Origin of the sequence: Actinoplanes sp. NPDC089786 (genome assembly GCF_040684855.1) — a bacterium.
Lineage (GTDB): Bacteria > Actinomycetota > Actinomycetes > Mycobacteriales > Micromonosporaceae > Actinoplanes.
Genome location: NZ_JBFBGU010000013.1, coordinates 171,185 through 228,341 on the forward strand (window position 1 = coordinate 171,185; position 57,157 = coordinate 228,341).

Below are 57,157 nucleotides of genomic sequence, written 5' to 3' on the forward strand. Positions count from 1 at the left end.
GCGCCCTTCACCCAGTACTCCTTACGGCTCCGCGACCAGTACGTGGCCAGTCCCGTGGTCAGCGTGCGGTGGAGCGCCTCGTCATCCATCCACGCGAGCATCAGCACGTCGCCGCTGCCGTGCTCACGCACGATCGCCGCGACGAGCCCGTCGTCGTTACGCCGGAGCCGGGACGCGATGGAAGGATCAAGCCGGGTGTTCGAGTCGGGTGCTGCCACCCGCACATTGTTGCGCAGTCTTCTCTCCGGTCGGCGGGGGCTGTGGACAACCCACGATCCGGTCACGGAGGCCGCACCAGGGGTGTGTCCGGCGGGCGAGGGCGGTACGGTCGTCCGGTGCGTCGCACCTCCGCAGGGGTGCATGCTGCCTTTCGACGGGAGTCTTTGACCGATGGAGCCGACGTCCAGCCCCGACCACGCCCGGCAGTCTCGCGGCCTGGCACGCTTCTGGCCAGGCTCACACGGCTCCGCCGCGCCCGGGCAGCGCACGTCCGATGAGGACGCGCAGGACGACACGGTGATCGAGAACCCGCCGGGCTCGATGCCCTCGCACTCGGGCTCCACCCAGGCCGCGGCCGCCGCCCAGCTGGCCGGCAACGCCGCCAAGGCCCAGCACGGCGAGCCCCAGATGGTGGCGCTCGGCACCCGGCGCGGCGACTTCGAAGCCGGTCGGCAGTGGAACGGCAACCAGGGAGGTTTTCCGCCGGTGGACGCGGATCGGGCACAGCAGAACGGCGAGACCCCGCGGCACGGCGGCGCCCCGATCCCGAACGGGACCACGGGCGGCCAGGCCCCGATGCCCCAGCCGGCGCCGCGGCCGGCGTTCGGCACCCCGACGCCGCCGTTCGCCCAGCCGTCCACTCCGTTCACGCCGGCGTCGCCGTTCGCGCCCGCGGCCCCGTTCACGCCGCAGTCGCCGTCGTCCCAGGCCACGCCGCAGGCCTCCCAGCCGCCGTCGGGTGTGCCCTCGCCGCTGGCTCAGCCATCGCCGGGCCTGCAGCCGGCGTCGGGTTCTCAGTCGCCGCTGGCACCGCAGCCGCCGTCGGGCGGCCAGTCGCCGTTGGTGCCACAGCCGCTGCCGGGGGGCCAGTCGCCGTTGCTGCCGCAGCCGCTGCCGGGGGCCCAGTCGCCGCTGGCGCCGCAGCCGCTGTCAGGCCCGCAGCCTTCGTCGGGCTCTCCGTCGATGTTTTCGCCGCAAGGCCCGCAGGGGTCTTCGGGGGCTGGGCAGTCGTCCACCGGTCAGTCGCCGTCGGCGGGTCAGCAGCCTGCGGGCCAGCAGTCCTCCGCCGCCCATCAGTTGACGCCGGCGTCTCCGCTCGCGCCGGAGTCGCCCGGCTCGCCGCCGAACGCGCGGCCTGGGATCGCATTGCCGGCGACGAACTCCTCACTTTCTTCGCCCGACAACGGCCGGTCCGGCATTTCGGAAAAGTCTGACATGGACGACGAGGATGGGCCTCGGGTGATCTCCCTGGGCGGCGGGCCGGACTCGCCCCGCGGCGCTGCTCTCGGCAGCATCACTGACACGCGCGGCAACGACCCGCGCGAGGCGGACCTTCGCGGAACCGACCCACGCGCTGCCACCCTGGGCGGCGTGACCGACGGGCGCGGCGCCGGCGATTCGCGCGGGGCGGCGCTCGGCGGGTCCAACGACTCTCGCGGCGGCGCGCTCAACGCATCCGACCCGCGCGGCGCGACTCCGAACAGCGCGTCCGACCCGCGCGGCGCGACGCCGGGTGGTGCCGCCGACCCGCGCGGCGCGACGCTGGGTGGCGTGGCCGACCCCCGTGCGGCGACCAACTCGCGCGGCGTGGCGCTTGGCAGCTCGACCGACTCCCGCAGCGGGGGTGACTCGCGCAACGGAGCCGGAGCGCGTGACGCGCGGAACACTTCCGACCCGCTTGGCGTGGCGCCGGACAGGGAAGGCGACTCGCGCGGCGCGACGCTGGGTGGCGTGGCTGACCCGGGTGGGCCGGGCGATTCACGCGGCGCGACCCGGAGCATTGCCGGCGACCCCCACGCAGGCGATTCGCGCGGCACGACATTCGGCGGCGGCAGCGCAGGCGAGCCCCGCGGCGTGGGCGACTCGCGCAACGCGACATCGGGCGGCACGGCCGACGCCCGCGGCACGGCCGACCCCCGTAACACGACCGACCCGCGAAGCGTGGCCGACCCAAGTGGCAAAGCCGACCCGCTGGGCACCCCGTCGGCCGGCGCAGGCACCACGTCGGGCAACGCAGCCGAACCCCGTGGCGCATCCACTGAGGCTCAGCAGGCCGGCGCCGCCGGGCTCGGTGACACGACAACCCCGGGTGGCGGGCGCCGTCGCGCCGCGGCCGAGGATGAGGCCTGGGAGGACGAGGTCGCCCGGCAGAACGGCAGCGCCAACGGCAGCAACGGCCGGCCCACCGGGTGGGCGACCGTGCCGACGTCCGGAATTCCGTCGCTGGCCAGGCAGCCTGTCCCGGTGCCGCCGACGCCGCGGCGGTCGGCCAGTCTCGAGGATGCCGACGACCTTCCGCGGGCGGGGCGACCCGCTGACGCGCCCACCTCGGGCGGGCCGCTGCGGCCGGGTGACGTGACGATGGGGCAGATCTCGTTCTGGGACGAGGAGGCCATCGCGCATTTCCGCAAGCAGTGGCACCAGGTCAAGGGCGACTTCGTGGACGACCCGGTGACCGCGCTGACCCGGGCGCACGACCTGCTGACCGAGGCGGTCAACGAGCTGACCGAGGCCCTGCTGGCCGAGCGCGACGAGCTCGACCCGCTGGACGGCCGGACCACACCGGACACCGAGAGCATGCGGATGGCCATGCGCGGCTACCGCGAGTTCCTCGACCGGATCCTCGCCCTCTAGGGAAGAGCCGGAGAGAAAGAGCCGCATAAGAAGAGCCGCCCAGAGGAGGCGGCTCTTTTTATGTCCGCAGAATTCATCTACCGTTGAGTTCAACGCATGATGAATTCTGGAGGCGGCACATGGACCATGCCATCACGATCGAGGGCCTGGTGGTCGAGCGCGGCCGCCGCACCGTCCTGCACGGCCTCGACTGCGCCATCCCGGCCGGCCGGGTCACCGCGCTGCTCGGCCCCAGCGGCAGCGGGAAGACCACGCTGATCAGGGCGATCGTCGGGGTGCAGGTGGTCCGGGCGGGCACCGTGACCGTGCTCGGCCAACCGGCCGGCGCCCGGGAGCTGCGACGTCAGGTCGGTTACGTCACCCAGGCGCCCAGTGTCTACGCCGACCTCTCGGTGCGGGAGAACGCCCGATATTTCGCCACGCTCTACGGCCTGGGCGCCGCCGAGGCGGACCGGGCGATCAGCGACGTCGGCCTCGCGACCGCAAGTGACCAACTAGTCGGTAACCTGTCGGGCGGTCAGCGCAGCCGGGCCTCGCTGGCCTGCGCGATGATCGGGCGCCCGCGACTCCTGGTGCTCGATGAGCCGACCGTCGGCCAGGACCCGGTGCTGCGGGCCGACCTCTGGCAGAAGTTCCACGAGCTCGCGGCGGGCGGCACCACGCTGGTCGTGTCCAGCCATGTGATGGACGAGGCGGGCCGCTGCGACCGGCTGATCCTGATCCGCGAGGGGCGCATCGTCGCCGACGATCCACCCGAGACGATCAAGCGGCGCACCAACACCGGCGACCTCGAAGCGGCGTTCCTCACCCTGATCAGGACAGCGGCATGATCACGCTGGCCACCGCCGCCCGGATCCTGCGCCAGTTGCGGCATGACCGGCGTACCGTCGCGCTTCTCGTCGTTGTTCCTTCCGTTCTGCTGGCCCTGCTGTATTTCATGTACGACGGGAGCCGGGCGTTCGACCGGATCGCGCTGATCATGCTGGGCGTCTTCCCGTTCGTGATCATGTTCCTGGTGACCAGCATCGCGATGTTGCGCGAGCGGACCAGCGGCACGTTGGAGCGTCTGCTCACCACGCCCCTCGGCAAGATCGACCTGCTGTTCGGGTACGGGATCGCGTTCGGCGTGGCCGCCACCGTGCAGGCCGCGGTCGCGGTCGGGACGGCGTACCTCGTCCTGGGTCTGGAGACCGACGGCTCGGCCGGCCTGGTCGTGCTGATCGCCGTGATCAACGCCGTGCTGGGTGTCGCCCTCGGCCTGTTCTGCAGCGCCTTCGCGCGCACCGAGTTCCAGGCCGTACAGTTCCTTCCGGTGGTGGTCGTGCCGCAGCTGCTGCTGTGCGGGCTGTTCGTGCCGCGCGGGCAGATGGCGGGCTGGCTCCAGGCGATCAGTGACGTGCTGCCGCTGACCTACGCGGTCGACGCGCTGACCGGGGTGGGCACGACGACGATGTGGCGCGACCTGGTCATCGTGTCGGGCGCCGTGGTGCTCGCGCTGCTCCTGGCGGCGGCGACCCTTCGGAGAAGGACGGGATAGGTGCGACGCAGCGGGCGGCGACCGGGCAACCAGGACACCCGCGAGGCGATCCTGGTGGCCGCCCGCGCGATCTTCGCGGAGCGTGGTTTCGACAAGGCGTCGATCCGGGCCATCGCGACCGCGGCCGAGGTCGATCCGGCGCTGGTGCACCACTACTTCGGCACCAAGGACAAGCTCTTCCTGGCCAGCTTGGAGATGCCGGTGGACCCGGCCGAGCTGGTGCCCAAGGCGCTCGACGGCCCGCGTGAGGAGGCCGGCGAGCGGCTGGTCCGGCTGGTGCTGAACGTGTGGGACTCGCCGGCCGGCAAGGCGGCGGTGGCGTTGCTGCGTTCGGCGATGAGCAACGACTGGACGGCCCGGCTGGTGCGCGAGTTCGTGGTCACACAGGTGCTGCGCAAGGCGATCAGCGAGCTGGGCATGGACGGCGAGGACGCGCCGCTGCGCGCGTCGCTGGTCGCGACGCAGATCGCGGGTCTGGCGATGATGCGCTACGTGCTGAAGGTCGAGCCGGTCGCGTCACAGGACCCCGAGACTCTGGTACGCGCCATAGCGCCCAATGTGCAGCGCTACCTGGTCGGCGACATCTCCTGAGCCCGGTTTCACCGTCGCTCTCGGGGGCGCTCGGTGGCGAGCCGAATGTGAACCTGGCTTACCCGCACCGGTGGCACAAGACCGGGTGCAGCAGATGCGCGAGATCGTGCCGGTCCTCGACGCGCCGCGGGAACGGCAGCCGGGCCAGCCGCTCGCCGACCCGCACGACGAAGCCGTACCGGTCGAGGCGCACCAGCTCGGGCCGGGTCACGTTCTTGGCCGCCTTGCCGAGGGCCTTGCGGACGAACTCGGCGATCTCGTCGACGTGGTGGTCGGCCAGGTCGGCGATCAGGTCGAACTCGATCGTGCGCAGCGGGTCGGGGCTGGCTTCGGCGTACTCGTCGGGGTCGACGTCGACCAGCTTGCCGTTGCGCTCGTAGCGGACCTCGGCGACCTCCATCCGGTGCAGCACCTGGGAGTCGCCCACGTCGAGCAGGTCGGACGCCGGGTCGGTGTCGGCGTAGTCGAGGGTCGCGGCGCGCGCCTCGTCGCCACTCAGGCGCCGGGCCCAGCCGGCCACCCAGACCCGGCCGATCGACGGCGCGCCGGCCAGCGGCGGGATGTCAGCGATGTCGAGGACCAGCGCGGTGTCGTCGGTGCCCGGCTCGGGGCACAGGGCGGCGGTGAGCACCCCGTCGGCCGGTGAGAGCAGCAGCAGGCGGCCTTGCGGGTCGGCGACGTGGCGCACCGGGAACGGTCCCTGACGCCTCGCGATATGCGCGCTGGCGGGCAGGTGACCGGCCGCGAGTGTGCGCGCGACCTCGGCGTGGGTGGGCTGCATGTGACGTTCCTCCGGGCACCGGTTAGGCTGACCTTAGTAAGGTGAGGCTAACCGTATCAGGCGCGTTTTGGGGAGACACCAGTTCCCAACAGCCTCGAGCAGGCGACACGAACGAGGAGACCCGTGAACAATTCCCGACCCAAGGCCCGGCTCTCGCGGGCCCTCGGCATCCCGCTGACCCGCAAGTGCGTGAAGTACTTCGAGCGGCGGCCGTTCCCGCCGGGGGTGCACGGGCGTGGTCGGCGTAAGACGTCGGACTACCAGGTCCGGCTGCTCGAGAAGCAGCGTCTGCGCCACCAGTACAACATCAGCGAGGCGCAGATGCGGAAGGCGTACGACGACGCGCACCGCGGCGAGGGCAAGACCGGCGAGACCATGGTGGTCCTGCTGGAGCGCCGGCTGGACGCCACGGTGCTGCGCGCCGGGCTGGCCCGCAGCATCTACCAGGCGCGCCAGCACGTCGCGCACGGCCACTTCACGGTGGACGGCAAGAAGGTCGACCGCCCGTCCTACCGGCTCAAGCCCGGCCAGGTCGTCGAGGTGCGCGCGACCAGCCGCGACAAGACGCCGTTCCAGGTCGCCGCGGCCGGCGCGCACGTCGACGGCCCGACCCCGCCCTACCTGTCCACGGTGCTCGATGAGCTGCGCACCACGGTCATCCGCGAGCCGCTGCGCACCGAGATCCCGGTGGTCTGCGACGAGCAGCTCGTCGTCGAGTTCTACGCCCGCTAGTGATCGCCGCCGGTGAGATGATCACTCGCGGAGCGGAGCGACGCCGGCCAACTCAGCGGGTCTGCTCCAGCCACGACGCGTACAGCTTGGCGTAGATCGAATCGGTGTCCTGGAGCAGCTGGGCGTGCGGGCCGCGTTGCACCACGCGGCCCGCATCCACCACGATCACCTCGTCGGCGGCCCGGGCCGTGGACAGCCGGTGTGCGATCGCCACGGTCGTCCGGCCCCTGGTCACCGCGTCGAGCGCCCGCTGCAACCGGACCTCCGTGGCCGGGTCGACGGCACTGGTGGCCTCGTCGAGAACCAGAAGATCAGGATCGGCCACGTACGCCCGGACGAGCGCGACCAGCTGACGCTCCCCCACGCTCAGCGCCTCGCCCCGCTCACCGACCGGGGTGTCCACCCCGTGTGGCAGTCCGGCGACCCAGTCGGCCAGGCCCAGCTCGGTGAACGCCAGGTCGAGCTGGTCGTCGCTGAGCTCGGGCCTGGCGAAGCGCACGTTCTCGGCCACCGTGGCGTCGAACAGGAACCCGTCCTGCGGGACCATGACCACCCGCGACCGCAGCGAGTCGAACCGGACCGTGGTCAGCGGCTCGCCGGAGAGCAGCACCGCGCCGGACGCCGGGTCCATCAGCCGGGTGAGCAGCTTCGCGAACGTGGTCTTGCCGCTGCCGGTCTCGCCGACCACGGCCACCCGGGTCCGCGGCGCGATCTCCAGGTCGACGTCGGCCAGCACGATCGGGCCGCCGGGATAGCGGTACGACACGTCGTCGAAGCGCACCGACAGCGGACCCTCGGGCAGCGCCACCCCGTCGGCGGCCGGGTCGGCCACGTCCGGCGCGATGTCGAGCACGTCGAGCACCCGCCGCCAGCCGGCCACCGCGTTCTGGGCCTCGTTCAGCACCTCGGTGGCGATCTGCACCGGCTGGATGAACAGCGTCACCAGGAACAGGAAGGCGGTCAGCTGCCCGACCGTGAGCCCGCCGCCGACACCCAGCCAGACGCCGACGGCCACCACCGCGGCCAGGGCCAGCCCGGCCGCCAGCTCACCGGTGGAGAAGCTGGTGACGCTGGTCCGCAACGCCCGCTGCTGGGACACCCGCAGGCGGTCGACGGCGATGTCGAGCCGGCGCTCGGTGCGGCCGGCCACCCCGTACGCGCGAATCACCAGGGCCCCGACGACGCTCTCGCCGATCGCGCCCAGCAGCACGCCGGTGCGCTCACGCACCGAGCGGTAGACCTTGGCCAGCCGGCGCTGGTAGAGCCGGATCACCACCGCGGCCGGCAGGAACGCGGCGAACACCACGAGGGTCAGTTGCCAGGAGTACGCCACCATGACGATCGTGGTGACCACCAGCTGGCCCGAGGTGACGAGCAGCATCACGCCGCCGGTCTGCAGGAACTGGGTGATCTGGTCGATGTCGGTGGTCACCCGGGAGGTCAGCGAGCCACGCCGCTCGGACTGCTGGTGCAGCATCGACAGGTCGTGGATGTGCCGGAAGGTGCGTGACCGCAGGGCGCCCAGGGCGGTCTCGGAGACCGTGAACAGGCGGCGGGTCATCAGGTAGCCGCAGGCCGTGGAGATCACCAGGGTGGCCACCGTGATCAGCACGACGACCAGGATCACGCCGAGGTCGGGGCCGCCGGGCGCACGGATGCCCCGGTCGATGCCCTGCTGCACGGCGATCGGCACGGCCACCCGGCCGGCCATCGAGACCATGGCCAGCGCGAGCGTGCCGGCCAGCCCCGGCCGCAGCTCCGGCGAGAGCCTCAGCCCCCGCTTGACCGTGGCGAGCGTGCCCTCTTCCGGAGCCGCTTCGAGAGTCACCGCGGTCATGCGCTGACCTCGCTCTCGGCTTCGGCCCGCTCATAGGCCGTCACCAGCGCGTTGTAGGCCGGGACCCGCTCCATCAGGTCGTGGTGGGTGCCGGTCGCCACCACCCGGCCGTGATCGAGGAAGACCACCTCGTCGGCCAGCGCGATCGTGGCCCGGCGGTAGGCCACCACCAGGATCGAGGCACCGGCGTCACGGTCGCGCAGCGCCGACAGGATCGCCGCCTCGACCCGCGGGTCGACCGCGCTCGTGGCGTCGTCGAGGACCAGCAGCCGCGGGTGGCCGGCCAGCGCCCGGGCCAGCGTGAGCCGCTGCCGCTGGCCGCCGGAGAGCGAGGTGCCACGCTCGCCGACCGGGGTGTCGAGCCCCTCGGGCAGCTTGCTCACGAACCCGTCGGCCTGGGCGAGCCGCAGCGCCCCCCACGCGTCGTCGTCGGTCAGGCCCTCGCGGTCGAGCGTGATGTTGCCGCGGACGGTGTCGTCGAACACGAACGGGATCTGCGGCACCACCGCGGCCACCGAGGCCAGGCCCTGGGCGGAGAGATCGGGCAGTGGCACGCCCTCGACGGTGATCCGGCCGGACACCGGGTCGACCAGCCGGACCGCGAGCGACGCGATCGTCGACTTGCCGGAGCCGGTCGCCCCGACCAGCGCGACCGTGCGCCCGGCCGGGACGGTGAAGCAGACGTCGTGCAACACGCGCGGGCCGTCGGCGTACGCGAAAGAGACCTGATCGAAGACCAGCCCGGCCGGACCACCGCCGGGCGCCGAGGCCGAGCCGTAGGCGAGGTCGCCCTCCGCGCCGAGCACCGCCTGCACCCGCTCCCAGCCCGCGACGCTGCGCGGCAGCTCGGCGACCACCCAGCCGATCGCCCGCACCGGGAACGCCAGCACGGTGAACAGGAACGCCACGCTGACCAGCTCGGTCACGGTCAGGTCGCCGGTCTTCAGCCGCCACCCGCCGAGCAGCAGCACGGCCAGCGTGCCCAGGCTGGGCAGCGCGTCCATCACCGGGTCGAACAGGCCACGCAGCCGGCCGACCGAGATCAGCGCGTCACGAAGGTCGGACACGTGCACGCCGAACCGCTGCGACTCGGTCGCCTCGCGGCCCATCGTCTTGACCACCAGCGCGCCGTCGAAGCTCTCGTGCGCGACCGCGCTGACCTGGGCCCGGAGCCGCTGCGCCCGGATCTGCCGGGGCGACATCCGCCGGGAGTAGACCACGTTGAGCCCGAACAGCGCCGGGAAGAGCGTCAGGCCGATCAGCGCGAGCACCCAGTCGGTGGCGAACAGCGAGGCCACCGCCCCGATGATCATCACGATCGTGCCGACCGCGAAGGGCAACGGCGCGATGGGTACGAAGGCCGCCTCGACGTCGGAGTTGGCGTTCGACAGCAGCGTGCCGGTGGCGTGCCGCTGGTGCCAGGCCGGCGGCAGGGCCAGGTAGCGCCGGGTCACCGCGCGGCGGTAGCGCGCCTGCAGCCGGAACTGCATGTAACCCGCGCCGAGGCGGCGGGCGAAGATCGTGCCGACCCGCAGGATGCTGATGCCGATGAACGCCGCGCCGATCAGGCCCAGCGTGGCGGCGGTCGCCCGGCGCTCGGCGAAGGCCGGCACCACGACCTGGCCGATCACGTAACCCACCACGTACGAGTTGACGATCACCAGCCCGCCGAACAGGCTGCTGCCGATCGCTCCGAGCAGGAAGAGCCGAGGCTCCGTACGGATAGCGCGGCCCAGCACCTTCAGGCCACGCCCTAAAACGTCGCGGCTCGCCCTGCCACTCACCCGGCCGGTCACCCCCGTAGATCGCGTCTGCCCCTTACCGCATCCATCCTGCCCAACCGGGGACCCGTGTTCACACCTAATAAGTTGTGGCCGCCGACACACCCGTCAATGCGTGGTCATACGATCACTCGTATGACCTCCTTTGCCCGGCTCGAACGGGCTCGCCTGGCCGATCTCCTGCTGGAGGCCGGCCCGGACGCTCCCACCCTGTGCGCCGGCTGGACCACCCGCGATCTGGCCGCCCATCTGGTCATCCGGGAACGCCGGCCGGATGCCGGCCTCGGCATCATCGCGCCGCCGCTCGCCGGGCACGGTGAACACGTGCGCAAGCAGAAGGCGGCCCAGCCGTACGAGAAGGTGGTCGCCGAGGTCCGTCGCCCGCCGTGGTGGAGCCCGCTCAGCAACCCCCTGACGCACGAGCTGGTCAACCACGGCGAGTTCTTCGTCCACCACGAGGACGTACGCCGCGGCGGCGCCTCCTGGGAGCCGCGTGACCTGGACGACGACGAGCGCCGGGCGCTGTGGCGGCTGGCCCGCTTCGGCTCCCGGCTCGCCCTGCGCAAGCTGCACATCCCCGTGGTGGTGCGGTCGCCCGGGCTGGGCGAGGTGACCATCGGCGCGGGACCGTCACCGGCCGTTCTGGAGGCCGAGCCGGGCGAGTTCGTGCTGTTCTTCTTCGGCCGGCAGCGCGCGACGCGGGTCGCCATCGAGGCTTCGCCGGAGATCGAGGAGAGGCTCCGGACGGCACGTTTCGGCCGGTGACATTGGCCCATTCAGATCGGGCCGTATTGGCCCGATCATGAAGCCAATTCGCGCCTAGGGTCGGTCTCATGAGCAAACTGACCGTCCCGCAGGGCACCGCGCTCTCGATCGGCGCCGTCCTCGGCACCGGCGTCATCTCGATGCCCGCCCTGGCCGCCGGCGTCGCCGGGCCGGCCTCGCTGATCGCCTGGGTCGCGCTGATCCTGCTGTCGGCGCCGCTGGCCTGGACCTTCGCCGCGCTGGGCGGACGGCACCCGGACGGCGGCGGCGTGTCCACGTACGTCGGCCTGGCCTTCGGCCCGCGCGCCTCGGCCGCGGTCGGCTGGATCTTCTACTTCGCGGTCCCGCTGGGCGCCCCCGCCGCGGCCGCGTTCGCCGGCGGCTACGTGGCCGACGTGGTCGGCGGCGGCAACACCACGGTCCTCATCACGTACTTCCTGATCATCGCCGTCGTGTTCGCCATGAACTGGTTCGGCCTGCGGGTATCCGGCCGCGCCCAGCTCATCCTCACCGCGGTCCTGGCCCTGCTGCTGGTGATCACGGTGTGCACCGCGCTGCCGCACGCCTCGCTCGCCAACCTGCGGCCCTTCGCCCCGCACGGCTGGTCCGGCGTCGGCGCGGCGGCGGCCATCCTGGTGTGGGGTTTCGCCGGTTGGGAGGCCGTGTCGTCCCTGTCCGCCGACTACCGCAACCCCCGGCGCGACGTCCCCCGGGCCACGATGATCGCGGTCGCCGTCGTCGGCGTGCTCTACCTGGCCGTCGCGGCGACCAGCGTGCTCGTCCTCGGTCCCGCGCTGGGCTCCAGTCCCGCGCCGCTCGCCGACCTGCTGGCCATCGGCGTCGGCGGCCCCGTACGCCTGCTCACCGCCGTGGTCGCCGTGCTGCTGACGATCGGGGCGGTCAACGCGTACTTCGCCGGCACCTCCCGCCTCGGCGCATCCCTGGCATCCAGCGGCGCCCTGCCGATCTTCCTGGCCGCCAACGTCCGCCGCTCCCTGGCCGTGGTGACCATCGGCAGCAGCCTGGCGGTGTTCCTGCCGTTCCCCCTCCACACGGTGATGTTGCTGGTCACGGGTTGCTTCACCCTCGTGTACGTCCTGGGCACGGCCGCCGCGGTCAAGCTCCTGCCGCGCGGGTGGTCGCGGGTGGTCGCCGGGTTCGCGTTCGTCGCGGTGCTCGGGCTGCTGTGGCTCAACGGGCTTCCCGCCCTGCTCAGCCTGGTCATCGCGGGCGCCGCGATCGTCTATCAGGGGCTGCGCTCCCGGCGGGCCGCCCGGACGGGGCTCTCCCCCGAGGCCTCGCTCTCCCCCGGCATCCCGCCCGCTCCCGGCACCCTGCTCGCCGCTGACGCCTCGTTCTCCGCCGACGGCCCGCTGCTCCGGCGTGATGGTGGCCTTTCCAGCGACGGCCCCGCGCCGTGCCAGGTGCCTGCCGGCTGAGCCGGTCGCCGTTCAGACCCGGCGAGCGGTGACCAGCCACGCCCGCGAGTCGAACTGGACGCCGTCGTCGCCCAGGTGCGCGGAGAGTGTCTCCTTCAGCCGCCCGACCGCCCTTTCCACCCCGGCGGCGTCCAGCCGGCCCAACACCTCACTCGTACAGCTGAACCGCCGAACCCAAGCCAACGCACCGTCCACATCGGAACCATAGAAAACCGGCTCCCGGACATCCACAAGGGCGATGTCGCCGAACCCCGCGGCCCCGAGAATCCCCTCCACCGTCGACGGGTCACCGAGCGAGAACGGATCCAGACCAGTCCCGCCGCCGCACTTTGCCCCCTCACCGCTCTCCTCGTGATCACCAAGAGATCGACGGATCGAGACGGACCATTCATTGCGTTCGTGGGCCTGCCACACCAGCATCACCAGGCGCCCACCCGGCCGCAGCGCCCGTCCGATGTTGGCGAACGCCGCAACCGGCTCACCGAAGAACATCCCGCCGAACCGGCTGATCACCAGATCGAAGCGTTCCTCCGGAAACTCATGCACCTGCGCATCCGCACACTCGAAGGTGACGTTGCCCAGCCCTTCAGCCAGAGCAAGCCCTCTCGCCCGCTCAACCGCGGCACCGGAGATGTCGACCCCGAGCGCGCTGCCCGCATGAGCCGCCCGCGCCGCCTGACGGGTCGTCAGCCCACTGCCGCATCCCACATCCAGCACCTGGTCATCGGGCCGAACGCCGGCCGCCCGCCGCAGCATCTCGTTGTGTCGCCGCAGTTCGTCGTCGTAGCCGATCAACGCTTCCCCAAGATCAAATCCAACACGCGCGCCGCCACCTCCCCCACCCCGGCACTGGGTGGGTAAGAACGTAGCGCGCGATTTCGACGATCTGGTTGCCTGTCCACAGGCCAGTCTCCGATGCCGGCTGCCCTACCAGGGATCGCCCGCGCCGGAGAGTGGTCAAGGGAGCAGCGCGCCGCCCGCCCGCCGTGCCCACTCACCGTCGCTGCCGCCGCTCCCGGCCGACGGCCACGTCGCAAGAGCCGACGACCCCAAGCCGCCCCAGATACCGTCCCCACCCACCACCAAACACCCCAGCGGTAGCCCAGGCCGCGATCCAGCCCTGCCACCGGGCCCGCGAAACCGAAATGCCTCAGGAGCCGACCGCCTGGCGCAGCACCGAAGCGAAAACCCCCAGCCCCTCCTCGATCAACGCCGGATCCACCGCCCCGAACCCGAACACGAACCCAGCCATCCCGTCGGCCGAATATCCGGCCAGGTCGTCCAGGGCGACCCCGCGAGAAGCAGCCGCCGCCACCACCCGACCGGAGGAGCCCGACCGGAGCAACGCCGTCACATGCAGCCCGGCCGAGGACGGCACCACGTCCAGCGACGGGAGCGACGACAAGAAGGACACGATCGCCGCGTGGCGGGAAGCGTAGGACCGGGTGGCCCGGCGTACGTGCCGGGCGAGCTCGCCGTCGTCGATGAAGCGGGCCAGCGCCGCCTGCACCGCGGCCTGCCCGAAGCCGTCGGTGACCTGGCGGGCGGCCACGAGCGCGGGGCGCAGCGACGGCGGCGTGAGGACGAAGCCGGTCCGCACGGTCGGCAGCATGCTCTTGGAGAAGGTGCCGGCGTAGAGGACGCGGCCGGGGCCCAGCCCGTACAGCGGCTCCAAGGGTCTGGCGCTGAAGCGGAACTCGGAGTCGTAGTCGTCCTCCACGATGGCGGCGGGGCGGCGCCTCGCCCAGTCGAGCAGGGCGTGGCGCCGGGCCAGGCTCATCGGCCGGCCGAGCGGGAACTGGTGTGACGGCGTGGTGTAGACGAGCCGGGCATTTCCCGGCAGCGACCCGACGACCAGGCCTTCCGCGTCGACCGGGACGCCGACCACGCGGGCCCCGAGGGAGCCGAAGAGGCGCCGCGCCGGTGGGTAGCCGGGTTCTTCGACGGCCACCACGTCGCCGGCCTTGACCAGCACCCGGGCGATGATGTCGAGGGCCTGCTGGGCGCCGTTGGTGACCAGCACGTCGTCGGCGGTGACCCGGATCGAGCGGGACACGCCGAGGTAGCGGGCGATCGCGGCGCGCAGCGCGGGGTGGCCGGCCGGGTCGGCGTACGTGCCGGGGCTGTTGGCCCGCAGCCGGACCTCGGCCGCGACCAGCCGCCGCCAGGTGTCGAACGGGAACAGTTCGGCGTCGGGGATGCCGGTGCGGAAGTCGTAGCGAGGCTTGGTGTCGTCGGCGCTGACCGGCAGCGGGAGCAGGTCCCAGCCGGCGCGCGGGCGCAGCGGGTCGTCGACGGTCCGGCGGGGTGCGCTGCCGGTGCGTACCGGCGCCACGAACGTGCCGCGGCCGACGCGGGCGGTCAGATAGCCTTCCGCGACCAGGCGCTCGTACGCCGCCGCGACGCTTCCACGCGCCACGCCCAGCTCGGTCGCGAACGCCCGGGTGGCCGGCAGCCGCTGTCCGGTGGGCAGCCGCCCGTCCTCGATCGCCGCGCGCAACGCCCGGTAGACCCGTACCGTCTTCTCCCCGGCGCCGTCCAGGCTGATGACCAGGTCCACGTCAGTCGTCGCGCTCCTCGATGTCGATGTCGGGGGTGTCGCCGTCGCAGCCGATCCGCACCTTGACGCGGTCGTGGTTGTCGCTCACCCCGCGGAATTCGCCTTCCGCGCGGCCCATCTCGTGCAGGTTCCAGCCCTGCCCCGGTGACATGGACACGATCTCGGGCGCGCCGTCGACGCACCGGGCCACCACGGTCCCGCCCGGCGTACGGAAGGTCGAATTGTCCGAAGCAGGGGGAACGACCGACGGCGGCGGCGAGGGCACGAGCGAGGGCGGGGTGGAACCCGGAGGCTCCGCGGCCAGGCGGCGGGCCACCTCCGACTCGGGGAGCGGCCGCCCCACCGACCCGGTCAGCCCGTCGCCGATGACGCTGATCGCGACCAGCCCCACCAGCACGGCCAGCACGGCCGCGGCCAGCCAGCCCGCGGCGATGATCAGTCGCTGTGTGGTCATGGCCCCGACTATGCCCGGCCGGACGCTAAGACTGTGCCCCGCGCGCCCTAAAGGAGGGTTAAGAAGCACCTCGGCCGCGCGGGCAGCCGATAGCGTTCACGCCGTGGCCCACCTGCTTCTGATCGAGGACGACGCTGCCATCCGTACCAATCTGCTCCGCTCCTTGCGCGACCGCGGCCATGCCGTGGCCTCCTCGCACACCGCGATGGACGGCCTGCAGACGGCGCTGGCCGAGCGTCCCGACCTGGTGGTCCTCGACCTGGGCCTGCCCGACCTGGACGGCAAGGAGCTGCTGCGGATGCTGCGCGCGGTGAGCCGGGTGCCGGTGATCGTGGCGACGGCCCGCGACGACGAGGCCGAGATCGTGAAGGTGCTCGACGCGGGCGCCGACGACTACGTCGTCAAGCCGTTCACGGCGGCTCAGCTGGACGCCCGGGTCCGTGCGGTGTTGCGGCGCGGGGCGAGCGGGCGTACGGAGCCGTCCGTGATCGCCGTCGGTGGCCTGCGCATCGACCCCGGTGCCCGGACCGCGACCCTGGACGGTGCGGGCCTCGACCTGACGCCGCGCGAGTTCGACCTGCTGCACCATCTGGCCACGCGGGCCGGGCAGGTGGTGACGAAGCGCGAGCTGCTGAGCGAGGTGTGGCAGGTGCCGTACGGCGGCGCCGACAAGACCGTCGACGTGCATCTGTCCTGGCTGCGCCGGAAGCTGGGCGAGACCGCGCAGGAGCCGCGCTACCTGCACACGGTGCGCGGGGTCGGGGTCCGGTTGAGCGAGCCGTCGTGAGGCGCCGGCTGACCCTGCTGGTCGCGGCGACCACGGTGCTGGTGCTGATGGCGTTCGTCGTCCCGGCGGCGCTGCTGGTGCGCGAGGTGGCGGAGGACCGCGCGCTGAGCCGCGCCACCGACGTCATCCAGGCGCTGGTCCCGCTGGTCGGCGTCAGCGACCCCGGCCAGTTGCGCAACGCGGTCGACGGCGGCAACTTCCCGGTGACCGTCTACCTGCCCGGCGGCGGCGCCCCGATCGGCGAGCAGGTCGCGCCCACGCCGGCCGTGCGGCTGTCCCAGCTCACCAGGCAGCCGCTCACCGTGGACACCGCCGCCGGCATCGAGATCGTGGTGCCGGTCACCGGCACGAACGGCACGTCGGTGGTGCGCGCGGTGGTGCCGGACGCCGAGCTGACCCGCGGCGTGCCCCGGGCCTGGCTGGTGCTGGCCGCCCTGGGCCTGGCGCTGGTCCTGGTCGGCCTGCTGGTGGCGGACCGGCTCGCGCGTACCCTCATCGCCCCCATCGCCGACCTCTCCCAGGTCTCCCACCGGCTGGCCCGCGCCGAGCTGACCGCCCGCGCCGATCCGGCCGGGCCGCCCGAGATCCGTGAGGTCGCCGGCGCCCTGAACCACCTGGCCGGCCGCATCCAGGACCTGCTCAGCGAGGAACGCGAGCAGGTGGCCGACCTCTCCCACCGCCTGCGCACCCCGCTGACCGCGCTGCGCCTGGAGGCCGAGGCCCTGCACGACCCCGACGAGTCGGCCCGCGTCACGGCGGCCGCCGACGACATCGAACGCGCCGTGACCGCCGTCATCGAGCAGGCCCGCCGCCGCGGCACCGAACGCCCCGCCGCCACCTGCGACGCCACCGCCGTGGTCACCGCCCGCGTCGCCTTCTGGGCGGTCCTGGCCGACGACACCGACCGCGAGGTCCACCGCGACCTCCCCCAGGTCCCGCTGCCGGTCGCGGTGCCGGCCGACGACCTGGCCGCCGCCCTCGACGCCGTCCTGGGCAACGTCTTCGCCCACACCCCCGACGGCACCGCCTTCACCGTGTCCCTCACCCCGCGCCCCGGCGGCGGCGCCGTCCTCACGGTCGCCGACGAGGGTCCCGGCTTCCCCGCCTCGCACACCGGCGTCCTCCAGCGCGGCGCGTCCGGCGGCGGCTCGACCGGCCTGGGCCTGGACATCGCCCGCCGCGCCGCCGAGGAGAGCGGCGGCTCCCTGTCCCTCGACGCGGCCCCGTCGGGCGGTGCGCTGGTCCGCCTGGAGCTGGCGGTATAGCCGATCCGATATGACGCCTTGACCCAGCGTGATGCTTACGCTCTCCGCATGGTCTCTCTCCTTTGATCGAGTACGCCCACAGCAAAGTCCCGCCATCAACCGGATCAATTGCCTTGGTCCGGGCCGTAGCCGACCATCCGGCTGATGCGTCGGTCCGGCCAACCCCGTCAGTGGTAGGTCAGGGCGGTATCCGGGTCCCGGATACCGCCCTGACCTGCCACTGACAACGGGCCCACCCCACTGACAACGGGCCCGCCCCGCGCACACGACAGTGGCCCGGCCCGCTGCGCTCCGCAGCCGACCGGGCCATCGCCCGTACCGGGCCTGATCAGTCGTCGGAGCCGTGGCCGCCGTGCCGGCCTCCGCGGTCGTCGCCGCCCTTGTCGTCGCTGCCGTGACCGCCCCGGTCGTCGCTGCCCGAGCGACCGCGGTCGTCGTCGCTGCCCTTGACCCGGTGCCGGGTGACCGCGCCGGTCGACCGGTCCACGTCGATGTCGTGCTCGACGCCGTTGACGATGACGTCCACGTCCCAGACGGCCCGGCCGTGCTCGGTCTCCCGCTCGACGCTCTCGACCCGGCCGCCACCGGCCGCCCGGATCGCGATCGCCCTGGCCCGGTCGATGCCGATCCCGGCCGCCGAGGTGGCGCTCCGGCTCGACGGGCTGCTCGACGACGGTGACGAGGACGCCGACGACGAGGACGCCGACGACGACGGGTTCGGCGAGTCGTCGGTGGAAGAGCTGGGGCTGGGCGAGGCGCCGGCGCTCTCCGTCGCCGTCGGCTCGGCGACGTCCCCGTTCGGAAGCATCGTGACGGCCCCCGACGTGGCCTCGGGCGACGGGTCGTCGGCGCCGGCGGCGAGAGCGGCCCCGCCCACGGCGAGCGCCGCGACGGCGCCGACGGTGATTGCGGTGACCTTGCGGACCTTGTTCATTGCTTACCTCCGGTGCGATGCGTTCTTGATGACACCCACCGTCGCCGGATTCGCCCTATGGCCGCGCTGTGTGATCCCTAAGGCCGGGTTAAGCGCCGCGCCTGCCCTTGCCGACGCGATCCGGTGCCCAGCCGGACACGTCCACCGGGCGGTTGGCCGGACAAGCCGGGCGGCTCTCGGCCGTTGCCCGGGCCTATGGATAGGATTGTCGTGCAGGTCACGTTCGGCGCGGTCGTTCCCTGGCCCTCGGCCCGCCCCGTCCGTACGCTTCGGTAACACCGAATTGACGTTTGTGCAGCGGCAGAAGGCGGAGCCCCGATGGCTACAGAAGTCCCCTACCGGTCGATCTCCGACATGTTCCTGCAGCGTGTCAGCGCGACGCCGAACGCGAAGGCGTTCGCCACCCCCAGCGCTGACGACAGCTCGGTGAACTGGCTGACCTGGGCCCAGGTCGGCGCGCGGGTCAAGGCGATCGCCGCGGGCCTGCGTGAGATCGGGGTGGGTCTCGAAGACCGGGTGGCCATCCTCTCCAGCACGCGGCTCGAGTGGGTGCTGGTCGACTTCGGCATCAACTGCGCCGGCGGCGCGACCACCACGGTCTACCCCACCACCGAGCCCGAGGACGCGTCGTACATCGTGTCCGACTCCGGTTCGAAGGTGTTGATCGCCGAGAACCCGCAGCAGGCGATGAAGATCGCCGGGGCCGACACGTCGGTCACCCAGGTCGTGCTGATCGAGGGTCTGGCCGACTCCGGCGCGCAGCCGCCGCAGATCACGCTGGCCGAGCTCGAGGAGCGCGGCAACGCCGCGCTGGCCCAGAAGCCGACGCTGATCCAGGACATCTGCGACTCGATCGCGCCGGAGAACGTCGCCACCCTCATCTACACCTCCGGCACCACCGGCCGCCCGAAGGGCGTCGAGCTGCTGCACAGCGGCTGGACCTGGGAGGGCGTCGCGCAACAGAACCTGGGCCTGTTCGAGTCGACCGATCTCCAGTACCTCTGGCTCCCCCTGTCCCACTCGTTCGGCAAGACGCTGCTCTGCGGCATCGTCCATGTGGGCGTGCCGACCTATGTGGATGGCCGGGTCGACAAGCTGATCGAGATGCTCTCGGTGGTCCGGCCGACGCTGATGTGCGCGGCGCCGCGGATCTTCGAGAAGGTCTACAACCGCACCGTCACCACGGCGATCGGCGGCGGCGGGCTGAAGGCCAAGATCTTCAGCTGGGCGCTCGCCACCGGCAAGCAGAAGGTGGCACTGGAGCAGGCCGGCAAGCCGGTTCCCGGCTTCCTGAACGCGAAGTACGGTGTCGCCGAGAAGCTGGTCTTCTCGAAGATCCAGGAGCGGCTGGGCGGCCGGTTGCGGGTGCTGGTGTCCGGTTCGGCGCCGCTGAGCCACGACATCGCCGAGTTCTTCGCCGCCGCCAACCTGCCGATCATGGAGGGCTACGGCCTCACCGAGAGCAGCGCGGCCAACTTCGTCAACCGGCTCGGCAAGCTGAAGATCGGCACGGTCGGCCAGCCCCTCGGTGACCTCGAGTGCAAGATCGACTCGGACGGCGAGGTGCTCCTGCGCGGCGCCCCGGTCATGCGCGGCTACCACAACCTGCCGGCCGAGACGGCCGAAGCGTTCACCGAGGACGGCTTCTTCCGCACCGGCGACATCGGCGAGCTCGACAGCGACGGCTACCTGAAGATCACCGACCGCAAGAAAGACCTGGTCAAGACGTCCGGCGGCAAGTACATCGCCCCCAGCCACATCGAGGGCATGTTCAAGGCGGTCTGCCCGTACACGTCGCAGGCGGTGGTTGTCGGCCAGGCCCGCAACTTCGTCACGATGCTGATCAGCCTGGACGAGGACGCGATCAAGTCCTGGGCCGCGGGTGGCCCGCTCGAGGGCAAGCCGTACGCCGAGATCGTCGGTTCGGCCGACGCCGAGAAGATGGTCGCCGGCTACATCGAGGAGCTGAACGGCAAGCTCAACCGCTGGGAGACGATCAAGAAGTTCGCCATCCTCCCCCGCGACCTGACGATCGAGGACGGCGAGATCACCCCGTCCATGAAGATCAAGCGCCGCGGTGTCGAGGCCAACTTCGCCGAGCAGATCGAGAAGATGTACGCCGGTTCGCTGGCCCAGATCTGACGACCGTTGCAGCGCCCGCCCTCACCAGGGCGGGCGCTGTGCCGTTTCACCCCCACGGTTCCTGGTCGCTGCTCGCAGTCGGCGTCCTGCCGCCCCGGATGCCCGAGCCCGAGGTCCGATCGCGCGCTCAGCGTGACCACATTCTCGGCCAGGCGGATAACCGCCAGGAGCTCCACGCGCAATAGGGACGGAGTGGCGGAACAGCCGAGCTCAGGCGATGACCGCCGGCGTACGCCAGGTCGGGCGGGTGGTCTGGTCAAGATCATGGCGTACGGCGGCGATCCGCCGGATCGCCTCGGCCAGGTCGTCGGCGGGCAGCGCGAACGGCAGACGCAGGAACCGTTCCAGCGTGCCGTCGAGGCCGAACCGCGGTCCGGGGGCCAGCCGGACGCCGACCTCCTCGGCGGCCCGGGCCAGGGCGCTGGAGATCGGCCCGTCCAGTTCGGCCCACAGGCTCGCGCCGCCCCGCGGCACCGTGAACCGCCACTCCGGCAACTGCTCGCGCAACTCGGCGACCAGAGCGTCGCGTCGTTCGACGAGCTGCCGGCGGCGGGCCGCCACGATCGTCTCCGCGTCGGCCAGCAGACGCACCGCCACCAGCTGATCCAGCACCGGACTGCCCATGTCCACGCCCACCCGCAGCGCGGCCAGCCGCTGCACGAGCGGGGCCGACGCCCGGATCCAGCCGATCCGCAGTCCGCCCCAGTACGCCTTGCTCATCCCGCCGATCGACACCACCCGCGAGTGCCGGTCGAAGACCGCGACGGGCGGTGGCATCTCGAGGCCGTCCAGGGCCAGGTCCACGAAGGACTCGTCGGCGACCAGCTCGACGCCGCCGGCGTGGGCCGCCGCGACGAGGCGCTCGCGCAGTTCCGCCGACATCAGGTGGCCGGTCGGGTTCTGGAACTCGGGGATCACGTAGGCCAGCCGGGGCCGGGCCTGGCGCATCGCCTCCAGCAGCAGCTCACCGTCCCAGCCGGTGGCAGCGTCCAGGCCGTGCGTGCTGATCCGGGCGCGGCGGGCGGCCAGCGCGGCCAGCGCGTTGGGATAGGTGGGCGATTCGACCAGCACGTTGGCGCCGACCGGCAACGAGAGCCGGAGCACCAGGTCGAGGGCCTGCTGGGTGCCGCTGGTGATCAAGATCTGCTCGGCCGTGGTCGCCACCCCGCGGGCGGTGTAACCGGCGGCGACCACGTCACGCAGCTCGTGCAGCCCGGCCGGGCGGTAACCGGCGCTGCCGAGGTAGCGGGGCAGGTCGTCCGCGGCGGCCCGGGCGGCGGTGATCAGCTCGACCGGGGCGGCACAGGCGGCCACGCCGAGGTCGATCATGTCCGGGTCGTCCGAAGCGGTCCACAGGCCGGAGGTGGCGATGCGGTGGCCGGTGGGCAGCGTGGTCCAGCTGCCGGCGCCGCGGCGGCTGGTCAGGTGGCCGGTCTCGCGGAGCATCCGGTACGAGGCGGTGACCGTGGTGCGGCTGATGCCGAGGGCCTCGGCCAGCTCGCGTTCCGCGGGAAGGCGTACGCCCAGGGCCAGCCGGCCGTCGGAGAGCAGCCCGCGGACGGCGCCGGCGAGCGCGGCGTAGTCGGGGCTTCGATTGCGGCCCGGCAGGGAGTGCCATTGTCCGAGCAGACGTGCCAATTGGCTGCCTCGTACCGCGCTGGTCACAACCACCTCCGGCGAATTGGCTCTTGGAACGGAGCCAATTGGCCTCCAGAGTGGCACTCATGAGCGTCCTGAGCAACCGGCGGCTGGTCCGGCGAACCGTCCAGCTCTTCCTGGGCCTGATCCTCTACGGCGTCAGCATGGCGCTGATGGTGGAGTCCGGGCTCGGCCTGAACCCGTGGGACGTGTTGCACCAGGGGCTGTCGCGGACGCTGGGGCTGAGCATCGGCACGGTGGTGATCATCATCGGCGCCGTGGTGCTGCTGCTGTGGATCCCGCTGCGGCAGCGGCCGGGCTTCGGGACGATCGCCAACATCTTCGTGATCGGGTTCGCCATCGACGCGGCCCTTCTGGTCCTGCCGACCGCGACCGGGCTGCCGTTGCGCATCGCGTTCCTCGCGGCCGGGGTGCTGTTCAACGGCCTGGCGACCGGGCTGTACATCGGCAGCCGGCTGGGCCCGGGCCCGCGTGACGGGCTGATGACCGGCCTGCGGGCACGCCTTCCGCGGGTGTCGCTGCGCGTGATCCGCACCGGCATCGAGGTGCTCGTGCTGGCCACCGGCTTCCTGCTCGGCGGCACGGTGGGCATCGGCACGGTGGTGTATGCCCTGGCCATCGGGCCGCTGGCGCAGTTCTTCATCCCGCAGTGCACGGTGCGGCCGGCCGCGGCGGAGCCGGTCGGGGTTCGTCCTCAATAGACCGGGTGAAATGTCCGGAGCGGTACGAGACCCGGGACACAGCTTGGTGATCATCCCGACACATTCGCTTCCCGGTGGGCCGACCAGACGGCATCATGACGACATGGGGGCAGGGGCAGGGGGCTGGCATTGGAACGACGCGTGGATCTTCGTGTCCGTGGTGATCGCCGAACGCCTGGAGCGCGACCGCGCGCTGCACGCCGCCCTGCCGATGGTCGGAGCGACGCTCGCCGACGTATTGGCCGCCGCTGATTTCCTGCACCACAGCGTGCCGAGCCGCGCCGAATTGCAAGACTCGGTCCGTCGCCTGGCCGGGGCGGGACTTCTCACCATCGACGACGACCTGGTCGAGGTCGCTCCGGCCGGCGAGCAGCTGTGGCGGACGCGCCCTTTCAGCGGCCTGTCGTCGGCGGTGCTGTCTCTTCAGGCCCAGCTGAATCGATCCAGCACCCCGGGCGATCATGACTGGGCCCTCGACGATTCGACCTACGCGGCCGCGGTCCGCGAATACTCCCTGCGCCTGGCCGACGGCCGATAGCCCCCGCCGCGCGGCTGTGAGACGGCTGTGGATTTGGCCGCGGTGTCGGATCAATGACGGTTCGGGTGGTCGGCCGCTCATAGGCTGGGCCGATGTCGCTGCGTTCGCGAGTGCCCGCCGCGTTGACCGCCGCCGCCGCGGCTGTGCTGGTCGGGTCGCCGGCCGCCGGGGCCGACGGGCGGGCCACCATCGACATCTCGGGGGTGGCGTTCAGCGTCGCCCACGTCGACGTCCGGCAGGGCGCCGCCGATGTGGTGCTGACCTGGACCGTCACCGATGCCGACCCCGCGGCGCTCGCGGTCAGCGGGTCGGTGGAGCTGCGGCAGTTCGCCGGCGCGACGGCGGTGGGGGCCACCACGTTCATCCCCTACGACGCGGTCCTGGTGGGAAGCTCGCCGGGCGAGGCGCCGCGGGCCACGTCGCGGGTTCATCTTCCGGTGCCTCGGTACGGGGCCACGCCCGAGGCCGTCTGGCGGGTCACGAAGCTGACGGCTCATGACGTGAACGGGAACTTCCAGGCGCTCCGCGGCGAGGGCGTCGCCGAGTTCGGGGTGACCCAGCTGGTCGAGGCCGACGGGCCGGTGCTCGATCAGATCGCGCTCGGGCCGGCCCAGGCCACACACGTGCTGGACACCGGCGGCGGGGTCACGCTCGACTACCGGGTGACCGCCACCGATCTGCAGGCCGGCCTGTGGAAGGGGGAGCTGACCGTGGCCGGGCCGGAGGGGCGGCGGATCGGCACGCGCTTCTCGATGTCCGCCGACGGCCGGCCCCTGACCTGTGGTTTCGGGAGTCTGAGCAACAACATCTACGACCACGTCGAGTGCGCCGTCCAGGTGGACGTCCCAGCCGGCACCCCGGCGGGCGTGTGGACGCCGGCCCGGCTGGCCCTGACCGACCAGGCCGGCAACACCCGCGTCCTGAACCACCCGGCAGCGCCGAAGATCACCGTGATCTGAAGGCGGCCACCCGGCAGCGCCGACGATCACCGTGATCTAGCGGCGGACCGGGTGGCCCGATTCCCGGAGAGCGTCTTTGACCTCGCCGATGGCGAGGTCTCCGAAGTGGAACACGCTGGCCGCCAGGACCGCGTCGGCGCCGGCCGCCACGGCCGGCGGGAAGTGGCCCACCTGGCCCGCGCCGCCGCTGGCGATCACCGGGATGTCGACCACCTCGCGCACGGCCCGGATCAGCGGGAGGTCGAACCCGGCCTTCGTGCCGTCGGCGTCCATCGAATTGAGCAGGATCTCCCCGGCGCCCAGTTCGGCCACCCGGGCCGCCCACGCGATCGCGTCCAGGCCGGCGCTGCGCCGGCCGCCGTGCGTGGTGACCTCCCACGTGCCGTCCGGCGTTTTGCGCACGTCGAGCGACAGCACCAGCACCTGGTTGCCGAACCGGGACGCGATCTCGCTGATCAGCTCGGGGCGGTTGATGGCCGCCGTGTTCACGCCCACCTTGTCGGCGCCGGCCCGGAGCAGGACGTCGACGTCGGCGACCGAGCGCACTCCCCCGCCCACGGTCAGCGGGATGAACACCGTCTCGGCCGTGCGGCGCACCACGTCCAGCATGGTTCCGCGGGCGTCCGACGAGGCGGTCACGTCCAGGAAGGTGAGCTCGTCGGCGCCGGCCGCGTCGTACGCGGAAGCAAGCTCGACCGGATCGCCCGCGTCTCGCAGGTCGACGAAGTTGACGCCCTTGACCACCCGGCCGGCGTCCACGTCCAGGCAGGGGATGACCCGCACCGCGACCGTCACAGCTGCGCCTCCACTTCCACCTCGACCAGCAGAGAGTCGTCGATCAGCCCGGCCACGACGACCATCGTGGCAACCGGCCGTACCGATCCGAACAGCGAGCCGTGCACCTGCCCGACCTCGTCCGCGAAGGCCCGATCGGTGATGTACATCCGCGTGCGCACCACATTCTCGGCCGAGGCGCCGTGCGCGGCCAGGGCATCGAGCGCGATGGCGAAGGCGGACGACGCCTGCGCGGCGGCCGAAGGGCCCGGCGCGGTGGTCCCGGAGGTGATCACCCGGTCGCCGATGCGACGAGCGCGCTGATAGCCGTACCGCGATTCCCAGCGGCTCATGCCGCCGCCAGCACGTCCAGCGCCTCACGCACGGTGAACGCCCCGGCGTAGAGCGCCTTGCCCGCGATGACCCCCTCGACGCCGACCGGCTCCAGCGTGGCCAGGGCGCGCAGGTCGTCCAGGGTGGACACACCGCCGCTGGCGATCACCGGGCGGTCGGTCTGCTCGCACACGGAGCGCAGCAGGTCGAGGTTGGGCCCGCGCATGGTGCCGTCCTTGGTGATGTCGGTGACCACGTACCGGGCCGCGCCGGCCTTGTCCAGGCGGGCCAGCACCTCGTACAGGTCGCCGCCGTCGCGGGTCCAGCCGCGGGCCGAGAGGGTACGGCCACGCACGTCGAGCCCGATGGCCACGCGGTCGCCGTACTCGCCGACGATCCGGTCGCACCACGACGGGTCCTCCAGCGCCGCCGTGCCGATGTTGACCCGCGCCGCGCCGGTGGCCAGCGCCCTGGTCAGCGACTCGTCGTCGCGGATGCCGCCGGAGAGTTCGACCTTCACGTCGAGCCGGCCCACCACGTCGGCCAGCAGCCCGGCGTTGGAGCCGCGGCCGAACGCGGCGTCGAGGTCGACCAGATGCACCCACTCCGCCCCGTCGTTCTGCCACGCCAGCGCCGCCTCCAGCGGGTCGCCGTACGCGGTCTCCGACCCGGCCGCGCCCTGCACGAGGCGAACGGCCTGGCCGTCGGCGACATCCACGGCGGGCAGCAGTGCGAGCGTCACAACATCTCCAAAAGTCAGCGGCGGCCGAGGACGACAACCGTGAGTGCGGGCAGGACCAACAAGATCAAGGCGATGAGTACGATACGGAGCGCGACATCCGGCACCAGGAACCAGACCGCCGACGCCGCCACCAACGGCACCACGACCAGCCCGATCCGCTCGGCCCGGCGGAACCGGTAGACCGTCCCGGTGCGCCCGCGCCGCTTCGGGGTGAGCTTCCGCACCACGTCACGGCGTTGCTGCCGCCGGGCCACCTTGCGCGCCCGGACGGCCTTCTCCTTCTCCAGCACGGCCAGCCGCTCGGCCCGCCGTCGCGCCCGCTCCTTGGACATCAGAGCTGAGCGACCCAGTTGCGCAGCAGCGCGTACCCGGCGTCCCCGGATTTCTCCGGGTGGAACTGCGCGGCCGACAGCGACCCGAGCTCGACGGCCGCGGCGAAGGGCTGATCATGCGACGCGGTCGTGATCAACGCGCCGGCGCCGGCGAGCAGATCAAGATCCGACGCCGCGTACGAGTGGACGAAGTAGAACCGCTCCCCCGCCGGCGCGTCCGGCAGCAACCGCGACCCGGCGGGCACGGTGACCGTGTTCCACCCCATGTGCGGGATCCGGGTGGCGGTGAGCCGGGTGACCGACCCGGGCAGCGCCCCGATCCCCTTGGTCTCGACCCCGTGCTCGACCCCGGAGTCGAACAGGATCTGCATGCCGACGCAGATGCCGAGCACCGGCCGCCCGGCCGCGACCCGGTCGGTGATGACCGGGGCGGCGCCGAGCGCGTCGATGCCGGCCATGCACGCGGCGTAGGCGCCCACGCCCGGCACCACCAGTCCGTCCGCGGCGGCCGCCTCGTCCAGCGAGGACGTGACCGTGACCGAGGCCCCGGTGCGGGCCAGCGCCCGCTCGGCCGAGCGGAGGTTTCCGGAGCCGTAATCGAGAACCACAACGTTCGGCGACATCAGCCGTCCCCGGGCATCAGCCAGAGCACGCCACCGGTCGCGGCCAGCACCGCGAGCACGGCGACGAGCCCGATGCTGAACTTGGTCGCGCCCTGCCTGGCCAGCGAGATCACCCCGCCGACGAGGATGCCGGCCACGATGAACAGCACGATCGCCATCAGAGCACGCCCTTGGTGGACGGCAGCTGCCCGGCGTTGCGCGGGTCGATCTCGACGGCCTCGCGCAGCGCCCGGCTGAACGCCTTGAACTGGGCCTCGACCACGTGGTGGGCGTCGGCCTTGCCGCCGTCACGGGCCGCCCGCAGCACGCTGACGTGCAGGGTGAGCTTGGCGGCGAGCCCGAACGACTCGAAGATGTGCCGGGTCATGCTGGTCGGGTAGACCGGCCCGATGTACGGCGCCAGCTCCGGCTCGTCGTGCACCACGTACGGCCGGCCGGACAGGTCGACGGCGGCCCGGCACAGCACCTCGTCCATCGGGATGGTGGCCGACCCGTACCGCCGGATGCCGGCCTTGTCGCCCAGCGCGCGGGCGAACGCCTCGCCCAGCGCCAGCGCGGTGTCCTCCATCGTGTGGTGCGCGTCGATCTCCAGGTCGCCCTCGGTGCGGACGAGCAGATCGAACCCGCCGTGCCGGGCCAGCTGGTTGAGCATGTGGTCGTAGAAGCCGACACCGGTGGACAGGTCACCCTTGCCGGCGCCGTCGAGGTCGATCTCGACGAGCACCTTGGTCTCGTTGGTGACGCGCTCGATGCGCGCGGTGCGGCTCACGGCAGTGCCTCCAGAAAGGCGTCGGTCTCGGCGGGGGTTCCAGCGGTCACGCGTAGCCAGCCCGGCAGGCCGACGTCACGCACCAGCACCCCGCGGGTCAAAAGGTGCTGCCACACTACTTTCTGATCCTTGGGCCGTTGATCACCGCCTACTTCGAAGAGCACGAAGTTGGCGTCGCTGTCGGCCACCCGCAACCCGCGGTCCCGCAGGGTGCGGACGATGCGGTCGCGCTCGCTCTTGATCGCGTCGACGTTCGCGAGCAGAACCTCACGGTGGGCCAGCGCGGCGCGAGCGGCCGCCTGGGTCAAAGACGACAAATGGTACGGCAACCGCACGAGCTGCACGGCGTCGACCACCGCGGGCGCGGCGGCCAGATAGCCCAGCCGGCCCCCGGCGAACCCGAACGCCTTGCTCATCGTCCGGGTCACCACGAGCCGGTTGGAGGACGACAGCGACGACAGCGCGCTCGGCGTTCCCGGCCGGGCGAACTCCGCGTAGGCCTCGTCCACCACGACCATCCCGACACCGCAGTCGAGCACCGCGTTGATCACCTCGGGGTCGAGCGCGGTTCCGGTGGGATTGTTCGGCGAGCACAGGAAGGTGACATCGGGCCCGTGCCGCAGAACCACGTCGGCGGCGGCGTCCGGGGTGAGCCCGAAGTCCGGGTCACGCAGGGCGCCGATCCACCGCGTCCCGGTGCCCGCGGCGAGGAGCGGATGCATGGAGTACGACGGGCCGAAGCCCAGCGCCGTCCGGCCCGGCCCGGCGAACGCCTGGAGCAACTGCTGCTGCACCTCGTTCGACCCGTTGGCCGCCCACACCCGGTCGGCGGTCAGGCCGTGTCCCAGATAGGCGGCGAGATCGGCGCGCAGGGCATCGGCCTCGCGGTCGGGATAGCGGTTGAGGTCGCGCAGTTCGGCCTGCACGGCCTTCCCGATCGCCTCCGCCACCTCGTCCGGCAGCGGGTACGAGTTCTCGTTGGTGTTCAGCCGCACCGCGACGTCGAGCTGAGGCGCGCCGTAGGGCTTCTGTCCACGAAGGTCGTCGCGGATGGGCAGATCGTCGACCGTGAGGTTGGCCCAGGGAAGCGGCTGAGACTCCGGAACCGGCTGGGACGCGGTCACGACGGGAACCGCGCCGTGACGGCCTGACCGTGGGCCGGCAGGTCTTCGGCGTTGGCCAGCGCCACGACATGCGGCGCGGCGGCGCGCAGGGCCGCCTCGTCGTAGTCGATCACGTGGATGCCCCGCAGGAACGACTGCACCGACAGCCCGGACGAGTGCCGCGCGCAACCGGCGGTCGGCAGCACGTGGTTGGACCCGGCCGCGTAGTCGCCGAGCGACACCGGCGAATAGGCCCCGACGAAGATCGCCCCGGCGTTGCGGACCCGCATCGCCAGATCGCGAGCATTGCGGGTCTGGATCTCCAGGTGCTCCGCCGCGTACGCGTCGACCACGGCGAGGCCCTGCTCCACATCGTCGACCAGCACGATGCCGGACTGCCGGCCGCCCAGCGACTCGCGCACCCGGGACTCGTGCTTGGTCACGCCGACCTGGAGGGACAACTGCGCGTCGACCGCGTCGGCCAGCGCGACCGAGTCGGTGACCAGCACCGAAGCGGCCAGCGGATCGTGTTCGGCCTGGCTGATCAGGTCGGCGGCGACGTGGGCCGGGGCGGCGGAGTCGTCGGCCAGGATGGCGATCTCGGTCGGGCCGGCTTCGGCGTCGATGCCGACGCGACCCTGGAGCAGCCGTTTGGCCGCGGTGACCCAGATGTTGCCCGGCCCGGTGATCATGTCGACCGGAGCGCAGGCGTCGGCCTCGTCGGCGCCGGCCGAGCCGTAGCCGAGCATGGCGATCGCCTGGGCGCCGCCGACCCCGTAGACCTCGGTGACGCCGAGCAGGGCGCACGCGCCGAGGATGGTGGGGTCGGGCAGCCCGTTGTTGGACTGCTGCGGCGGGCTCGCCACGGCCAGCGACTGGACCCCCGCCTCCTGAGCAGGCACCACGTTCATCACCACGGTGGAGGCGAGCACGGCCAGGCCGCCGGGGACGTAGAGGCCGACCCGGGTGACCGGGACCCACCGCTCGGTGACCGTTCCACCCGGGACGACCTGGGTGGTGACGTCGGTCCGGCGCTGGTCGGCGTGCACCCGGCGGGTCCGCGCGATGATTTCCAGGAGCGCCGCGCGTACATCGGGATCGAGGGTTTCCGCGGCAGCGGCGATGGCGGCGGGCGGCACCCGGAGGCGGGCCAGCTCGACCCCGTCGAAGCGATGGGTCGCGTCTCGGATCGCGGCGAAACCATGCTCCCGCACCGCCTCGACGGTCGGGCGGATCTGCTCGACCGCGGCGGAGACGTCGAGTTGAGCACGGGGCAGCAGGTCGCGCGGGTCGTCCGAGGAGCCGCGCAGGTCGATCCGATTCAGCACGTGGCTAATTCTAGGCCGGGCCGGATTATGCGCCGGAGGCCGATTCCAGCCATCGGGATGGCCGGTATGCCCGAATGGCCGTCACATCGCCCCACCCGGCGCAAGCGCGGACAGCAATCATGCCGATACGCTCGCCGGGTGGGCACGATTCTCCCGGTCTTTCCGTTGAGCACGGTGCTTTTCCCCGGGCTCGTCCTGCCCCTGCACATCTTCGAGGAGCGCTACCAGACGCTGGTGAACGAGCTGGTGGCCGCGCCCGAGGACGGGCCGCACGAGTTCGGCGTGGTGACCCTGCGACACGGGTCCGAGGTGCTGACGCCGGCCGAGGGCGAGTCCGGCCCGCCGGTGGCGGAGTCACCGGTCACCGCCGAGCAGCTCTACGAGGTGGGCTGCACCGCCGAGCTGCGCCAGGTCACCGAGCTCGAGGACGGACGGTTCGACATCGTCACGGTGGGGCGGCGCCGGTTCCGGGTGCTGGCGGTGACCGCCGGGCCCGAGCCGTACCTGACCGCCGAGGTCGAGTGGCTGCCCGAGGAGGAAGCCGCCGGCGAGACGGCCGACCTGCTGGCCCCGCGGGTGCTGGCCGCCTTCCGCACCTACCTCGACCTGCTGCGCCCGGCCACCGAGGTGCTCGACGCGGTGCCCGACGACCCGACCGTGCTCTCCCACCTGGTCGCGGCGACGGCCCAGCTCACCACCGACGAACGGCAGCTGCTGCTGGCCGCGCCCGACACGGCGAGCCGGCTGCGCACCGAGCTCAAGCTGCTCAACCGCGAGGCGGGCCTGCTGGCTCGGGTCCGGGCGGTGCCGGTGCCGCTGTCCGATCTGGCTCGCCCGGCAAGCCCGAACTGACCTCGGCCGGCGGCGGCATCGGCGCGTTGCCCAGGTCGTTGCCGTAGCCGGGGCGGGAGCCGGGCGCGTCCAGGTCGGGGTCGTTGGCCCAGCCCGCCATCAGGGTCAGCACGATGGCCGCCCCGAACGCGGCGACCAGGAGCGCCCCGTACGCGCTGAGGTCGGGTGGCGCGGTGTAGGTGGCCCCGGGTGACGACGAGCCACGCCAGTCCTCGTACGCCCCCAGCCCGATCAGCCGCCCCACCTGCCAGGCCACCACCGGCGCGGCCAGCGTGCCCAGGATCACGCCGCCGAGCAGCCACGGGCCGCGGTTCCGGCGCAGCACCAGCCACGCGACCACGGCCGCGAGCAGGCCGAAGACCAGGCAGAGCAGGCTGAACCAGCCGTCCGCGGCGATGTACTCCTCGGGCGACGGGTCGTTCACCACGACCCGTCCCTGCCCGGCGTTGATCACCGGGATGGTCGGCGCGAGGAAGTGCCACAGCACGCCGAGCGGGCCGCCGGCCACCGCGAGCGCCACGGCCGTGGCGCCGGCCACGGCCAGGTCACGGCCGAGCGGGCGGCGCGGCGGCGGAGGCGGCTCCACCACCCAGGAGTACGGCGCCTCGGTGTCCGGGTTCACGCTTCGATCCTGCCAGGCCCGCTCAGGCCACCGCGGACGGGCCGAGAATCATCTTCAGGTCGGCCCGCAGCGCCGGGGTGGGCGCCACCTTGAACCCGCCCAGCCGCATCACCGTGGTCCGGCCGCCGTTCACCAGGTTGACGTGCACCTCGCAGCCGCCGGGGTGGCTGACCAGGATCTCCTTGAGTTCCTTGACCAGCGGGGGCGTGCACCGGGTGATCGGCATGGTGAGGGTGACCGGCTTGGTGTCGGGGTTGTGCGTGACGTCCGGCAGGGACATGTCCATCGCCATGATCCGCGGGGTGTCGTCGCGCCGGTCGATCCGGCCCTTGACCACCACGATCGCGTCCTCGGCGATGTACTGCCCGATCACCTCGTAGGTGTTCGGGAAGAACAGCGCCTCCACTCCACCGGCCAGGTCTTCCAGCGTGGCCGAGGCCCAGGCCCGGCCCTGCTTGGTGATCCGACGCTGCACGCCGGTGAGGATGCCGGCCAGCGTGACGACCGAGCCGTCCGGGACCGAGCCCTCCTCGTTGAGCGAGGCGATCGTGGTGTCGGCCGCGTTGGCCAGCATCTGCTCCAGCCCGGCCAGCGGGTGGTCGGAGACGTACAGGCCGAGCATCTCGCGCTCGAAGGCCAGCTTGTCGCGCTTGTCCCACTCTCCATCTGGGATAACCGGCATCACGGCGCTGGTCGACATCTCGACATCGCTGCCAGCTCCGAAAAGGTCGAACTGTCCGGTTGCTTCCTTGCGCTTCAGCTCTGTGTATCCATCGATTGCTTCTGCATGGATGGAGAGCAAACCCTTTCGAGTCTCCCCCAGAGAGTCGAAAGCGCCGGCCTTGATCAGCGATTCGATCGTCCGCTTGTTGCAGACCACCGCGTCGACCTTGGACAGGAAGTCGTAGAAGTCTTGGTATTCGCCCTTCTCGGTGCGGCACCGGGCGATCGACTCGACCACGTTGGCGCCGACGTTGCGCACCGCGCCGAGGCCGAAGCGGATGTCCTTGCCGACCGGGGTGAACGGGCCGGCCGACTGGTTGACGTCGGGCGGCAGGACCTGGATGTGCATCCGGCGGCACTCCGCCAGGTACATCGCCATCTTGTCCTTGTCGTCGCCGACGCTGGTCAGCAGCCCGCCCATGTACTCGGCCGGGTAGTGCGCCTTCAGGTACGCGGTGAAGTACGAGACCAGGCCGTACGCGGCCGAGTGGGCCTTGTTGAACGCGTACCCGGCGAACGGGACCAGCACGTCCCACACCGCCTGGATCGCCTCGTCGGAGTAGCCCTTCGCGCGGCAGCCGTCCCGGAACGGGATGAACTCCTTGTCGAGGATCTCCTTCTTCTTCTTACCCATCGCCCGGCGGAGCAGGTCGGCCTGTCCCAGCGTGTAGCCGGCCAGGATCTGCGCGGCGCGCTGCACCTGCTCCTGGTAGACGATCAGGCCGTAGGTCGGCTCCAGGATCTCGCGCAGCGGCTCTTCCAGCTCGGGATGGATCGGCGTGATGTCCTGCAGCTTGTTCTTGCGCAGCGCGTAGTTGGTGTGCGACTCGACGCCCATCGGGCCGGGGCGGTAGAGCGCCAGCACGGCCGAGATGTCCTCGAAGTTGTCCGGCTTCATCAGCCGCAGCAGCGAGCGCATCGGGCCGCCGTCGAGCTGGAACACGCCCAGGGTGTCGCCGCGGGCCAGCAACTCGTAGGCCGGCTTGTCGTCCAGCGGGAGGGCCAGCAGGTCGAGGTCGAGGTCGTGGTTGAGCTTGATGTTCTTGACCGCGTCGTCGAGGATCGTCAGGTTCCGCAGCCCGAGGAAGTCCATCTTGAGCAGGCCGAGCGTCTCGCAGGTCGGGTAGTCGAACTGCGTGATGATCACGCCGTCGCTGGCCCGGCGCATCAGCGGGATGTGCTCGATGATCGGCTCGGCCGACATGATCACGCCGGCCGCGTGCACCCCGGTCTGCCGGATCAGGCCCTCGATGCCGCGGGCGGTGTCGATCACCTTCTTGACGTCGGGGTCCTGCTCGTACAGCGTGCGGACCTCGCCGGCCTCGCCGTACCGCTTGTCGTCGGAGTTGAAAATGCCGGACAGCGAGATGCCCTTGCCCATCACGTCGGGCGGCAGCGCCTTGGTGATGCGGTCGCCGACCGCGAACGGGTAACCCAGCACCCGGGCCGAGTCCTTGATCGCGGCCTTCGCCTTGATCGTGCCGAAGGTGGCGATCTGGGCGACCTTGTCCTCGCCCCAGCGGTCGGTCACGTACTTGATGACCTCGCCGCGCCGGCGCTCGTCGAAGTCGATGTCGACATCGGGCATCGAGATGCGCTCGGGGTTGAGGAACCGCTCGAAGATCAGGCCGTGCGGCAGGGGGTCGAGGTCAGTGATGCCCATCGCGTACGCGACCAGGGAACCCGCCGCCGAACCACGGCCGGGGCCGACCGCGATGCCGTTCTTCTTCGACCACTGGATGAAGTCGGCGACCACGAGGAAGTACGACGGGAAGCCCATCTGGATGATGACCCCGAGCTCGTACTCGGCCTGCTTGACGTGCGTCTCGGGGATGCCGTCGGGGAACCGGCGCTTGAGCCCCTCGAACGCCTCGTGGCGGAAGTACTCCTCCTCGGTGTAGCCGTCCGGGATCGGGAACCGGGGCATCAGGTTCTTGAACGTGAACATGCCCTCGGTGTCGACCCGCTCGGCCACCAGCAGCGTCGTCCGGCAGCCTTCCTGCCAGGCCTCGGAGGAGTCGACCGCACGCATCTGGTCGGCCGACTTCACGAAGTAGCCGTTGCCGTCGAAACGGAACCGGTTGGGGTCGGCCACGTTGCTGCCGGTCTGCACACACAGCAGCACGTCGTGGGCGGCCGACTGCTCCTCGAAGGTGTAGTGCGAGTCGTTGGTGACCAGCGGCCGGATGTTGAGCTTCCGACCGATCTCGAGCAGGCCGTCGCGGACCCGCTTCTCGATGGACAGGCCGTGGTCCATGATCTCGAGGAAGTAGTTGTCCTTCCCGAGCGCCTCCTGGTACATCGCCGCGGACTTCAGGGCCTCGTCGAACTGGCCCAGCCGCAGGCGGGTCTGCACCGCGCCGGACGGGCAGCCGGTGGTGCCCATGATCCCCTCGGCGTGCTCGGCGATGGTGTCGAAGTCCATCCGCGGGTACTTGCCGAGCTGGCCCTCCATCGACGCCCGGGAGCTGAGGCGGAAGAGGTTCTTCAGGCCGACCGCGTTGCGCGCCCACATCGTCATGTGGGTGTACGCGCCGTTACCGGAGACGTCGTCGCTCTTCTGCTCGGGCCGGCCCCACTTGATGCGGCTCTTGTTGAAGCGGGAGTCGGGCGCCACGTAGGCCTCGATGCCGATCACCGGGGTGATCTCGGCCGCCCGGGCCTGGGTGTAGAAGTCGTACGCCCCATGCATGTTGCCGTGGTCGGTGATCGCCGCGGCCGGCATGCCCAGCCGTTTCGCCTCACCGAGAAGGTCCTTGACCCGGGCGGCTCCGTCGAGCATCGAGTACTCGGTGTGCACATGCAGGTGCACGAAGGAGTCAGACACCCGGGCCCCCTCTCGCCGCCGTCGAAATCAGCGTCCCCGAGCCTAGTCCGAGACCCTCCGTGGTCGTTGGCGACCCGCCCTGGCTACTCGGCGAACGGCTCGATCATCATCGACGCCGCCTTGATCCACGCGGCTCGGGTCTCGGGCTGCAGGTCGGCGTACTCGATCGACGATCCGACCTCGAGCGACGGGTCGTAGGGCACCACCGCGACGGCCCGGGTCCGGGTGCCGAAATGCTTGACCAGGTCGTCGAGCAGCGGGGCCTTCCCGGCCGACGGGCAGGAGATCAACGTCACGGCGTTGCGGACCAGATCTTCCTGGCCGGTCTCGTCGAGCAGGTCGAGCATCCAGTCGGCGGTGAACGCGGCGTCCTCCCGCGGGACCGTGGTCACCACGAGCTGATCGGCCGCTCGCATCACCGTCTGCCAGTTGACGCTCTCGACGTTGTTGCCGGTGTCCACGCAGATCACGTCGTGGGTGCGGCGCAGCAGGTCCATCACGCGGCGCACGGTGTGCTGGTCGAGTCGCTGGGCGAAGCGCGGGTTCTCCTCGCCGGCCAGCACGTCGTAGGAGCCGTCCGAGGCGTGTCGCAGGTAGCCGTCCAGCTCCTGGAGCAGAGCGTCGCCATGCATGTTCTCGATCTGGAGCAGATCGTGCAGCAGGTGCCGGATGGTCCGGGCGTGACGGGCGCTGCCGGCCCGCAGGCCCAGCGTGCCCCGCAACTCGTTGTCGTCCCAGGCCAGCACGCCGCGGCCGCGGACACTGCCGATGGTCGCGGCGGCGAGCACGGTCGCGGTCGTCTTGTGTACGCCACCCTTGGGGTTGGCGAACGCCAGCACCCGCGGCCGGCCGACCTTGCGCCGCAGGATCTGCACCGCGCGGTCGGCCTCTTGCGCCGGCGCGGCCTGCCGCCACTCGATGCGGGCCGGCGCCGGGGACTGCTGGGCGATCGTCGGCCGGGCCACCGGGGGCAGGACCGGCGGCGGAACGGCGGCCGCGGCGCGATAGGCCGGTTGTGGCGGCGGGGCGCCCGGGGTGAAGTAGCTGTGCGGCTGAGCCGGGGCGGGCGGAGGCGCGGCCACCGCGTCGGCGCGCCCTTGGAAGCCCTCGGCGAGGCGGGAGCGGCGTGGCTCGAGCGGGTTGACCGGCCGCTGTTCCAGGGGGTTGGGCGACCGCTGCTCGAGCGCGCCGGCCGAGCGCTGGTCGAGCGGGTTGGCCGAGCGCTGGTCGAGCGGGTTCATCGGCCGCGGCTCGGGCTGCGGGGGCATCGGCCGGGCCGGGGTACGCCGGTCGAGCGGGTTCACCGGCCGGCGGTCGAGCGGGTTGGCCGGGCGGGCGGCGGGCTGCTCGTAACCGTTCTGCCGGGGAGCGGGCTGGCCGTTCTCGGGGCGTGCCGTCTCGGGCAGCCACGAGCGCCGGTCGAGCGGGCGCATCGGCAGCGGCTGGGCTGGGGCCGACGGACGCCGCGGCTCGGGCGCGCTCTCGTCGGCCGGCTCCTCGGGCTCGTCGTCGTGCGGGGACCGCGACCCGTGGCGGGCGCGGTCGAGCAGACCACGCCAGCGGCGCCCGGAGTCCGCAGGCCGGCCCCAGCCGGTCTCGGTCCCGTCCACGGCTCGTCCTCCCTGCGTAACTCGATGATTCCTCTGGGCCACGGGTGTCGCCGCCACGCAACAGGCTACGGAGCTGAACCCCTTTCGGGCCACTCTCCGGCGGTCCGACCTCGGCCGCCGGGCGGGCCATCGGGTGCTCGGCCGACATGGTTTCTAACGCGTGGACGCCCCGCCGGGTTCACCCGACCCGCTCGCCGGAGCGCCGGGTGGTGACGTCGGGGCTGGTGCGGCGGGTGGGGCAGGGTCTTCCTCCGAACTAGGGAGAGAAGGGCCGGTTCCCGCCGAGGGGGCAGCGGGCTGCTGGGGTGAGGCAGATGTCACAGTGGCCCCGAGCGCAGAGGGTACTGGCGTCGGGGTTGCGGCGGCAACCGTCGAAGTGCCACCGGGTGCCGGAGTGATCGCGGTCCGTCGAGCATTTTCCTGGTCAGAGGGGAATTGCTCGGGCAAAGGGGGCCGAAACTCAACCCGGTCCAATTGCCGCACTTCGGGTGCAGGATCCACGGCTCGCACCTCGGCCCGACCGGCGATGCCCCGGAGGGCGGCCGGGTCGGCGTGGACCACGGCGGCGAAGACACAGGCGCAGTGCGCGCGGTAGGCGTGCGCCTCGGCCGCCGCGGCGCCGGCCGCGTCCTCGTACGCCCGGCGCAGCCTGTTCCGATCCTGGCCGGCGCCGTCGAGATCGTGGCTGAGGCGGCCGTAGTCGGCCCGCTCCTGATCGCGCTGACCGGCCGTGGCCAGCATCCCGGCGACCACATCGTCGGGAACGCGGTACGCCGGGATGCGTACCACCCTGGTCTCGGTTCTCGGCAGGGGCGCCCGGGCGTAGACCTGGGCCACGGCGCTGCCGCTCAGCACCGACGGCAGCTCGCCCGGCGGGACGTAACCGCTGAGCGACACCAGCGCCCAGGCCGGCCCGCCCAGCGACGCCAGCTCGCCCTGACTGCTCCGGAGATAGCCCGGAACGGACTGGCCCTCGACCACCCCGACCCGCACGACGTCACCGGGCGCGGACGGCGCCGGGGCCGGCGGGTGATTGCGGTCGGCGGCCAAGATGATCATGGCAAGCAGCGACGCCGCGGAGGCCACCGCGAACCCGGTCGCGATGCGCTGACCGGCCGCGGCCATCGGACAACCCCCTGCGGTTCTGTCTCAGTCGGCGTCTTTCAGCACGTTGAGCGCGTGCTCCAGATCGTCAGGGTAGTCCGAGACGAAGCGCACCACATCTCGAGTCGCCGGATGCTCGAAGGCCAGCTCGCGGGCGTGCAGCCACTGCCGGGTCAGCCCCAGCCGGGCGGCCAGGGCCGGGTCGGCGCCGTAGGTGAGGTCGCCCGCGCAGGGGTGCTTCAGCGCCGAGAAGTGCACCCGGATCTGATGGGTCCGCCCGGTCTCCAGCCGCACGTCGACCAGGCTGGCCGAACGGAACGCCTCGAGCGTGTCGTAGTGGGTCACGCTCGGCTTGCCGGTCGACATCACCGCGAACCGCCAGTCGGAGGTCGGGTGCCGGTCGATCGGGGCGTCGATGGTGCCGCGCAGCGGGTCGAGGTGGCCCTGCACCACGGCGTGGTAGCGCTTCTCGACCTCGCGCTCCTTGAACGCCCGCTTCAGCGACGTGTAGGCCTGCTCGCTCTTGGCCACCACCATCAGCCCGGTGGTGCCGGCGTCGAGGCGGTGCACCACACCCTGCCGCTCGGCCGCGCCGCTGGTCGCCACGCTCTGGCCCATCGCGGCGAGCCCGCCGATCACGGTCGGGCCGGTCCAGCCCGGGCTCGGGTGGGCGGCCACGCCGACCGGCTTGTCGACAACCACGATGTCGTCGTCGCTGTAGATGATCTTCAGGCCGTCGACCGGTTCGGCCACGACCACCGGGGCGGACACCGGCGCCGGCAACGTGACCTCGAGCCAGGCGCCGGCCGCGACCTTGTCGGACTTGGGCCGTGGGAAGCCGTCGACCATCGCGTCGCCGGCCTCGACCAGGGTCGCGGCGGCCGTGCGGGAGAGTCCGAAGAGCCGCGAGACGACCTGGTCGAGGCGCATGCCGTCGAGACCGTCCGGGACGGGGAGGGATCTGGAGGTCACGGTGCTTTCTTTTTCGCAGGGGTACGGCTGCCGTCGCGCTGCCGCCCGGTCAGTTCGAGCAGGACAGCCAGCACCACGCCGACGCTCAGGCAGGCGTCGGCGATGTTGAACACGGCGAAATACTTGGCGTACGGCCCGAAGAGGCTGATCATGTCGACCACGTGCCCCTGGAGGAAGCCGGGGGCCCGGAACAGCCGGTCGGTCAGGTTGCCCAGCGCCCCGCCGAGCACCAGGCCCAGCGCCAGCGCCCACGGCGCCGAGCGCAGCTTGCGGGCCATGAACCCGATCCAGGTCACCACGGCGATCGTCACCAGCGGGAAGACCCAGGTGTAGTCGCTGCCCAGGCTGAACGCCGCGCCGCTGTTGCGCAGCAGGGACAGGTAGATGAGGCCGCCCAGGATCTTGACCGGCTCACCCTCCACCAGCTCGTTGGTGGAGATCTCCTTGACCAGCTGGTCGAGCCCCACGGCGATCACCGCGGTCACGGTGAGCACCAGCAGGGCGCGGCCGGCAAAGCCGCGTGCGGTGACCGGCTCGTCGGTCACCGTTGCCTCGTCGGCGTCGTTCAGCGTCGCTCCTCAAGCTGCTTGCAGGACACGCACAGGGTCGCGGACGGGAACGCCGCCAGCCGCTCGACCGGGATGGCGTTGCCGCACTTCTCGCACCAACCGTAGTTGCCCTCGCCGAGGCGGTCGATGGCGCGTTCCACCTGTGTGATCCGCTCCAGCAGATTGTTGGCCAGAGTGATCTCCTGCTCACGCTCGAACGTCTTGGTGCCGGTGTCGGCGGTGTCGTCGCCGGCCGAGTCGTCCAGGCGCTCCCGCTGCAGCTCAGCGATCTCGGTAAGGGTCTGGTCGTACTCGGTCTGAAGCTCGCTGCGACGCTCCTCGAGAGCGGCGTGGATCTTCTTGGTCTCGGCCGCGCTGCGGGTCCGCTTGGCGGCGGGCTTCGTCTCGGTTGCCTTGGCCATGATCGCTCCCTCGACCGCGCGCGGCGCGCGGATGTCTGCCCCCTACGTACCTACCAAAACGGCGTGGCGACAAGGGTCGCACACACCGGAGGCTCGCAAGGATACGGAACGTGAAGGACACCGACAACACGGCGCACCGGCCCCCAGGACGCCAACCCGGGCGAAACGCCCTGGTCACAGGTCGGATACCCGACGATGTCCGGGTTACGCGCGGGGTTCGTCCCCGGTTTCGCCGAACCACCGGGCCAGCCGGCCCCGGCGGCTCACCGCGCGCAGCCGCCGCTCGGCCAGGTCACGGGCGGCGGCGGTGGCCACGATCAGCAGCGCGTCGCCGGAGCGCAGACGGGTGTCCGGGCCGGGGACGAAGCCGGCGCCGTCCCGCACCACCAGCGTGATCGCGGCGCCGACGGGCAGCCGCAACTCGTCGATGTGCACGCCGGCCAGCCGGGAGCCGTCCGGCACGTCCACCTGGAGCAGGTCGGCGTTCATCTTCTCCAGCGGGGCCGTCTCCACGTGCAGTTCGGTCGCCTCGCCGGGGGCGGTCACGCCGAGCAGGCGGGCGGCCGGGGCCAGCGTGCCGGCCTGCAGCAGGGTGAAGATGATCACCAGGACGAAGACGGCGTCGAACAGGCCGTCGGCGCCCGGCGTGCCGGCCGAGAGCGGAATCGTGGCCAGCACGATGGGCACGGCGCCGCGCAGGCCGGCCCAGGAGAGGAAGGCGCTCCCCCGCCAGCCGATCCGCATCTCGGGCCGGCGCGGGCCCCGGAGCGGGCGGGCCAGCACCGCGGAGACGACCACTGACAGCGGGCGGGCCAGCAGCACCAGGGCGACGCCGACGACCAGGGCCGGAACCAGCGCGGCGCTCAGCCGGCTCGGCGACACCAGCAGCCCGAGCAGCACGAACAGACCGATCTGGGCCACCCAGGCCAGCCCGTCGGCGAACCCGAGGATCGACCGGCGATGGGGCAGCCGGGCGTTGCCGAGCACCACCCCGGCCACGTAGACGGCCAGGAAGCCGCTGGCGTGGGCGACGGCGCCGGCCGCGTACGCCAGGAACATCAGCCCGACCGCCGCGATCGGATAGAGCCCGGACGAGGGCAGCGCGGCGTGCCGCAGCAACCAGCGCCCGGCCATCGCCACCAGCCAGCCCAGCGCGCCGCCGGCGGCCAGCTCGTAGATCACGATGATCAGCTCGTACCACCAGGGGTGTGGCATCGGCCCCGCGGCCGAGAGCAGGACGACCAGCAGGACCACCGGGGCGTCGTTCATGCCCGACTCGGCCTCCAGCGTCGCCACCAGCCTCGGGGGCAGCCGGAGCCGGCGCAGCGTCGCGAACACCGCGGCGGCGTCGGTCGACGAGAGCACCGCGCCGTAGAGCAGGGCCAGCTTCCAGTCGAGCCCCAGGATCAGGTGCACGGCGAGGCCGACGATCGCGATGCTGACCGCCACCCCGACCGTGGCCAGCACGGCCGAGAGCCCCAGCACGGGCCGGAGGGTGGTCCAGCGCGCGGTCAGCCCGCCCTCGGCGATGATCATGATGAGGGCGCAGAAGCCGAGGGTACGGGTGAGCTCCGCGTCGTCGAACCGGATGCCGAAGCCCGACTCCCCGATCACGATCCCGATCAGCAGGTAGACCAGCAGACTGGGCAGCCCGAGCCGCGTCGAGACGCGCACCGCGGCCACGGCGACCAGCAGCACCGCCGCCCCGACCAGCAGCGCTTGATCCAGGCCGCCGCTCACGCTTGGCCATCAAGCAGGTCGCCGACCCGGGCGGCGGCGGTCGGACCGGCGTCAGGAGCGCTCGGGTCGGGGGTCCGCCGCTTGGCCATGACCCCATTGTCGCGATCTTCTCCATCGACAGCGCACCGGGGCCGCGCCGCGACGATCAGTGATGGTTGGCGCGGGCGACCAGGCGGTCGACCGGGCGGCACAGGCCGCACGGGTTGAAGCCGAGCTCGACGGCCTCGCTCACCGGCAGGCCCTCGGTGAGGCGGCCGACCAGGTGGGGGCAGTCGGCCATGTGGTAGCGCGGGCGCCCGTCGACGACCAGGACCTCGGCGTCCATCCGGGCGACCTGGACCGCGTCACCGGGGTGGACCGCCTGCGGCAGCGGCTCGTCCTCGGGGTCGTCGTCGTCGGCCTCGTCGAACTCCTCCTCGGCCGGGGCGTCCGTCGACGGCGCGGTCGCCCCGGGCGCCGGGGCCGGGTCGTCGAGCAGCAGCGGGGCCTCGTCGTCGAACGGCTCGGCCGGGCGGGTGCCGGGGTCGGTCAGCGTGGGGTCGGTGCGCCACGCCTCGGGCCGGCCCTCGGCGCGGGCCGAGTCGATGGTCGAGGAGGCACGGTCGTAGTCGGGGGCGCGGCGGCCGGGCTCGGGCTCGAGCAGGTCGTCGTCGTCCTCATCGTCCAAGATCGGGTCAGACGCGGAGAAATCGGAATCGGCGTCGCGCGCCGGGCGGGCCGCGCGAGCAGCGGCCGGCGGTGGCGGCGGGAACTCGTCGGCGTAGGCCTCGGACGACGACGATCCGGGCGGCGGCGGCAGGAAGTCCTCGCGGCCGGGCGGGGCGTAGTCGGCGGCCGGGCCGGGCGGCGGCGGGAAGTCTTCGTGGACGACGGTCGCGGCGGGCGGCGGAGGCGGGTAGTCGCCGGGGCCGGTCGCGGCGGGCGGCGGAGGCGGCGCGAACTCGTCGTACACGACCTCGGAGGGCGCGGGGGCGGCGGCGCGGCGGGCCGCTCGGGCGCCCTGGCCGGTGTGGGTGCCGCCGGGGCCGGGGCCGGTGGAGGTTCGCGCGCCGGCCGTGGCGAACTCGGCGGGCGACGGCGACTCGCTCAGGAAGGCGTCGTCAGCGGGGCTCGCCGGGACGCCCTCGGCGGCGCGGCGGAGCGTGGCCGCGCGGCGGGCGCCGATGACCAGGGCGACCGCGGCCAGCAGGCTGGCCACGATCGAGCCGATCAGCATCGTGCTCGCCCCGTCGGCGAGGCCCAGGACGAGCAGCGTCACCGCGACGAGGATGAGCAGAAGGGTCACAACGATCATGGCTCATCCTCGTCGAGGTGCAGCCGACCGATGACAGGAAGTGTCAGCGGCCGGATTCGATGGAGTTGGCGCGGCTGCCGCCGTACGAGCCGGCGAGACCCGCGGCGGCCAGGCCACCGGAGCCACCGACCGAACGACCGGCGTCGGCACGGGCGATCTCGGCCTCGAGGCCCTGCCCACGACCGTCCAGGTCACGCAGCTGGCTCTCCAGGTACGCCTTCAAACGGGTGCGGTACTCCCGCTCGAACTGCTTCAGCTCCTCGATGTGCTTCTGCAGCGCGGACCGCTTGGCGTCGAGGCCGCCCATGGCCTCCTGGTGACGCTGACGCGCGTCCCGCTCGAGGGCATCCGCCTTGGCGCGCGCCTCGCGGGTGACCTCCTCGGCCTTGGACCGGGCGTCGGACAGCAGCTTGTCGGCCTCGCGGCGGGCGTCGGACACGTGGTCGTCGGCGGTGCGCTGGGCCATCATGAGCACGCGCAGGGCCTGCTGTTCGCCGTCGCCGCCGGAAGAGGTGGAACCGGCGCCGACCGGACCCTGGGCACGCACCTGGTCGAGCTCGGCCTGCATCTGCCGTGCGGCCTGCTCAGCTGCGGCCTTGTCCCGCTGGATGCGGTCCAACTGGGCCTTCATGTCGTTGAGCTCGGCGGCCATGCGGGGGTCGGCACCCGGGACGGCTGGCGCGCCACCCCGACCGCCGCGCTCCACCTGGGCGCGCAGCTCGTTGTTCTCCTCGATCAGACGGGCGAGTTCGCGCTCGACCTCATCCAGGAAGGCGTCGACCTCCTCCTCGTCGTACCCCCGCTTGCCGATCGGAGGCTTCTTGAAGGCGACGTTGTGCACGTCGGCCGGGGTCAGCGGCATCGAAACTCCTCGGGTCAGTTGCGGCCGCGTGGGGAGGGCCTCATCAACCCCTGCTGAAGGTGACGATGAGGCTCTCTAACACGAAGTTCAAAAGCACGAACAGGATAACCAGCAGGACCAGGGACGCCAGGTCCACGCTCACGTTACCAATTCGAAGCGGTGGGATCACACGCCTCAACGCCTTGAGGGGTGGATCAGTGACGCTCCACACCGACTCCAATGCCGCCGACGCGCCTCGGCCGGGCTGCCAGCGGCGTCCGTACTGCAACACCGCGCCCATGACGAAGCGCGCCAGCAGAGTCAGGAAGAAGACGTAGACAAGTAGATAGAGAACCTGAAACAAAATCGACAGCACGTGGGCGGTTTCCCTCGTTCGGGTCAGCTCTGGGCGAAGAACCCGCCCTCAGCGATCTTGGCCTTGTCCTCTGCCGTGACCTGGACATTTGCCGGTGAGAGCAGGAAAACCCGGTTGGTCACGCGCTCGATCGTACCGCGCAGGCCGAAAGCCAGACCGGCGGCGAAGTCGACCAGCCGGCGGGCGTCGCTCTCGTCCATCTCGGTCAGGTTGATGATCACCGGCACACCGTCGCGGAAGTGCTCGCCGATCGTCCGCGCCTCACGGTAGGTGGTCGGGTGCAGCGTGGTGATCTGGTAGCGCTGATCTTCCTCGGCTGCGCGCTGGTGCACCTGGACCTGGGGCGCGAGGGCAAGATCGCCCCGGGTCGGGTAGCTGTCCGCGTTGGAGTTGTTACGGCTGGTGCCGGAGGGCGCGATGTGGCGCACGGTGGCCCGCTCGGGGCGGTCGTCACGCTCGGCGGCCGCGCGCTCCTCCTCTTCCTCGAGCTCGGCGACGGCGCGCTGGAGCCGGCCGGATCCGCGGTCGCGGTTGTTCGGGCGGGACCGCTGGACCGGCGCCGGCTCCTCGGCGTCTTCGTCCTCGTCGGCGAACTCGTCCGCGTAGCGGTAACCGGAGTCCCGGTCACGCTCGCGGTAGCCACTGTTCTCGCGGTAGCCACGGTCGTCGTACGCGCGATCGTCGTCCTCTTCGACGAGACCGAGCCACACACCGGCCTTACGCAGAGCACTCACGCTGTCACCTCGTCCCGCTCGGCGCCGAACCGACCGTCCATTGCCCCCACCTCAATTCCGATCGCGGCCCGCAACCCCCAGTCGGGGCCGCTTCCCCCCTTGCACGCGCCTTACGCACACGCGCCGCGCTGTCCGGGCGCCGTCCCCGCAAAGGGAGGCGCGTAAACAACACCTATGTAGTTTGCTGCCCGCCGCAAGGCTACCGCAGCCTGTTTCGCATCCCGAGTAAAGAAGTGCCGATCCTTACGTGTGTCGCTCCGTGCGCGACGGCCTCTTCCAGGTCCCCGCTCATCCCCGCGGAGACGACGGTCGCCTCGGGGTGATCGGCCACCAGCCGGGCCGAGAAAGTGCGCAGAACCTCGAAGGCGGATCCGGCCGGTACGCCCAGCGGCGCCACCGCCATCAGCCCGCGAAGCCGCAGGGCGGAGGAGGCGGCGACCGCGTCGACGACTTCCCAGAGCGAGGAACCGTGGGCGCCCCCACGCCCGGGCGACTCGTCCAGGCTGGCCTGGACCAGCACGTCCAGCGGTTCTTCCCGCAGGTCAGCGGCGGCACGATCGAGCGCCACGGCCAGCCGGACCGAGTCCACCGACTCGACCACGTCGGCATAGGTCACGACCGAACGGGCCTTGTTGCGCTGGAGCTGCCCGACGAAATGCCAGCGCGGCGAGGCGCCGGCCGCGCGTACCTCAGCCGCCTTGGGCCCGGCCTCTTGATCTTTGTTCTCGCCGACGTCGGCGATGCCGAGCGAGGTCAGCAGCACCACGTCGCCGGCCGGATAGGTCTTGGTGACGGCCACCAGGGTGACCTCGTCGGCCGCCCGGCCGGCCGCCGAGCAGGCGCGCGCGATCCTCTCCCGCACCTCGCCGAGGTTGCTGTCGAGCTGCGCGCGCCTGTCGATGCTAGCCACCGAAGCCTGGTCCTCCGGACGGCACGGAGAACCCGGACCCTTCGGGCTCGAGCATTACGACCCGTTCTTCAGGAAGTCCGGCACGTCGACGTCGTCGAAGAGCACCCGGCGCGGCGGCGGGGTGGTGGCCGCCGGCGGCGCGCTCGCCACCGGGACCGGCGCCGGCGTGGTCGCCGGCGGCGCGCTCGGCTGCTGGACCACCTTGCGCGCGGTCTCGACCGGCTTGTACGAGGGCGTGCCCCCGTCGAAGCCCGCCGCGATCACGGTGACCCGCACCTCGTCGCCGAGCGCGTCGTCGATGACCGCGCCGAAGATGATGTTGGCGTCCGGGTGGGCCGCGTCGGTGACCAGCTGCGCCGCGTCGTTGATCTCGAACAGGCCGAGGTCGGAGCCGCCGGCGATGGAGAGCAGCACGCCGCGGGCGCCGTCCATGCTCTGCTCGAGCAACGGGCTGGAGATCGCCTTCTCGGCCGCCTCGACCGCGCGGTTGTCGCCGCGCGCCGAGCCGATGCCCATGAGCGCGCTGCCGGCCCCGGACATGACGCTCTTGACGTCGGCGAAGTCCAGGTTGATCAGGCCCGGCGTGGTGATCAGGTCGGTGATGCCCTGGACGCCGGAGAGCAGCACCTGGTCGGCCTGCCGGAACGCGTCCATCATGCTGATCCCGCGGTCGCCCAGCGCGAGCAGCCGGTCGTTCGGGATGACGATCAGGGTGTCGCACTGGTTGCGCAGCTCGTCTATGCCGGCCTCGGCCTGCACCTGGCGGCGCTTGCCCTCGAACGAGAACGGCCGGGTGACCACGCCGATGGTGAGCGCACCAAGTTTACGGGCTATCTGCGCCACGACCGGCGCGCCGCCGGTGCCCGTGCCACCGCCCTCGCCGCAGGTCACGAAGACCATGTCGGCGCCCTTGAGCACCTCTTCGATCTCGTCGCGGTGGTCCTCGGCCGCGTTCTTGCCGACCTCGGGCTGGGCGCCGGCGCCCAGGCCACGCGTCAGCTCGCGGCCGACGTCGAGCTTGACGTCGGCGTCACTCATCAGCAGCGCCTGCGCATCGGTGTTGATCGCGATGAACTCGACGCCCTTGAGCCCGACCTCGATCATGCGGTTCACGGCGTTGACGCCACCGCCACCGATGCCGACCACCTTGATGACGGCTAGGTAGTTGTGTGGAGGAGTCATCGGGCTCAGCCTTCCCTTCCAGGGTTAGTGGCAGAAGAAGGCCCCTGCGGTCCGTGGTGGGGACCGCACTTCGACTGCCGCTGGCCGTACAAGGGAGGGCGAGGAAACCCTCACCCTCTACTAGAGGCTTAGTCTTATGTCAACCATCGAACCTCTGGTCGCAACGTAAGCAGCCGTCACTGGTGAAACCAAGGACCCACGCGGCGTGTCGGCGGCCGGTTACGTGGCGGAAATCCGACGAAGCCGTAACCTCCGCCGTAAAGCTCCGTTTGTGCGTGTGTGTCCGGTTAATGCCCCACTCTAGCGGATCGTCACGACCGTCGGCGCACTGACATCGATGGTCTGCCCATCCCTCTTCAGCAGAGCCGTCGAGACCTGGGCCTTCGTCTCGCTGGCCGAGTCGTCGCCCCAGATCACCTTGCGGTCCTTGCGGAGCGAGAGTTCGATCCGGGCCGGCGCCAGGACCGAGATCTGCAGCAGCTGCTCCCGAAGCTCCTCGGTGAGCGAGCCGAGCACGGTCAGCATGGCCCGGGTGTTGACGTCGTCCGGGCCCGGCTTGGGCAGCGCGGCCAGCGGGATGGCCGAGGGCTTGCGCTCGACCGTCCGGTACGGCACGCCCTCGCCGTCGATCAGGGTGAACTGCTGGCCGGCCTGGACCGCGGCCACCGGTGTCCGCTCGACCACCTCGACCACCACGGTGGCCGGCCAGCTCCGTGACACCACGGCGTGGTCGACCGCGGCCAGGCCCTGCACCCGGCCCCGGACCGCGTCCAGGTCGACCCGGGCCAGCGGCTCACGCAGCCGCACCGACGCGGCCTCCTCGACCTCGACGGTGCTGAGCGAATCGGCGCCGACCACCCGCACCTCGCGGACGCCGAGCACCGGGGTCGCGTACACCATCCAGACCAGGCCGCCGATCACCAGCGCCACGCCGAACGCGACCGCCCACGGCAACGCCGCGCGGAGCCGGCGCTGCCGGGCGCGGGCCATGAACCGGCGCACCGACGACGGCACCGCGTCGGTGTCCGCCCGGACCAGTCGCCAGTTCCGCCCGCCCCCGCCGGCCATCATCGAATCAGTCCTTGTCCGCGGCGGCGAGGACGTCCAGCAGCTCGTCACCCATCATCGAGATCGGCGGCGCGCCCATCGTCACCACCACGTCGCCCGGGCGGCTGCGCCGGACCACCTCGGCCGGCACGTCCTCCCAGGACGGCACGAACACCTTGTGCCCGGCGGGCAGGTCGATCGCCGCGGTCAGCGCCACGCCACCCTCGCCCGGCTGCCGGGTCTCGCCCGGACCGAACACCTCCATGCAGATCACCTCGTCGGCCAGCGCCAGCCCCTCGGCCAGCTCGGCCTGCAGGTCACGGGTGCGGTAGACCCGGTACGGCTGGAAGACCACCAGCAGCCGCCCGTCGCCGGCCACCTCGCGCAGCGTGCGCAGGGCCGCCTTGACCGAGGTCGGGTGGTACGCGTACTCGTCGTAGACCCGCACGCCGGCCGCGATGCCCTTGCGCTCGAACCGGCGCCGGACCCCCGGGAACGAGGACAGCGCCTCGCTGATCGAGGCCAGCGGGATGCCCAGCTCGAGGGCGGTCAGCACGGCCGCCGCGCTGTTCAGGCCCATGTGCGTGCCGGGCAGCGCCAGCTTGAGCTCGCCGAGCGGCTGCCCGTTCAGCGAGGCCTGGTAGCGCACGCCGCCGGTGGCCGAGGAGATGTCCCAGATCCGGAGGTCGGCCGCCTCGCTCTCGCCGTACGTGAAGACGCTCTTGCCCTCAGCGCGCAGCGCCGCGATCAGCTCCTGTGTCCCCGGGTCGTCGGCGCAGGTGACCACGAAGCCGTCGGCGTCGGTGAGCCGGGCGAAGTCGAGGAACCCGGCCTTGAGCCCGGCCAGGTCACCCCAGTTGTTGAGGTGGTCGCCCTCGATGTTGGTGATGATCGCGACGTGTGGCCGATAGATCAGGAACGACTTGTCGCTCTCGTCGGCCTCGGCCACGAAGTGCGGGCCGGTGCCGTGGTGGCCGTTGGAGCCGGCCTCGGAGATCTCGCCACCGATCACGAACGACGGGTCCTGACCGGCGTGCTGCAGGATCACCGTCATGATCGAGGTGGTGGTGGTCTTGCCGTGGGTGCCCGCCACCGCGATGGCCTGCCGGTTGGTCATCGCCGCGGCCAGCGCCTCGGACCGATGCAGCACGCGCAGCCCCCGCCGGCGGGCCTCGGCCAGCTCGACGTGGTCGAACGGGATCGCGGTGGAGTAGACCACCGTGTCCACGCCGTCCAGGTTGGACTCCACATGGGACATGTGCACGGTGCCGCCGAGCGCGCGCAACGCGGCCAGGGTCGGCCACTCGCGCAGCTCGCTGCCGGAGACCGGCACGCCCCGGGTCAGCAGCAGCCGGGCCAGGCCGCACATGCCGACGCCGCCGATCCCGATCAGGTGCACACTGCCCAGGTCCTCGGCGGTCAACTCACCGGCCGGCGTCAGCTCCGCCGTGTTCACGCTGCGACTCCCCTGCTCATCATCGATTTTCCACCGCTTCGCGACCTCATCGGCTCTGCACCGCTACGCGACCTCATCGGCTCTCCACGGCTTCGCACACGAAGTCGACCAGCGCCTCGTCGCCGTCCCGGCGTCCGTAGGCCGCGGCGGCCTGGCCCATCGCCCGCAGCCGCCCCGGGTCGCGCAGCAGCGGGATCACCGTACGTTCGACCCAGTCCGGGGTCAGCTCGGCGTCTTCGACCATCAGGCCGCCGCCCGCCTCGACCACCGGCAACGCGTTGCGTTTCTGTTCGCCGTTGCCCCACGGCAGCGGCACGTAGATCGACGGCACCCCGACCGCCGTGGTCTCGGCGACCGTCATCGCGCCGCCCCGGCAGACGATCAGGTCGGCGACCGCGTACCCGAGCTGCATGTCGGACAGGTAGGGCACCACCACATAGGGCGCCGGCAGCCCCGGTGGCACCTCGAACGGGTCGCGGCGGCCACCCTGGACGTGCAGCACCTGGACGCCGGCGTGGGTCAGCGCCTTGGCCGCGCCGGAGACCGCGTCGTTGATCGAGCCGGCCCCCTGGGACGCGCCGAAGACGAACAGCACCGGCAGGTCGGGGCGCAGGCCGAAGTGGGCCAGCGCCTGCGGACGAATCGCGGCGCGGTCCATCCGGGAGATCGAGGTGCGGATCGGTACGCCCACCACGCGAGCATCCCGCAGCGCCTCGGACTGCTGGGGCTGGTGCGGGAAGCCGACGGCCACATTCTTGGTGAACTTCATGCCGAGCTTGTTGGCCACGCCCGGTGGCACGTTCACCTCGTGGATCACCATCGGCAGCTCGCGACGCCAGCCCGCCAGGTAGGCCGGCACCGACACGTAGCCGCCGAAGCCGACGATCACATCGGCCTTGACCTCGTCGATCACCTTGCCGGCGGCGTGCGCCGACTTCCACATCCGGTCGGGGGTGCGGATCAGGTTCATGTTCAGCGACCGCGGCAGCTGGTGCACGGGGATGATGCGCAGGTCGTACCCGGCGGCCGGGATGATCTCGCGTTCCATCCCCTTCTCGCCGCCCAGGGCGGTGATCTGCACCTGCGGGAAGGCCCGGCGTAACGCGTCGGCGAAGGCGAGCAGCGGGTAGATGTGACCACCGGTGCCTCCGCCGGCGACCACGACCGACCGCAGCGAGACCATCACCGTCTCCTTTCACTCCCCGCCTTCACCGGAGCCTTCTTCTGAAGGGGCCGCCGCGGCGGGGGGAGCGGCGGCAGCGGGGCCCAGACTAGCCGTACCCATCTCGACGGCGGACGGGCGTTCAGGGCCCGGGCCGCGTCCGGCTCGGCGCGGGCGAACGAGGCGAGGATGCCGATGGCGGCCAGCGTGACGACCAGGGCGCTACCGCCGGCCGAGATGAACGGCAGCGGCAGGCCGGTGATCGGCAGCAGGCCGACCACGCCGCCGATGTTGATCACGGCCTGGGCCACCAGCCAGGTGGTGATGCCGGTCGCGGCCAGCCGGCGGAACGGGTCGTCGACCCGGCGGGCGATCCGGAAGCCGGTGTACGCGAGCACGGAGAGCAGCGCCAGCACCACGAAGCAGCCGACCACGCCCAGCTCCTCGGCGAAGATCGCGAAGATGAAGTCGTTGTCCGACTGGGGCAGCCAGTCCCACTTGAGCGCGCTCTTGCCCAGCCCGACGCCGAACCAGCCACCCTCGTAGATCGCCGACCGGGCCTGCATGAGCTGGTAGCAGGGGCCCTGGCTGCAGTCCGGGGGCGGGGAGATGAACGAGGTGACCCGTTCCAGGCGGTAGTTGTCCTGGCCGACCGCGCCGGAACCGGCGCCCCGGGACGCGGCCGCGATCAGCAGCCCGATGCCGGAGAGCCCGAGCACACCGAGCGCGGCGAAGATCCGCAGCCGGACCCCGGCCGCCCAGAGCAGCCCGACGATCAGCGCCAGCAGCACCAGCATGGTGCCCAGGTCGTTGTAGCCGACCAGGACGAAGAGCAGGCCGACCATCGGGAACAGCGGCATCGCCAGCTCACGCCAGTGGCCGAGCGCGGCGCCCTTGCGGGCGATGATGTCCGCGCCCCACAGCACCACGCCCAGCTTGGCCAGCTCGGAGGGCTGGATGCCGATCGGCCCGATGTAGAGCCAGAGCAGCTGCGCCTCGAACGGCCCGACCTTGGCCGACTCCACGACGCCGGCCGACTCCAGCAGCACCAGCAGGTCGAGCAGCGCGAGCAGGGCGACCGCCCCGCCCAGCACGTACTTGGCCAGCGATCGCAGCGTTCCGGCGGGCAGCCGCTGGCACACCCAGAACGCGAGCAGGCCCAGCGCGGCGAAGATCGCCTGGTTGCGGATCGCGCTGAAGGCGTTGCCGTGCTCCGAGTACGCCTTCACGCTGGTCGCCGAGAAGACCATGGTCAGGCCGATCAGCAGCAGCAGGCCACTGCTCGCGGTCAACAGGTAGTACGAGGACAGCGGCCGGGCCAGCAACCCGTGGATCGCGGGCAGGTACTGCCGGCTGAGCGACTGCCTCGACGTCCTCTGGTCCTCCCCCATGAGAAACATCATCGCTTTTGTCGGCGTCCCCGGGGCTCACCCGGGGCGCGTGTCGCGCCGCGACTTAGCGCACGTCTATCCCATCACCGCGAGGAAGTCGGAGTAGAAGAGCCCGAGACCGACCGCCACGCAGAGGCCGGCCACGATCCAGAACCGCACCACGATGTTGACCTCGCTCCAGCCGGCCAGCTCGAAGTGGTGCTGCAGCGGTGACATCCGGAAGACCCGCTTGCCGGTGGTCTTGAACGAGATGATCTGGATCACCACGGACATCGTGATGATCACGAAGAGCCCGCCGATGATGATCGAGAGCAGGGTCGTCCGGGTGGCCATGGCCAGACCGCCGATCAGGCCGCCCAGGCCGAGCGCGCCGGTGTCGCCCATGAAGATCCGGGCCGGGTTGGTGTTCCACCACAGGAAGCCGACACACGCCGCCGCGGCCGCCGCGGCGATCATCGTGACCTCCAAGGGGTCACGCACCTCGTAGCAGTAGGCGGCGACCCGCTGGTAGTTGGTGTCACCGCACCAGTGCCGGTACTGCCAGAACCCGATCAGGCTGTACGCGCCGAGCACCGCGATCGAGGCGCCGGTGGCCAGCCCGTCCAGGCCGTCGGTGAGGTTCACGCCGTTCGACATCGACATGATCACGAAGACGAAGACCAGCACCGAGCCGACCTTGCCGACGTCCAGCCAGCTGATGTCCCGGATGAACGAGATGCTCTCGCTGGCCACCGTCTGCCCGTTGGTGCTGGGCACGTAAAGCGCCGCGACACCGAAGCCGACGCCGACGACCAGCTGGCCGACCAGCTTGCCCCGGGCGCTCAGCCCGCCGGAGTGCGCCTTGCGGACCTTGAGGAAGTCGTCCAGGAAGCCGACCGCGCCGCAGAACACGAACAGGCCGAGCAGGACCAGCGCGGTCATGGTCGGCTTCTCCTGGGCGATCTGCCGCTCGGGCAACGTGGTGAGCGCCAGGTGCCCGGCCGCGTACGAGATCACGGTGGCCACGATGAAGGCCACCCCGCCCATCGTGGGCGTGCCCTTCTTGCCCTGGTGGGACTGCGGGCCCAGGGTACGGATCGGCTGTCCAGCCTTGAGCGCGGTGAACACCCGGATGGCGATCGGGGTGCCGAACAGCGAGATGATGAACGCGACCGCGGCCGCGACGATGACTGCCCTCACGGGCGAACCCCCTCGGGCCGCAGTGCGTCCACCACGTCCCACGTCCGGTAACGAGAAGCCTTGACCAGGAAGACGTCGCCCGGCTCGGGGCGCAGCAGCGCGATCGCGGCCGGTTGGTCGGCGGCGAACTCGGCCGAGCCGGTCCAGCCCGGCACCTCGGCGGCGCCGTCCAGCACCGGCCGGGCCTCCTCGCTCACCGCGATCAGCCGGTCCACGCCCAGCTCGGCGGCCAGCCGGCCGACCTCGCGGTGCCCGGCGACCTCCTCGTCGCCCAGCTCGGCCATGTAACCGAGCACGGCCACCGTGCGGCGGCCGGCGCCGAGGGTGGCCAGCGACCGCAGGGCGGCCACGGTCGACGACGTGTTCGCGTTGTACGTGTCGTCGATGACGGTCACGCCGTCCGGCCGGTCGAAGACGTCCATCCGCCGTTCCGACTTGATGGTCACCTCGCCCAGGGCGGCGGCCGCGTCGGCGACCGGCATCCCGGCGGCGACCGCCACGGCGGCCGCGGCGAGCGTGTTGGACACCTGGTGCCGCCCGGTGACCCGCAACCGCACGGGGTGGCCGGCCAGCGTGTAGGAGGCGTGGTCGCGCTCGTCGACCCGCACGTCGGAAGCATCCGCCTCGCCGAAGAAGACCACGCGGGCCTGGGTCCGCACGGCCATCGCGGCCACCAGCGGGTCGTCGGCGTTCAGGATCGCCACGCCGTCCGCGGGCAGCGCCTCGATCAGCTCGCCCTTGGCGATCGCGGTCTGCTCCTTCGAGCCGAACTTGCCGATGTGCGCGGCGCCGACGTTGAGCACCACGCCGATCCGCGGCGGCGCGATCTCGGCCAGGTGCCGGATGTGCCCGACCTGCCGCGCGCCCATCTCGAGCACCAGGAAGCGGGTGCTCGCGGTCGCCTTCAGCGCCGTGTACGGGTGGCCGAGCTCGTTGTTCAGCGACCCCGGCGGCGCGATCGTCTCGCCCAGCCGGCTCAGCAGCTGGCCGATGTAGTCCTTGGTGGTGGTCTTGCCGGACGAGCCGGTCAGCCCGACCACGGTCAGGTCGGGCAGCCGGTCCAGCGAGAACCGGGCCAGCCGGGCCAGCGCCTCGATCTGGTCGGTCACCACGACGCCGGGCTGCCCGGTGTCCCGGGCGCCGAGCACGCCCGCCGCGCCCGAGGCGATCGCCGCGCCGGCGAACTCGTGGCCGTCCACCTTCTCGCCGTCGAAGGCCACGAACAGCCCGCCGGCCAGCGGGCGCCGGTTGTCGAACTCCACCGGGCCGTCCACGACGGTCTCCGGCCCGGCGTTCACCAGCCGGCCGCCGACGACCTCGGCGATCTCACCCAACGTCGTACGGATCATGCGGCACCGCCGTGCGCGGTGAGAGCCGCGGTCAGTTCCACCCGGTCGTCGAACGGCAGCATCTCGCCGCCCACCTCCTGGCCACGCTCGTGTCCCTTGCCCAGCACGGCCACCACGTCGCCGGGGGCGGCCATCCGGACCGCCTCGTCGATGGCGGCCCGCCGGCCGGCCACCTCGATGATCTTCGCCGGCGCTCCGGCCGCCTCGGCGCCGCTCCGGACCGCGGCCCGGATCGCCGCCGGGTCCTCGGTGCGGGGGTTGTCGTCGGTCACCACGACCAGGTCGGCGCCCCGGGCCGCCGCGGCGCCCATCACCGGCCGCTTGCCCAGGTCGCGGTCGCCGCCGGCGCCGATCACGCAGAGCAACCGGCCGCCGCGGGCGGTGGCCAGCTCGCGGAGGGCGGCCAGGGCGGCCACGATCGCGTCCGGCTTGTGCGCGTAGTCGACGACGCCGAGCACCTCGCCGGGCGCGTCGACCTGTTCCAGCCGGCCGGGCACCCCGGGGCAGGCGGCGACGCCGCGCGCGGCGGTGACCGGGTCGACGCCGGCCGCGGTCAGCGCGGCCAGGGCGAGCAGCGCGTTGGCCACGTTGTGCCGGCCGGGCAGGGCGACCCCGGCCTCGACCGGGCCGGACGGGCCGTGGGCGGTGAAGCGCTGGCCGTACGCGGAGGGCCGGATCTCGCTCGCCCACCAGGACGCGCCGGTGTCGCCGTCGGCCGAGTAGGTCAGCGTGGCCGGCTTGATCAGCCCGGTCAGCGCCTTGTCGTCGAGGTTGAGCACCTCGGACCGGCAGCGGCCGTCGAAGAGCTTGGCCTTGGCCGCGAAGTAGTCGTCGGCGTCGGCGTGGAAGTCGAGGTGGTCGAGGCCGAAGTTGGTCCAGCCGCCGACCTCGAACCGCACCCCGCCGACCCGGCCCATCGCCAGCGCGTGGCTGGACACCTCCATGACCACCGTGGTGACGCCCTGCTCGATCGCCGCGGCCAGCAGCGCGTGCAGGTCGGTGGCCTCGGGCGTGGTCCGGACACTGTCGACGACGAGGTCGCCGAGCCGGGTCTCCACGGTGCCGATCAGGCCGGTGGTCAGCCCGGCGGCGCGCAGGCCGGACTCGATCAGATAGGCGGTCGAGGTCTTGCCCGCGGTGCCGGTGATGCCGATCATCGTCAGCCGCGCGGTCGGGTCGCCGTAGATCGCCGAGGCCGCCTCGCCGAGCACCGCGCGGGGGTCGGCGACGACCAGCACCGGCAGCCCGGCGGCGACCGCGGCGGCACGGCCGGCCGGGTCGGTGAGCACCGCGACGGCGCCCGCCCCGGCGGCCGTCGCGACGAACTCCGCGCCGTGCCGGTTGGCCCCGGGCAGGGCCGCGTAGAGATCGCCGGGACGCACCTCACGACTGGCGTGGGTGATGCCGGTGATCTCTTGATCGCTGCCCGTGAAATCGGCCTTGAGCAGGGTTGCGAGCGCGGCCAGCCGATGTGGCGGGACACTCTGGGGGCGGGGAATGCCGGGCACGGCGTCAGACCCTACCCGGCGTCAGGGATACAGCTTGAACTTGGGCGGCTTGGTCGCCGAGAAAGGCACCTTGTAATGCAGCAACGTCGTCTTCATCATCTCGCTGAAGGCCGGCGCGGCCACGAAACCGCCCGATCCGGTGGGCACGTCGGCGAAGACGCCGATCACGTAGCGCGGGTTGTCGGCCGGCGCCATGCCGATGAACGACCCGGCGCTGTAGCTGGTGTACCGGCCGTCGATCAGCCGCTTGCCGGTGCCGGTCTTGCCCGCCACCAGCCAGCCGTCGACCTGGGCGTTCCGGCCCGTGCCGCCCTTGCTGTAGACCGGTGACTCGAGGAGCCGGCGCAGCTGCTGTGCCACCTCCGGGCGGAGCACCTGGTGGGTGGCCGCGGCCGGGGCGGCGACCGGCGGACCCTCGTACGGGAGGGTCGCCTTGATCAGGTGCGGCTGGATGTAGGTGCCGTCGTTGGCGATCGCGGCGTAGGCGGCGGACATCTGGAGCAGCGTGGCGTCGACGCTGTGCCCGACCGGGATCGACCCGGAGGCCGAACCGCTCCACTCGTCGGGCGCCAGCAGCCGGCCCCCGGCCTCGCCCGGCATGCCCTCGCCGGTGGCCCGGCCCAGGCCGAACTTCTGCTGGTACTCATACAGCTTCTCGGGTCCGAGCCGGTCGGCGATCAGGATGGTGCCGACGTTGGACGAGTAGGCGAGCAGGCCCGCCATCGTCACCCTGGTGCCCGCTTCCTGCCGGTGCGAGTCGGCGAACACCTTCCCGCCACGCCGCAGGCTCGGACCGATGACCTGGCTCGAGTCCGGGGTGATCAGCCCCTCCTGGAGCGCCGCGCCGAAGACGAGGGCCTTGTGGGTCGAGCCGGGGTCGGCGATCACGCTGGTGACCACGTCCTCCCGGTCGACCGCCTTGGCGTCGAACGGCTTCTGCGCGTTGTACGGCGGGTAGCTCGCCTGGGCCAGCACCTCGCCGGTCTTGG

Annotated in this window: 54 protein-coding genes (2 of these 54 cut by a window edge); 14 read left to right on the top strand and 40 right to left on the bottom strand. The window is 71.9% G+C overall.

The genetic code is table 11. The annotated features are described in order from the left end of the window. Window positions 1-218, bottom strand: partial view of a phosphoribosyl-AMP cyclohydrolase gene (hisI, locus tag AB0O15_RS30600; protein WP_364325338.1) — the 5' portion only. It extends 160 nt beyond the left edge of the window; 218 of the gene's 378 nt are visible here — the first part of the coding sequence; the start codon lies at window positions 216-218; its stop codon lies beyond the left edge, outside the window. A gap of 172 nt (window positions 219-390) precedes the next feature. Here hisI and AB0O15_RS30605 point away from each other — a divergent pair, with 172 nt between their 5' ends. From AB0O15_RS30605 to AB0O15_RS30620, 4 genes are all read left to right on the top strand, one after another. Then, window positions 391-2,853 (top strand): hypothetical protein, encoded by a 2,463-nt coding sequence (locus AB0O15_RS30605; RefSeq protein WP_364325340.1) that lies wholly within the window; start codon window positions 391-393, stop codon window positions 2,851-2,853. 119 nt (window positions 2,854-2,972) lie between these two features. Beyond that, window positions 2,973-3,683, top strand: a complete 711-nt coding sequence (locus AB0O15_RS30610) for an ABC transporter ATP-binding protein (RefSeq protein ID WP_364325343.1) — start codon at window positions 2,973-2,975, stop codon at window positions 3,681-3,683. Beyond that, window positions 3,680-4,390: an ABC transporter permease gene (locus tag AB0O15_RS30615; RefSeq protein ID WP_364325346.1), complete on the top strand. Its 711-nt coding sequence runs from the start codon at window positions 3,680-3,682 to the stop codon at window positions 4,388-4,390. Before AB0O15_RS30610 ends, AB0O15_RS30615 begins: the two co-directional genes overlap by 4 nt. Further along, window positions 4,391-4,981, top strand: coding sequence for a TetR family transcriptional regulator (locus tag AB0O15_RS30620; RefSeq protein ID WP_364325349.1), 591 nt, complete (start codon window positions 4,391-4,393; stop codon window positions 4,979-4,981). Window positions 4,982-5,039: 58 nt separating this feature from the next. On the opposite strand, the gene AB0O15_RS30625 is transcribed toward AB0O15_RS30620, so the two are convergent. Further along, window positions 5,040-5,762, bottom strand: a complete 723-nt coding sequence (locus AB0O15_RS30625) for a DUF2470 domain-containing protein (protein ID WP_364325352.1) — start codon at window positions 5,760-5,762, stop codon at window positions 5,040-5,042. A gap of 123 nt (window positions 5,763-5,885) precedes the next feature. On the opposite strand from AB0O15_RS30625, the gene rpsD reads away from it, so the two are divergent. Continuing rightward, window positions 5,886-6,494: a 30S ribosomal protein S4 gene (gene rpsD / locus AB0O15_RS30630; protein ID WP_364325355.1), complete on the top strand. Its 609-nt coding sequence runs from the start codon at window positions 5,886-5,888 to the stop codon at window positions 6,492-6,494. A gap of 52 nt (window positions 6,495-6,546) precedes the next feature. Here the strand turns inward: rpsD and AB0O15_RS30635 are convergent, their stop codons facing one another. Next, entirely contained in the window at window positions 6,547-8,331 is a 1,785-nt protein-coding gene (locus AB0O15_RS30635) for an ABC transporter ATP-binding protein (RefSeq protein WP_364325357.1), read from the bottom strand. Beyond that, window positions 8,328-10,115 carry an ABC transporter ATP-binding protein gene (locus AB0O15_RS30640; protein WP_364325556.1) on the bottom strand — a complete coding sequence of 596 codons (1,788 nt, stop codon included), beginning with the start codon at window positions 10,113-10,115 and terminating at the stop codon, window positions 8,328-8,330. The genes AB0O15_RS30635 and AB0O15_RS30640 overlap by 4 nt, the downstream gene beginning before the upstream one ends. A 132-nt stretch (window positions 10,116-10,247) precedes the next feature. Here AB0O15_RS30640 and AB0O15_RS30645 point away from each other — a divergent pair, with 132 nt between their 5' ends. Both AB0O15_RS30645 and AB0O15_RS30650 read left to right on the top strand, forming a co-directional pair. Then, a complete protein-coding gene (locus tag AB0O15_RS30645; protein ID WP_364325360.1) occupies window positions 10,248-10,877 on the top strand; it encodes a TIGR03085 family metal-binding protein in 630 nt (209 codons plus the stop codon). 68 nt (window positions 10,878-10,945) lie between these two features. Then, window positions 10,946-12,316 (top strand): amino acid permease, encoded by a 1,371-nt coding sequence (locus tag AB0O15_RS30650; protein ID WP_364325363.1) that lies wholly within the window; start codon window positions 10,946-10,948, stop codon window positions 12,314-12,316. Between the two features lie 12 nt (window positions 12,317-12,328). On the opposite strand, the gene AB0O15_RS30655 is transcribed toward AB0O15_RS30650, so the two are convergent. From AB0O15_RS30655 to AB0O15_RS30665, 3 genes are all read right to left on the bottom strand, one after another. Beyond that, window positions 12,329-13,111, bottom strand: a complete 783-nt coding sequence (locus AB0O15_RS30655; protein ID WP_364325366.1) for a class I SAM-dependent methyltransferase — start codon at window positions 13,109-13,111, stop codon at window positions 12,329-12,331. 355 nt (window positions 13,112-13,466) lie between these two features. After that, window positions 13,467-14,876 carry a PLP-dependent aminotransferase family protein gene (locus AB0O15_RS30660; RefSeq protein WP_364325369.1) on the bottom strand — a complete coding sequence of 470 codons (1,410 nt, stop codon included), beginning with the start codon at window positions 14,874-14,876 and terminating at the stop codon, window positions 13,467-13,469. 1 nt (window position 14,877) lies between these two features. Further along, the gene (locus AB0O15_RS30665; protein WP_364325371.1) at window positions 14,878-15,330 is read right to left on the bottom strand and encodes a hypothetical protein; all 453 of its coding nucleotides are present in this window, start codon (window positions 15,328-15,330) and stop codon (window positions 14,878-14,880) included. 103 nt (window positions 15,331-15,433) lie between these two features. Here AB0O15_RS30665 and AB0O15_RS30670 point away from each other — a divergent pair, with 103 nt between their 5' ends. Further along, on the top strand, window positions 15,434-16,117 hold the full coding sequence (locus tag AB0O15_RS30670) for a response regulator transcription factor (RefSeq protein WP_364325374.1): 684 nt from the start codon (window positions 15,434-15,436) through the stop codon (window positions 16,115-16,117). After that, window positions 16,114-17,382 carry a HAMP domain-containing sensor histidine kinase gene (locus AB0O15_RS30675; RefSeq protein WP_364325377.1) on the top strand — a complete coding sequence of 423 codons (1,269 nt, stop codon included), beginning with the start codon at window positions 16,114-16,116 and terminating at the stop codon, window positions 17,380-17,382. The genes AB0O15_RS30670 and AB0O15_RS30675 overlap by 4 nt, the downstream gene beginning before the upstream one ends. Before the next feature lie 328 nt (window positions 17,383-17,710). On the opposite strand, the gene AB0O15_RS30680 is transcribed toward AB0O15_RS30675, so the two are convergent. After that, window positions 17,711-18,316: a PepSY domain-containing protein gene (locus AB0O15_RS30680; protein ID WP_364325379.1), complete on the bottom strand. Its 606-nt coding sequence runs from the start codon at window positions 18,314-18,316 to the stop codon at window positions 17,711-17,713. Window positions 18,317-18,634: 318 nt separating this feature from the next. On the opposite strand from AB0O15_RS30680, the gene AB0O15_RS30685 reads away from it, so the two are divergent. Then, window positions 18,635-20,458, top strand: coding sequence for a long-chain fatty acid--CoA ligase (locus AB0O15_RS30685; protein WP_364325382.1), 1,824 nt, complete (start codon window positions 18,635-18,637; stop codon window positions 20,456-20,458). 210 nt (window positions 20,459-20,668) lie between these two features. On the opposite strand, the gene AB0O15_RS30690 is transcribed toward AB0O15_RS30685, so the two are convergent. Next, on the bottom strand, window positions 20,669-22,123 hold the full coding sequence (locus tag AB0O15_RS30690; RefSeq protein WP_364325385.1) for a PLP-dependent aminotransferase family protein: 1,455 nt from the start codon (window positions 22,121-22,123) through the stop codon (window positions 20,669-20,671). A 59-nt stretch (window positions 22,124-22,182) separates the two neighbouring features. Here AB0O15_RS30690 and AB0O15_RS30695 point away from each other — a divergent pair, with 59 nt between their 5' ends. The 3 genes from AB0O15_RS30695 (at window position 22,183) to AB0O15_RS30705 (ending at window position 24,315) form a co-directional block, all read left to right on the top strand. Then, on the top strand, window positions 22,183-22,818 hold the full coding sequence (locus AB0O15_RS30695; RefSeq protein ID WP_364325388.1) for a hypothetical protein: 636 nt from the start codon (window positions 22,183-22,185) through the stop codon (window positions 22,816-22,818). A gap of 103 nt (window positions 22,819-22,921) precedes the next feature. Then, window positions 22,922-23,356, top strand: coding sequence for a hypothetical protein (locus AB0O15_RS30700; protein WP_364325391.1), 435 nt, complete (start codon window positions 22,922-22,924; stop codon window positions 23,354-23,356). Window positions 23,357-23,448: 92 nt separating this feature from the next. Next, a complete protein-coding gene (locus AB0O15_RS30705; protein WP_364325394.1) occupies window positions 23,449-24,315 on the top strand; it encodes a hypothetical protein in 867 nt (288 codons plus the stop codon). 36 nt (window positions 24,316-24,351) lie between these two features. Here the strand turns inward: AB0O15_RS30705 and hisF are convergent, their stop codons facing one another. From hisF to hisD, 9 genes are read right to left on the bottom strand one after another with little or no spacing between them, the layout of a single operon-like run. Continuing rightward, window positions 24,352-25,110, bottom strand: coding sequence for an imidazole glycerol phosphate synthase subunit HisF (hisF, locus tag AB0O15_RS30710; RefSeq protein WP_364325397.1), 759 nt, complete (start codon window positions 25,108-25,110; stop codon window positions 24,352-24,354). Next, a complete protein-coding gene (locus AB0O15_RS30715) occupies window positions 25,107-25,442 on the bottom strand; it encodes a Rid family hydrolase (RefSeq protein ID WP_364325400.1) in 336 nt (111 codons plus the stop codon). The genes hisF and AB0O15_RS30715 overlap by 4 nt, the downstream gene beginning before the upstream one ends. Continuing rightward, on the bottom strand, window positions 25,439-26,164 hold the full coding sequence (priA, locus tag AB0O15_RS30720; RefSeq protein ID WP_364325403.1) for a bifunctional 1-(5-phosphoribosyl)-5-((5-phosphoribosylamino)methylideneamino)imidazole-4-carboxamide isomerase/phosphoribosylanthranilate isomerase PriA: 726 nt from the start codon (window positions 26,162-26,164) through the stop codon (window positions 25,439-25,441). Before priA ends, AB0O15_RS30715 begins: the two co-directional genes overlap by 4 nt. Before the next feature lie 14 nt (window positions 26,165-26,178). Next, window positions 26,179-26,496: a hypothetical protein gene (locus AB0O15_RS30725; RefSeq protein ID WP_364325406.1), complete on the bottom strand. Its 318-nt coding sequence runs from the start codon at window positions 26,494-26,496 to the stop codon at window positions 26,179-26,181. After that, a complete protein-coding gene (gene hisH / locus AB0O15_RS30730) occupies window positions 26,496-27,119 on the bottom strand; it encodes an imidazole glycerol phosphate synthase subunit HisH (protein ID WP_364325409.1) in 624 nt (207 codons plus the stop codon). The genes AB0O15_RS30725 and hisH overlap by 1 nt, the downstream gene beginning before the upstream one ends. After that, the gene (locus AB0O15_RS30735) at window positions 27,119-27,277 is read right to left on the bottom strand and encodes a hypothetical protein (RefSeq protein WP_364325412.1); all 159 of its coding nucleotides are present in this window, start codon (window positions 27,275-27,277) and stop codon (window positions 27,119-27,121) included. The genes hisH and AB0O15_RS30735 overlap by 1 nt, the downstream gene beginning before the upstream one ends. Continuing rightward, a complete protein-coding gene (gene hisB, locus AB0O15_RS30740) occupies window positions 27,277-27,888 on the bottom strand; it encodes an imidazoleglycerol-phosphate dehydratase HisB (protein WP_364325415.1) in 612 nt (203 codons plus the stop codon). Before hisB ends, AB0O15_RS30735 begins: the two co-directional genes overlap by 1 nt. Continuing rightward, window positions 27,885-29,012, bottom strand: coding sequence for a histidinol-phosphate transaminase (locus AB0O15_RS30745; protein WP_364325418.1), 1,128 nt, complete (start codon window positions 29,010-29,012; stop codon window positions 27,885-27,887). Before AB0O15_RS30745 ends, hisB begins: the two co-directional genes overlap by 4 nt. After that, window positions 29,009-30,319, bottom strand: coding sequence for a histidinol dehydrogenase (gene hisD, locus AB0O15_RS30750; protein ID WP_364325421.1), 1,311 nt, complete (start codon window positions 30,317-30,319; stop codon window positions 29,009-29,011). Before hisD ends, AB0O15_RS30745 begins: the two co-directional genes overlap by 4 nt. Before the next feature lie 138 nt (window positions 30,320-30,457). Between hisD and AB0O15_RS30755 the strand changes: the two genes are divergently transcribed. Then, window positions 30,458-31,171, top strand: a complete 714-nt coding sequence (locus tag AB0O15_RS30755) for an LON peptidase substrate-binding domain-containing protein (RefSeq protein ID WP_364325424.1) — start codon at window positions 30,458-30,460, stop codon at window positions 31,169-31,171. Here AB0O15_RS30755 and AB0O15_RS30760 read toward each other — a convergent pair. From AB0O15_RS30760 to AB0O15_RS30865, 22 genes are all read right to left on the bottom strand, one after another. After that, the gene (locus tag AB0O15_RS30760) at window positions 31,086-31,793 is read right to left on the bottom strand and encodes a hypothetical protein (RefSeq protein ID WP_364325426.1); all 708 of its coding nucleotides are present in this window, start codon (window positions 31,791-31,793) and stop codon (window positions 31,086-31,088) included. The two genes, AB0O15_RS30755 and AB0O15_RS30760, sit on opposite strands and share 86 nt — an antisense overlap. Window positions 31,794-31,815: 22 nt before the next feature. Further along, window positions 31,816-35,343 (bottom strand): DNA polymerase III subunit alpha, encoded by a 3,528-nt coding sequence (dnaE, locus tag AB0O15_RS30765; RefSeq protein WP_364325429.1) that lies wholly within the window; start codon window positions 35,341-35,343, stop codon window positions 31,816-31,818. A gap of 83 nt (window positions 35,344-35,426) precedes the next feature. Further along, on the bottom strand, window positions 35,427-36,953 hold the full coding sequence (locus tag AB0O15_RS30770; protein ID WP_364325432.1) for an AAA family ATPase: 1,527 nt from the start codon (window positions 36,951-36,953) through the stop codon (window positions 35,427-35,429). A gap of 153 nt (window positions 36,954-37,106) precedes the next feature. Continuing rightward, the gene (locus tag AB0O15_RS30775) at window positions 37,107-38,078 is read right to left on the bottom strand and encodes a hypothetical protein (RefSeq protein WP_364325435.1); all 972 of its coding nucleotides are present in this window, start codon (window positions 38,076-38,078) and stop codon (window positions 37,107-37,109) included. A gap of 24 nt (window positions 38,079-38,102) precedes the next feature. Beyond that, window positions 38,103-38,987, bottom strand: a complete 885-nt coding sequence (locus tag AB0O15_RS30780; protein ID WP_364325559.1) for an RluA family pseudouridine synthase — start codon at window positions 38,985-38,987, stop codon at window positions 38,103-38,105. Window positions 38,988-39,025: 38 nt separating this feature from the next. After that, window positions 39,026-39,574: a signal peptidase II gene (gene lspA, locus AB0O15_RS30785; protein WP_364325437.1), complete on the bottom strand. Its 549-nt coding sequence runs from the start codon at window positions 39,572-39,574 to the stop codon at window positions 39,026-39,028. A 20-nt stretch (window positions 39,575-39,594) separates the two neighbouring features. Further along, window positions 39,595-39,999, bottom strand: coding sequence for a TraR/DksA family transcriptional regulator (locus AB0O15_RS30790; protein ID WP_364325440.1), 405 nt, complete (start codon window positions 39,997-39,999; stop codon window positions 39,595-39,597). Window positions 40,000-40,203: 204 nt separating this feature from the next. After that, window positions 40,204-41,739: a potassium/proton antiporter gene (locus AB0O15_RS30795; RefSeq protein ID WP_364325443.1), complete on the bottom strand. Its 1,536-nt coding sequence runs from the start codon at window positions 41,737-41,739 to the stop codon at window positions 40,204-40,206. A gap of 145 nt (window positions 41,740-41,884) precedes the next feature. Next, entirely contained in the window at window positions 41,885-42,691 is an 807-nt protein-coding gene (locus AB0O15_RS30800) for a hypothetical protein (RefSeq protein WP_364325562.1), read from the bottom strand. Window positions 42,692-43,076: 385 nt separating this feature from the next. Further along, entirely contained in the window at window positions 43,077-43,895 is an 819-nt protein-coding gene (locus AB0O15_RS30805) for a DivIVA domain-containing protein (RefSeq protein ID WP_364325446.1), read from the bottom strand. Between the two features lie 43 nt (window positions 43,896-43,938). Next, window positions 43,939-44,250: a YggT family protein gene (locus tag AB0O15_RS30810; protein WP_364325449.1), complete on the bottom strand. Its 312-nt coding sequence runs from the start codon at window positions 44,248-44,250 to the stop codon at window positions 43,939-43,941. A 23-nt stretch (window positions 44,251-44,273) separates the two neighbouring features. Further along, window positions 44,274-44,984 (bottom strand): cell division protein SepF, encoded by a 711-nt coding sequence (locus tag AB0O15_RS30815; RefSeq protein ID WP_364325452.1) that lies wholly within the window; start codon window positions 44,982-44,984, stop codon window positions 44,274-44,276. A gap of 199 nt (window positions 44,985-45,183) precedes the next feature. After that, window positions 45,184-45,894, bottom strand: a complete 711-nt coding sequence (locus AB0O15_RS30820; RefSeq protein WP_364325455.1) for a YggS family pyridoxal phosphate-dependent enzyme — start codon at window positions 45,892-45,894, stop codon at window positions 45,184-45,186. 54 nt (window positions 45,895-45,948) lie between these two features. Then, entirely contained in the window at window positions 45,949-47,076 is a 1,128-nt protein-coding gene (gene ftsZ / locus AB0O15_RS30825) for a cell division protein FtsZ (protein ID WP_364325458.1), read from the bottom strand. Between the two features lie 300 nt (window positions 47,077-47,376). Then, window positions 47,377-48,147: an FtsQ-type POTRA domain-containing protein gene (locus AB0O15_RS30830; protein WP_364325461.1), complete on the bottom strand. Its 771-nt coding sequence runs from the start codon at window positions 48,145-48,147 to the stop codon at window positions 47,377-47,379. 4 nt (window positions 48,148-48,151) lie between these two features. Next, a complete protein-coding gene (gene murC, locus AB0O15_RS30835; RefSeq protein WP_364325464.1) occupies window positions 48,152-49,579 on the bottom strand; it encodes a UDP-N-acetylmuramate--L-alanine ligase in 1,428 nt (475 codons plus the stop codon). A 73-nt stretch (window positions 49,580-49,652) separates the two neighbouring features. Continuing rightward, entirely contained in the window at window positions 49,653-50,762 is a 1,110-nt protein-coding gene (murG, locus tag AB0O15_RS30840) for an undecaprenyldiphospho-muramoylpentapeptide beta-N-acetylglucosaminyltransferase (RefSeq protein WP_364325467.1), read from the bottom strand. Next, window positions 50,762-52,132, bottom strand: coding sequence for a putative peptidoglycan glycosyltransferase FtsW (locus AB0O15_RS30845; RefSeq protein ID WP_364325470.1), 1,371 nt, complete (start codon window positions 52,130-52,132; stop codon window positions 50,762-50,764). The genes murG and AB0O15_RS30845 overlap by 1 nt, the downstream gene beginning before the upstream one ends. Before the next feature lie 75 nt (window positions 52,133-52,207). Then, complete coding sequence (gene mraY / locus AB0O15_RS30850) at window positions 52,208-53,311, bottom strand: phospho-N-acetylmuramoyl-pentapeptide-transferase (protein WP_364325473.1); 1,104 nt, start codon at window positions 53,309-53,311, stop codon at window positions 52,208-52,210. After that, complete coding sequence (murF, locus tag AB0O15_RS30855; protein WP_364325476.1) at window positions 53,308-54,660, bottom strand: UDP-N-acetylmuramoyl-tripeptide--D-alanyl-D-alanine ligase; 1,353 nt, start codon at window positions 54,658-54,660, stop codon at window positions 53,308-53,310. Before murF ends, mraY begins: the two co-directional genes overlap by 4 nt. Further along, entirely contained in the window at window positions 54,657-56,168 is a 1,512-nt protein-coding gene (locus AB0O15_RS30860; RefSeq protein ID WP_364325479.1) for a UDP-N-acetylmuramoyl-L-alanyl-D-glutamate--2,6-diaminopimelate ligase, read from the bottom strand. The genes murF and AB0O15_RS30860 overlap by 4 nt, the downstream gene beginning before the upstream one ends. Window positions 56,169-56,189: 21 nt before the next feature. Next, a protein-coding gene (locus tag AB0O15_RS30865; RefSeq protein ID WP_364325482.1) for a penicillin-binding protein 2 crosses the window boundary here: on the bottom strand, window positions 56,190-57,157 show its 3' portion. Its footprint extends 1,279 nt past the window's final position; the window shows 968 of its 2,247 coding nt (coding positions 1,280-2,247); its start codon lies off the right edge, out of view; its stop codon occupies window positions 56,190-56,192.

What these genes read in the sequence shown, in the direction of transcription:
- AB0O15_RS30605 (WP_364325340.1), top strand. Translation starts at nt 391, where the DNA reads ATGGAGCCGACGTCCAGCCCCGACCACGCCCGGCAGTCTCGCGGCCTG.
- AB0O15_RS30610 (WP_364325343.1), top strand. Translation starts at nt 2,973, where the DNA reads ATGGACCATGCCATCACGATCGAGGGCCTGGTGGTCGAGCGCGGCCGC.
- AB0O15_RS30615 (WP_364325346.1), top strand. Translation starts at nt 3,680, where the DNA reads ATGATCACGCTGGCCACCGCCGCCCGGATCCTGCGCCAGTTGCGGCAT.
- AB0O15_RS30625 (WP_364325352.1), bottom strand. Translation starts at nt 5,762, where the DNA reads ATGCAGCCCACCCACGCCGAGGTCGCGCGCACACTCGCGGCCGGTCAC.
- AB0O15_RS30635 (WP_364325357.1), bottom strand. Translation starts at nt 8,331, where the DNA reads ATGACCGCGGTGACTCTCGAAGCGGCTCCGGAAGAGGGCACGCTCGCC.
- AB0O15_RS30645 (WP_364325360.1), top strand. Translation starts at nt 10,248, where the DNA reads ATGACCTCCTTTGCCCGGCTCGAACGGGCTCGCCTGGCCGATCTCCTG.
- AB0O15_RS30650 (WP_364325363.1), top strand. Translation starts at nt 10,946, where the DNA reads ATGAGCAAACTGACCGTCCCGCAGGGCACCGCGCTCTCGATCGGCGCC.
- AB0O15_RS30665 (WP_364325371.1), bottom strand. Translation starts at nt 15,330, where the DNA reads ATGACCACACAGCGACTGATCATCGCCGCGGGCTGGCTGGCCGCGGCC.
- AB0O15_RS30680 (WP_364325379.1), bottom strand. Translation starts at nt 18,316, where the DNA reads ATGAACAAGGTCCGCAAGGTCACCGCAATCACCGTCGGCGCCGTCGCG.
- AB0O15_RS30685 (WP_364325382.1), top strand. Translation starts at nt 18,635, where the DNA reads ATGGCTACAGAAGTCCCCTACCGGTCGATCTCCGACATGTTCCTGCAG.
- AB0O15_RS30695 (WP_364325388.1), top strand. Translation starts at nt 22,183, where the DNA reads ATGAGCGTCCTGAGCAACCGGCGGCTGGTCCGGCGAACCGTCCAGCTC.
- AB0O15_RS30700 (WP_364325391.1), top strand. Translation starts at nt 22,922, where the DNA reads ATGGGGGCAGGGGCAGGGGGCTGGCATTGGAACGACGCGTGGATCTTC.
- AB0O15_RS30705 (WP_364325394.1), top strand. Translation starts at nt 23,449, where the DNA reads ATGTCGCTGCGTTCGCGAGTGCCCGCCGCGTTGACCGCCGCCGCCGCG.
- AB0O15_RS30715 (WP_364325400.1), bottom strand. Translation starts at nt 25,442, where the DNA reads ATGAGCCGCTGGGAATCGCGGTACGGCTATCAGCGCGCTCGTCGCATC.
- AB0O15_RS30725 (WP_364325406.1), bottom strand. Translation starts at nt 26,496, where the DNA reads ATGTCCAAGGAGCGGGCGCGACGGCGGGCCGAGCGGCTGGCCGTGCTG.
- hisH (WP_364325409.1), bottom strand. Translation starts at nt 27,119, where the DNA reads ATGTCGCCGAACGTTGTGGTTCTCGATTACGGCTCCGGAAACCTCCGC.
- AB0O15_RS30735 (WP_364325412.1), bottom strand. Translation starts at nt 27,277, where the DNA reads ATGGCGATCGTGCTGTTCATCGTGGCCGGCATCCTCGTCGGCGGGGTG.
- AB0O15_RS30775 (WP_364325435.1), bottom strand. Translation starts at nt 38,078, where the DNA reads ATGGCCGCGGCCGGTCAGCGCATCGCGACCGGGTTCGCGGTGGCCTCC.
- AB0O15_RS30780 (WP_364325559.1), bottom strand. Translation starts at nt 38,987, where the DNA reads ATGCGCCTCGACCAGGTCGTCTCGCGGCTCTTCGGACTCTCCCGCACG.
- AB0O15_RS30790 (WP_364325440.1), bottom strand. Translation starts at nt 39,999, where the DNA reads ATGGCCAAGGCAACCGAGACGAAGCCCGCCGCCAAGCGGACCCGCAGC.
- AB0O15_RS30805 (WP_364325446.1), bottom strand. Translation starts at nt 43,895, where the DNA reads ATGCCGCTGACCCCGGCCGACGTGCACAACGTCGCCTTCAAGAAGCCT.
- ftsZ (WP_364325458.1), bottom strand. Translation starts at nt 47,076, where the DNA reads ATGACTCCTCCACACAACTACCTAGCCGTCATCAAGGTGGTCGGCATC.
- AB0O15_RS30830 (WP_364325461.1), bottom strand. Translation starts at nt 48,147, where the DNA reads ATGATGGCCGGCGGGGGCGGGCGGAACTGGCGACTGGTCCGGGCGGAC.
- murG (WP_364325467.1), bottom strand. Translation starts at nt 50,762, where the DNA reads ATGGTCTCGCTGCGGTCGGTCGTGGTCGCCGGCGGAGGCACCGGTGGT.
- AB0O15_RS30845 (WP_364325470.1), bottom strand. Translation starts at nt 52,132, where the DNA reads ATGGGGGAGGACCAGAGGACGTCGAGGCAGTCGCTCAGCCGGCAGTAC.
- murF (WP_364325476.1), bottom strand. Translation starts at nt 54,660, where the DNA reads ATGATCCGTACGACGTTGGGTGAGATCGCCGAGGTCGTCGGCGGCCGG.